The sequence below is a fragment of the Acinetobacter sp. 231_lipA genome, from assembly GCF_058243005.1.
Genome location: NZ_JBZAYU010000001.1, coordinates 2,017,807 through 2,075,477, shown reverse-complemented (window position 1 = coordinate 2,075,477; position 57,671 = coordinate 2,017,807). Strand labels below are relative to the sequence as shown.

Here is a 57,671-nt window from a genome sequence, read left to right as displayed (position 1 = left end):
GAAGGTCGTATTGATACAGGTACAGGCCCGCAAATTTGGGTTATACCGACCGATGAAGAAGGCCGTATTGCCAAAGAAACTGCATCCGTGGCCGATGAGGTGATTCAAACTGCTGCAAAAAAGTCTGAAGACAATGTAGCGATCGCTTAAGCGGTCGTTACATTCCCTCAAGTCTGTTTTAAATTATTGTATGACGAATAAATATATGAAAACGATTTTACTTGTGCCCACTGGGGAAGGCGTCGGCTTAACATCCGCTTGTCTGGGTTTGGTTTATGCGCTGGAATGCCAAGGTGTTAAGGCTGGATTTTTAAAACCTTTTTCTCAAGAACTGACTACAGGTGCAGACCGTACCACAGCGCTCTATCACCATGTTTCAAAAAACGAAACCGTTGAACCGATTAGTTATCACACCATTTTGCAACAACTCAGTGCAGGTGAAAATGATGAGTTGCTTGAAGATGCGGTTCGTTTGCACCGTGCTATTGCGCGTAAGCATGACCTGATTATTGTTGAAGGCTTAGTCCCGAATAGCCGAGATTCTTTTGCTTCTGAACTAAATGCACAACTTGCGCAAGCACTCGATGCCAAAGTCATTATTGTCAGTAATGCAGACATTAACAAGCCAAGCGCGACGGCTGAAAAAGTCGATAGTCAACTACGCTACTTTGGGGGTGCGAGTTCAGAGCGAACTGCGGGTGTGTTATTGATGCGCACCAAAGGCTTGCCCGATGACTCAGCACACATTCCAGTGACGTTTGACCCAAGTCTGCGTTTAATCAGCGATACCAATAAATTTATAATTGAGCTCCAAAAGACCCATCCAAAGCTCGGATCAGACAAACTCCCTGTAATAGGCTTGGTTCCGTTTAGCAACACGCTTAGCGTACCGCGTATGTCGGACTTGGCTTCACACATTCAAGCGGAATGGATCAATCAAGGCGACGCTAACCAACGTCGTGTGTTGCATAGCAGTTTGATTGCATCGAACATTGAGCACGAACTTCATAAGTTTGTCGCAGGCGAGCTGATCATTAGTGCATCAGATCGTATCGATGTGCTTTTGGCATCCAGCTTAGCCAGCAGTAACGGTATTCCACTGGCAGGTTTGGTCCTAACTGAACACCATACACCAAACGAGCAAGTGCTTGCGTTCTGCCAAACAGCGATTAAGCAAGGCTTACCAATTTTACATACAGCGCTCAGCACGTTCGACACGGCGCAGAGCTTAGCCAATCTCAGCAATGAAATTCCGGTCGATGATACGGAACGTGCTGAACAAGTCACTCGTTTTGTTTCGAGCCATATCAATGAAGAATGGTTAACGGCAATGTTGAATGGCTCGTACCAACCTCGTCTCTCGCCTTCGGCTTTCCGCCATGAGTTGGTCCAAAAATCGATTGCTGCGAAAAAGCGGATTGTTCTACCTGAAGGCGATGAGCCACGTACAGTTCAAGCAGCAGCTATTTGCCAATCTCGTGGCATTGCACACTGTATCTTATTGGCAAAACCTGAAGCTGTAGTAGAAGTGGCTAAAGCACGTGGTATTGAGCTTCCACATGATTTAGAAATTATCGATCCAGATTTGATTCGTGAAAACTATGTCGAAAAAATGGTGGAACTGCGTAAAGGTAAACTGAATGAGCTGCAAGCGCGTGAACAGCTGCAAGACACAGTCGTTCTGGGTACCATGATGTTGGCGCTCGATCAAGTCGACGGTTTGGTTTCAGGTGCAATACACACCACAGCCAATACTGTACGCCCAGCCTTCCAACTGATTAAAACAGCGCCTGAGTACTCACTGGTCTCTTCCGTGTTCTTTATGCTGTTACCCGATGAAGTCTATGTGTATGGCGACTGTGCGATTAACCCAGACCCAAATGCCGAAGAGCTCGCTGAAATTGCGATTCAATCGGCTGATTCAGCAAAGGCCTTCGGCTTAGACCCACGTATTGCAATGATTTCATACTCTACGGGTACCTCTGGTGCTGGAGCTGAAGTTGAAAAAGTTGCTGAGGCAACACGTATAGCGAAAGAACGCCGTCCTGATCTATTGATTGATGGCCCACTTCAGTACGATGCAGCATCGGTTGAAAGTGTCGGACGCTCGAAAGCACCTGATTCTAAAGTTGCAGGTCGTGCCAATGTGTTTATCTTCCCTGACTTAAACACAGGCAATACGACCTATAAAGCCGTGCAACGCTCTGCCAATGTCGTAAGCGTCGGCCCAATGTTGCAAGGTTTGAACAAACCTGTAAATGACTTGTCTCGTGGTGCTTTGGTGGATGACATCGTGTTTACGATTGCACTCACTGCAATTCAAGCAGAACAGCAAGCAACAGCTTAAAGTAACTTGATGTGATCCAAACCATCCAACTGAGCAGTTGGATGGTTTTTTATTTTATAGCGCTCAACAATATGACCAAAGCTTAACTTCTATATATTTACGAACATAGCCCAAACACAGATAAAACAGTAAGACTTTACTTTTCAGACACTTAAACAATATACTCAAGCGATATAATTAAATTCTAAATCATTGGTCTCATAATGAATAAAAAATTGCTTCCAATTCTAATAGTGACAACATTTTCACTGACAGCATGTAATGAATCTAAGCAGCACCAAACACCGTCAGACTCAACCACAGCATATAAAAACTTAAGTACAGCCAATCCAGCTGACATTAAAGCGGATCTTGATGCCCTAGATCAGATTTCGAATAAAAACTCTCAAGCCATTTTGAACGCACAAGATGCGCTTAAAGCGGCTCGTCAAAATAAAGAAGTCGATACCATCCCCGCCCTGCTAGAACAACTGAAAACCCATTCTCTTACGTTTAATACTGCACTAGATGCAACAAACTTCAAAAGCCAAGAAGGTGCTGCGTTACGTGAGAAATTTAAGCAAGTCCATTTACTTGGTGTGGAACTGGCACAAGAAAATACTAAAAGTCCACCACAGATGCAGCGTATAACAGCACTTGAAGCAGAAATCAGCGTCATACAACAAAGCTCTATCAGTGAAATGAGAGCCTTACAACACATGATTTACCCTCAACTGAATTCAGGGGCATTAAACAACACGCGACAACAGGTAAAATCAGACCCTGAGCTCAATGTTACGGCTCATACTCCACCCCATAGCACCTCACATCTGAGTCAAGATAATGCCGCAGACATCAAACATGACCTCATTGCACTTAGAGCCGTATCTCAAACCGCCAAACAAAAGGCGCAAGATTCTTTTACGGACATGCAGCATGCGATAGACAGCGGTAATAGGAATGCGCTTATGAAGGCTGTTAAACAAACCACTACGCGAATTCATGACCTGAATCAAAAATACGATACTGTGACACTCAAAAGCGCTGAAGCAACAGCAGCTCGTGAAAAGTTGAAAGAAGAAAATAATCTCCAAATCGAAATGGGTAATATCATCTTATCGGACTCACCAGATCGACAGAGGTTTGCTGAGTTGAGTAATAAACATGACAATTCTCAAAAAATGGTTGAGATTGAGATGGAAGCACTTCGGCTTAAAGCCAATACAGCGTCATGATGAGCTCATGCAGATTTGGTTCAAGCTATTGTCAGTAGAAAAACCCTGACAGCTATAGATACGACTATGTCCAGTATAGCCAATGATCACAGCGGTAACGCTGTATACATTTATTTCGCCGAAGTTCTATTCTTTTAAATTGCTATAATGACCGACCTAATTGATAAAATTGAAAATGACATTAATAGAAAAAGTAGTCCCTGTTATATTGCGGGATATCAATCAAAGAACAGAAATATTAGTTTTTAAACATCCTATTGCAGGCATTCAAATGTAAGCGTCCGCTAAACACACCTTATGAATTCGTCCTATAAGCCTTAATTTAGTCCTCACTTAAAAACAAGTGGGAACTTAAATTTATGACTACAAATAACCAGACATCCATCGCATCTCTTACGATAATACGAAGAACATATAGTGCTGAATTTAAACAGCAGATCGTTCAGGCGTGTAAAGCATCGGAGGTTTCAATTGCTTCGGTCGCTTTGCAACATGGATTGAATACACATCTTGTATCCAAATGGATTCGCTTAATTGATGCTAAGCCAGGGAATGATCGCTCACTACTACCGAATAAACCTGCATTTATTGCCTTATCTTGCTCTGCACCATTAGATCCTATTTCTACTGGCATGTTAACGGTTCAAATTACTTTACCCCACTCAAAAGCAGAAATTGGCTTGAAATGGCAAGTATCAGAAATATCTGCTTTAGCAGAATTACTCAAGGCACTTACAACATGATCCGTATCGATGAAATCTGGTTGTCTACCCAGCCCATGGACATGCGTGCAGGTATGGATACGGCCATGGCTCAGGTGGTGAGAGCCTTTGGCTACATTAAACCGCATTGTGCTTACCTGTTCTGTAATAAACGTGGCCATCGCATGAAAGTGCTGGTACATGATGGACTGGGGATCTGGCTGTGTGCTCGGCGGTTGGAACAGGGCAAATTTCACTGGGCTAAAGTTCATCAGGGTGAAACCCTGGCACTCAGTCCAGAACAGTTACAGGCACTGATCCAGGGTTTGCCTTGGCAGCGCATTGGACGACAGCAAGTGGTCACAATGCTCTAAACTAGCTTGGTCCATTCTGCTATTCTCCAAACGTTCTATTTCATTCTTCTCATGACCTCAGGCATACTGCGGTCATGAATACACTGCCTGATTTAAGCCAACTGACCCATGAACAACTGCTGGAATTTACTAGACAGTTGGCAATGCAGCATCAGTCTTTGGCACAATCAAATCAAGAATTAGAAAAATCAAACCAGCAATTGGATGCCAAAGTTCAACATCTTTCCATTCTCACGCAAAAATACGAGCATGAGCTCGCACTATTTAAACAGCACAAATTTGGCAGTAAAAACGAACATCTCACCGCAAAACAAATCCATCTGTGGGATGAAGCGGTCGAAGAAGATATTGCCGCTGTTGATCTGGAACTGGAACGGCTGAATGCAGATAAAACTGATGCAGCGACACACAAAGCCACAGTCAACAAACCTAAACGTCGACTGCTGCCCGATCATCTACACACCATCCGTATCGAGCATGAACCAACATCAACCCAATGTGCTTGTGGCTGCACCTTGCGTCGTATCGGCGAAGATATCAGTGAAAAACTACATTTCAGACCGGCACAGTTCTATAAGGAACAGCATGTGCGTGGCAAATGGGTCTGTGATCAGTGTGACACACTGACTCAGCAAGCGATGCCCGCCTATTTGATTGATAAAGGCATTGCCAGTCCTGAACTACTGAGCCATGTGTTGGTCTCGAAATACGCAGATCATTTACCGCTGTACCGTCAACGTCTGATCTATCAGCGGGCGGGCATTGATCTGTCCAGATCCACGTTATCTGACTGGATTGGTCGCTGCGGTGTGGAACTGGAACCTCTGGCCAATGCCTTAAAACAGGTGGTGCTGCAACAGCGGGTGATCCATGCCGATGAAACGCCGGTCACCATTATGCGGATGGGTGATAATGAGAAAAAACCAAAGAAAGGTTATGTCTGGGCCTATGCCACCACACAGTACAATCCAGTTCAAGCGGTGATCTATGACTTTCAGGATAGCCGTTCAGGTCAGCATGCAGAAGAGTTCCTGAATGGCTGGCAGGGCCATCTGGTCTGTGATGATTACAGTGGTTATAAAGCACGCTTTAAATCAGGCCAGGTCATTGAGGTGGGCTGCATGGCACATGCACGTCGTAAATTTCATGAACTGCATGTGACCGGGAAAAGTCAGATCGCTGAACAGGCATTAGTGCTGATTCAGAAACTGTATGCCATAGAAGCAGAACTCAGGAAAAAGACCGATGGTACAGCAGAACAGCGCCGCGAATACCGACAACAGCATAGTCAACCGGTGATGCAACAACTGTATGAATGGCTCAACCAGCATCAACTGACGGTGCCATCGAGTTCTCCAACAGCCAAGGCCATCAATTACACTCTGAAGCGTTGGCCAGCTTTAAGCCGCTATCTGGATGATGGCAATCTACCGATTTGCAATAACTGGGTGGAAGTGCGACACGAAGTCGCTTAATGAAGTTGTTCCCCCCTGCGGGAACCACCCGTGTCACCGGGTGAATCTAGAAGGCTGAATAAAGAGCGCCTTCGACAATGTAACGAGGCACCGCAAGGTGCGGGGTATCAATCGTGAGAGGCGTACCCTTCTGGCAGCCATAGCCGGACAAGGGCTAGATAATCGGTATGGTGAACACATGTGAATCTGCGTAACGATCGTTAAGTTGAACGAGCGGAAATGGCTGATACGCTCGAACCAAAACGGTAATGGAGGTGGGAATTGCGTCTTTCGACTACGCATTCGTGACCCATACGCCTCCCGGTCGATAGCAGGCACCTAAGCCGATGTACTTCAGTAAGCGGAACGTGGAAATCCCGTATTACTCCCATTGGGAAAGCAGTTTGCAAAAACTGCCCATGGTGATGCGGGCGAAGGAACGAGGAAAAAGCGAATGCCAGTCTGTAATGGGTTGGATAGAGGTTGAAACATTACCCCACGCGAAAGCGGGCTGACGTCCTTATGGTCTCTCATCACAAGAGAGTGTGTAGAACCCTTTTAATGGAGGGAGAGCAAATGAATGCAGCAGTATCAGCGTGTGCACCTTCCAGCACATCGTGGGACAGCATCGATTGGATTGCTGTACAGCGTCATGTCAGAGGGCTGCAAGCGCGTATTGTGAAGGCGGTACAAGACGGCAGGCATAACAAGGCGAAAGCTTTGCAATGGCTGCTGACTCACTCGTTTAGTGGCAAAGCATTGGCCGTCAAACGAGTGTCTGAAAACAAAGGCAAAAACACGGCTGGGGTCGACAAGGTGACTTGGAATACACCCAAGGCCAAGACCGGTGCGATGATGTCGTTGAAGAGGCGAGGTTACACGCCCCTTCCGCTTCGGAGAGTCCTTATTCCGAAGAAAAATGGCAAGATGAGACCTCTTGGGATACCCACGATGAAATGCCGGGCCATGCAGGCGCTCCATCTGCTGGCTTTGGAACCCATCGCGGAGACCATCGCTGATCGGAACTCTTATGGGTTCAGACCGCAACGCTCAACCGCGGATGCTGCAGCACAGTGCTTTGGTGTGCTGTCAAGAAAAGTAAGTGCGGAGTGGGTGCTAGAGGGTGACATTCAAGGCTGTTTCGACAATATCAGCCATGACTGGATGATCGCCAACCTCCCAATGGACAAGGTGATTCTACGGAAATGGCTCAAAGCCGGTTACGTCTACCAAAGCAAGCTGTTTCCCAGTCTTTCCGGAACACCGCAAGGAGGTATTATCTCCCCGGTGCTGGCCAACATGACCTTGGACGGACTGGAAACGATGCTGGCGAAGAGGTTCTCTAACGCCAAATGGACAGGCAAAAAGCTGCAACTGGTACGGTATGCGGATGATTTCATCATCACGGGGTATTCTAAAGAGTGGCTCGAAAATGAAGTTCGTCCTGCCGTGGTTGAATTTCTGGCGCAGCGCGGTCTCGTGCTCTCTCAGGAAAAGACCAAAATCACGCACATAGGGAACGGGTTCGATTTTCTTGGCTGGAACGTACGTAAGTACAACGGCAAGCTACTGATCAAGCCGTCAAAGGCAAACATCAGCGCTCATCTTGACAAGCTGCGAGCATTAATCAATGCAAACAAAGCGACACGACAGGCCACTTTGATCGGTTTGCTCAACCCGATTCTAAGGGGTTGGGCCAACTATCACAGTCATGTCGTTGCCAAGAAGGTTTTCAACCAGGTAGACAACGCAGTGTGGGAAATGCTCTGGCGATGGGCTGTACGTCGCCACCCTCGCAAGACACTCCGATGGGTCAAAGATCGGTATTTCAAAGTACAAGGAGCGCGTCGATGGGTGTTCTCATGTGATGAACAGTCCGCCGATGGTCGGAAGCGACAATACACATTAGTGTCTGCCTCGGACACGCCAATTGTGCGACATATCAAGATCAAGGCTGCTGCTAACCCTCATGACCCCGCATGGGATGAGTACTTCGAATCCCGATGGGGTAAAAGAATGCTGGTCTCCGCAAAGGGGCGAGCCAAGCTGTATCGGGTGTGGCTAAAACAAGGTGGTCGCTGCTGCGCCTGTCTTAAACCAGTCACCAAAGATACACCATGGCACAGCCGTCATATTGTGAAGCTAAGTCATGGTGGAACGGATGCAGTTGCTAATCTTGAGATTTACCATCTGTATTGTCCGAGGAGTGTTCAGTTTGCCAATGTCAACGATGTATAACCGGGTGCCGAATGGCGCCTTAGCAGAGGCTTGAGCCGTGTGCTGGGAAACTCGCATGCACGGTTCTTAGGGGGTTGGACGTAGGTAACTGCGTCTGACTACCCGACAACCAGATGCGGCCTTGGGCGTTGGGACGTAAGAACTGGTTATTTGCAGGTTCGCTGCGTAGTGGTCAGCGAGCGGCAAACATCATGACTTTAATCCAGTCAGCAAAGCTGAATGGGCTGGATCCGTATGCCTATTTAAGTGATGTGCTGAAAAGATTGCCGACCCATAAAGTGACCCAAATAGAAGAATTGCTACCACACCGCTGGAAATCCAACTCAAATTAAAAAATAGACATGGGGTTCAGCGGACGCTTACATTCAAATCGTAAAAGGTACAGTTGAGACGAATGAAGAACTAGAAGAGGCAGCTTTACGAGAGCTTTATGAAGAATCGGGGATTTCGTCTGCACACATTCACTCATATTTGGGTTTACATCATCCATCTGAACAAGGTCTTAACTGGCATGTATTTATCTGCCATAGCACAGAAACTATAAAAGTGAATAGCCACCGATTTTGTAGACACTTTTATGCAATGATGATGGCGGGCTAGAGTTTAATTTCTTTTGGCACCCTCTGTTTGAGTCACCAAGCGCTGAATGGCATCCATTATTCCAAGAATTACTAGCGTTTATAAAATCAAAATATTGAGCCGTAGCTTAGGAGAAATTTTGATTCACTAGAGCTAACAGCGTATAGATTTAAAAGCCCAGATCTCGTGTCTGAGCTTTATAAACTGTAGTGTCTTTAGATCTTCATCACTCAGCTTCGCTTCAACATTTGACTCAGTCTAAACTTGGGCGGCTTGATAAAGAAAATTGCATTACCACATAAAATCAAAATCACCCCAATCACCGCATTCATATGCCATTGATACCCTTCCCAGATGGTCGAAATCACCAAAGCCACCAAAGGAAATAACAAAGTACTATAAGCTGCCTTACCTGCCCCAATCCTTCCGACCAAATAGAAGTAGGCGGTAAAGCCAATCACTGAACCAAAAATAGCCAAATACAATAAAGCACTCACTGCACTGAATTCCATAGCAGGGAAAAACTCGTCTTGTTTAAATCCAGCAATCAATGCCATCAAGATTGAACCATATAGCATGCCATAAGCATTGGTGGTAAAAATATCCAATCCGTTTTTCTGATGGCGCGCACTGATCATATTGCCCAGTGAAAAACCATAGGTTCCTAACACACAAAGACCAATCCCCATCAGCGTATGATTATTTAAGGCACTCCCCACCACATCATGCCAAAACAAGGCAATAATCCCCAATCCACCCAACAAAGCCGCAGGATAAAAACGGGTAGACACCTGTTGTCCAAAGAACAGTTTGGCGTTGAGGGTATTAAAAATGACTGCCATCGAAAAAATTACAGCCTCTAAACCACTGCTGATATATTGCACCGCATAATAGAAACAAACAAAGTTAAAACCAAAAATACAGCATGCTTGTAACATACAAAATAGATGATCTTTTACAGCCAGCTTTTGCAGTTTTCGGCACAAAACAATAAAAGCAAACAACACCAGAGCCGAAATAAAGAAGCGCCAAAACACGGCTACATTGGTCGATATCCCACTTTGTTGTTGCAAACTAATCGCAATCCACGTCGTTCCCCAGATTACAACCACCAAAGCATATAACAGCGCATTCATACTCTTTCAACCAAACTCAAACCACTCACGCTATTGTGCTTGGTTTAGGTTTCTCATTTCTTGCACCTTCTTGTGGTCACTATCATGAACTTGTGGTTTTTTACTGATTTTCTGATATAGATGACAAAATGAAATCAAAGTCCTACACTCATTCTTCCATTCGGCACTGCGTATAGATGATGAAATATCAGATTCTAGATCAATTACAACAACATAAAGCTCAACTCCTCGACTCGGTCGAGTTGGGTTCAGGCATGCAGCTGGCCATGTGGCAAAACAACCAAGACCGTGTCAGTGTTTGTAGTAACCACCATACACTCAGTATGTATATTCAAGGTGGATATCACAGTTATCAAAAGACAGCTCAAGGTTGGCATAATGGCGGTGGGCCAGATCATATGTGCTTGATGCCACAGAATTTTGAGTCAACATGGGATCTGCGCGACCCACTGACTTTTGTGCATCTGTACTATACTGAAGAACACTTACAACGCGTCGCTGAACAAGTGTGGGATCGTGAGCCGAGCCAAATTATTTTAAATCCGCAAAGTTTCGTAGCTGACCTACAGATTGCCATGATCTATCGACACTTTTTACTCAATGGGGCTTGGCAGAACAGGGAAAATCACTTGCAGATGAGTACTGCCACCACGCTTCTGCTCAACCATCTAATTAAAAATTATAGCCATACCGAATGGCAAGCCCCTGAAGTCAAAGGCGGGCTGTCCCCGTATACCCTGAAGCAGTTATTAGAATGGATTGATCAGCATATTCAGCAAAGCTTGACCCTGTCAGATTTAGCCGAGCAAACTCAGCTCAGTGAATACCATTTTGCCCATATGTTTAAGCAATCTATGCAAATGCCACCACACCAATATGTAATGCAACGTCGACTTGAACTGGCACATCAAGCTCTACAGCAAACGACTGCTAATATGACAGACATTTCGGAGCAGTATGGATTTAGCTCCAGCAGCCATTTTAGTCATCGCTTTAAAAAGCATTTTGGCTACACTCCATCCCAAATGCGGAAAAATTAGAACCCGTCGATAGGATAAAGCGAAGATTTGAAGATTTGAAGATTTGAAGATTTGAAGATTTGAAGATTTGAAGATTTGAAGATTTGAAGATTTGAAGATTTGAAGATTTGAAGATTTGAAGATTTGAAGATTTGAAGATTTGAAGATTTGAAGATTTGAAGATTTGAAGATTTGAAGATTTGAAGATTTGAAGAAAGCTTAAAACAAAAAAAGAAGATAAAGCTTAAGCCTGATCTTCTTTTTGACCGTACATCCAAGTCGCTGCGATATATACACAAAAGCCCGCAGCCATCACTAAACCTGTCAACATGCTCGATGTCCTATTGTTTGATGAATGCATTATGCGAAAGTTTTATGACAACTTTATGACAGTGTTGTCATATTTCAATATTATTATTTTTACATTATATTCAATACCTTAAGTAATAAATCATATTCATAATCCAAATTTAGACATGAAATATTTCATTAAATTTAGATATTTTTGTCATATTTACCACCGTTTATAACCTCATTTTCTCATCAATTTTGTTCAACTATTAAACTTTCGCCTAAAGGCTTCGCAAAACATCCACAACCTCGGCATTTTGTCTTATAATTTAGCCCGCTAGCTATCAGCCCGCTCAAGAGATATTTGTATGACCACTATTATCAAGCAAGATGATTTGATCACATCGGTCAAAGACGCGCTTCAGTTCATTTCTTATTATCACCCACAAGACTTCATCCAAGCGATGAGCCGTGCGTATGATCGTGAAGAGAACAAAGCTGCAAAGGATGCGATCGCACAAATCTTAATTAACTCGCGTATGTGCGCAGAGGGTCACCGCCCAATCTGTCAAGATACAGGTATCGTCAACGTATTCGTTGAAGTGGGCATGGATGTTAAATTTGATTTAACTATGAGCTTAGACGATGCAATCAACGAAGGCGTACGTCAAGGTTACCTAGAAAACTCAAACGTACTGCGTGCTTCTGTATTGGCTGACCCAGCATTTGGTCGTAAAAACACCAAAGACAACACCCCTGCTGTGATCTATCACAAACTTGTTCCAGGCAACAAAGTGGATATTACCGTTGCGGCAAAAGGTGGCGGTTCAGAAAACAAATCTAAACTGGCTATGTTAAACCCATCTGACTCAATCGTGGATTGGGTACTTAAAACTGTTCCAACTATGGGTGCTGGCTGGTGTCCACCAGGTATGTTGGGTATTGGTATTGGTGGTACTGCTGAAAAAGCCATGATGCTTGCGAAAGAATCGCTCATGGAAGAAATCAACATGGACGAATTACTTCGTCGTGGCCCTGAAAATAAAATCGAAGAACTTCGTATGGAAATCTTCGAAAAAGTAAACGCACTGGGTATTGGCGCGCAAGGCCTAGGTGGGTTAACCACAGTTCTAGATATTAAAATTAAAGATTACCCATGTCACGCTGCGGGCAAACCAGTGGGTATGATTCCAAACTGCGCAGCGACTCGTCACGCGCACTTCCAACTTGATGGTACAGGTGTTGCACACATTCAAGCACCTAAACTTGAAGACTATCCATCAGTCACTTGGGATTCATCAACCTCTAAGCGCGTTGACCTCGACACCATTACCCAAGAAGAAATGAACGCTTGGCAACCAGGCGACACCTTACTTCTGAATGGTACAATTTATACAGGTCGTGATGCTGCACACAAACGCATGGTCGACATGCTGAACAATGGTGAAGAGCTTCCTGTCGACTTAAAAGGTAAATTCATTTACTACGTTGGCCCTGTAGATCCAGTCGGTGATGAAGTGGTTGGTCCTGCTGGCCCAACAACAGCAACACGTATGGACAAATTCACACGTCAAGTGCTTGAAGCAACTGGTATGTTCGGCATGATCGGTAAAGCGGACCGTGGTCCTGCAGCGGTTGAAGCAATCAAAGACAATAAAGCGACTTACTTGATGGCAGTGGGCGGCGCAGCTTACCTTGTGTCTAAAGCAATTCGTGAAGCTGAAGTGGTTGCTTTTTCTGACTTAGGTATGGAAGCGATTTACAAATTTGTAGTGAAAGACATGCCTGTATCGGTAGCAGTTGATGTAAATGGCACATCTATTCACGCGACAGCACCAAAAATCTGGCAAGCGAAAATTGGTAAAATTCCAGTAGTCGATGCTGCAGCGGGCTAAAACTTAAGTTTTACTTTTTTGGATACCCTTAACATGCTAAGGTCATGTTAAGGGTATTTTTTTACCTACTTTTATAGACTTAATCAAAAAATATAGACCAACAATGAAAAAATTAAATCACATCCTTTGCGGTATTACCTTATGTGTCCTCAGCACAGCTTCTTTTGCCAAACCCGCGACCGAAGCATCGGTAGAGAAGGCGCTCAAACTGGGCGATATTAAAGGCACATTAGCACAGTCTCAGCAAGAAATGCGCCCCATTTATGACCAGCAAGCCGAAGAAATCATTAAGAATATTTTTAAAACATCTACACTCAATAATGAACAACAAAAAGCAGCCAAGCAAATCGCTGAAATCACGGCATCGTTTAGCAGTAAATTGATTTCTGATCCGAAATTTATGCAAATGCTTAAAAATGTATATATGCAGACCTTTACCGAAGAGGAAGTATTGGCCAACATTCAGTTTCTTGAAACACCTCTAGGCCAGTCTATCAATAAAAAAAGCAGCAAAATGATGAGTGAAATCATGCGCAATAGCATCGCCATGTCTGCTGAAATGATGCAAGATCCAGCTATTCAGCTGGAAATGAATCGTCAAATTGAAAAGACCCTGACACCATTATTTGAACAAGCCAAAAAAGCACAATAGCTCACTTACCAGGTTAAAGGATTCCACAGCTTAAAGGGTTTCATCAGCTGAACCTCTTCACTTGGATCATATTTTGCGGGTTTAAGTTTTTGCGCTTTCTTTCGTAGCTCACCCGTGTGTTGATCTTCCGCTACAAAGTTGTAGCTGTTCGACTTTAACTGGGTAAATGCAATCTCTTGAATCGCAATTTTTTCAGGGATAACCGCCAAAGGCCCCGAAACATCACGGCGTGTGGATAAGTTCTCTTCATCATACTTGATGAAATAAGACTGCCGTTATTTAAAACCTACTTAAACCTACTTACGTGGGTTTAATGTTTAATTCCTACTTCATCATCAAGAACCAATTGCTATTGCGCTTGGGATTACCTCAATTCCATAGGCTGTCACGGTGTAACTCACCGCCATTGGTGGCTTATGTAGCCACCAATTCTTTATCTGCATGTTTTAGAATATTGATGGCAGCATTAATATCCCTGTGATGCAGGGTGTTACATGAACATCGCCACTCACGCATTGCAAGTGTCAGGTTTTGGTTTAATTCACCACAATTCGAACACATCTTGCTGCTTGGAAAGAATCGTCCAACAGAAAGTATTGATTTGCCATGCTGTTTAGCCTTGTAAATCAACTGTCGCTTGAACTCATAAAAGCCCATATCCGATATGGCTCTTGAGAGCTTACGGTTTTGTACCATACCTTTCACATTTAAATCCTCAATCGCAATCAGATCGAATCGCTTAACTAAATCAGATGTGACTTGATGAAGATTGTTTTTTCTCAAGCATGATATTTTGTAGTGCAAACGAGAGAGCTTGGTTTTCGCTTTTTCTCTGTTTTGACTACCTTTCTTTTTACGGCTAAAAGACTTAGCAAGTCGTCTTAACTTGGCAAGCTGTTTCTTTAGTGGCGCACTTGATGGAACAACCTCGCCATTAGATAAAGTGGCAAGACTGGAAACACCTAAATCAATACCAACAGATAAACCTGTTTTGGGGTGAAGTTTCTCAGGCTGATTTAATTCAACAGCAATCGAAGCAAACCACTTACCACCCTGTTTAAATATTTTCGCTGATAATATTTTTCCTTGATAACGCAAATCCTCAGTCATTTTTACCCAACCCAAGTTTGGGATACTAATTTTTCTATCTTTAATGCTGAATTGGTCATTTGATAATGAGAAGCGATCATCTACGCCTTTTTTTCTAGGCTTTGGATATTTGGATTGACCATTAAAAAAACGATCAAATGAACTACCCAATTGCTTAATCGCAAGTTGTGGCGCACATTTGGTCACTTTAAGCATGAAAGGGTATTTCTCACGCTTGAACGAGTTTAAGTGCTTTCTTATTTTAGCTTCGGATGGTTTATTTAGAAGTTTTTTATCCACCTGAACGCCATAATAGTCACACTGATCTCTATATTCCTTATCTGCTTTATATTGACGTTGCCATTCTTTTAAAGCCCAATTATACGACAAACGAGCAACACCACTCGCTTGAGCGAAATGACTTGCTTGCTTATTATTTGGCAGTAATTGGATTACATGCCCTCGTATGAATCGGCTCATAGTGCGTCTTTGACTGCCTGTATTAACTTTTGGTTTTTCTTACTACGACTACCATATAATCTTGCCGAAAACACTGTAATGATTTCCAAAACATCTTGAGCAAGTTCTTCCTCAAAAGACAAATTTTCACCCTTATTAAGAATGACGATCTCCACGCTTTTAGCTTCACATAAGGCAAAAACCAACTCAGCACCAAACCGCAATAAGCGATCTTTATGCGTTAAAACCAAACGTCCGATTTCATCATTCATGATTGCTTCTAGCAGCTTATTTAAGCCTTTTTTTCTATAGTTCATACCCGAACCAAGATCGGAGATTAATTCAAACGTCCAACCTTGATTTGCACAGTACATTTCAAGAACTTGTTGCTGTCGAATTAAATCTTCTTTTTGGTCATGACTCGATACCCTTGCGTATGCAATGGTTTTCCTTTGAAGTTGACTATCGGGCTTGTGTATTTGCTCAGGCGTGATCTTACTCAGATCATATCGTCTATGATTTTTAGGGGTTCGATCTGCAACCAAAGTGCCTTCTTCATCCCAACGCCTTAATGTTTGAATGGAAACACCTAATGTTTTAGCTGCAACGCTAATGCTTACATATTTACTCATGTTGTATATAATAGTATAGAAATAAGTAGATTTCAATTAGCAGTTACAAACCCTGCTTCTACGGTAAAATCGATATACTTCGGCTTTTGAAAATGGTTAATACCCAAAGGACGACTACTCGATAAACGATAAGTCCCTGCGGGTAATTCGACCCAATAGTAATGATTGTTCAGCAGGCTTGGAATGCGCTCTTTATTGATAAATAAACTCGACGCCACAATTTCTTGTCGGTTCCACTTTGAATCTGGACGATACAGATAAACCATCGCCGCTTGTTCATGCTGGGGTTGGACACGCTGAAAACGCTGTCCTAATTTTTGGTTGACCCATCCACCTACGCTAAACACTCCAATGCGGTACTGCTCGACCATACCTGGATCGTGTTCAAAATCAACCTCATGGCTGAGCGTTGATGTTAATTCAGGTTGTTCAACTGTCGCTTTTCCATGACAACCCAATAAAATTAAACTGCTTAAAAGCGTAATCGTCATTGCACGCATGACTATTCCTCACGGCATATTTTTTATTTTGATACTGAATTTTTAGTTTTAATCTAGGCATCCCAGCCTATGATGCAGAGTAGCATTCCCTCTTTTTTTTGAATATAAAAAAACGTGTGAAAACACTCGATTTTCACACGTTTCAGATGAATAACAACTTAAGCGGACTTTGAATTAATCACTTTTAAATCAACTTTAGCTGCATCTTTCTGTTCGATTCTTGGTAAACGCTCTGGCTTAAATAATGGTGCAGCCGTACCGTTAATCACGTCTTCATTCACCACAACTGTGCCAACATCGGTACGACTTGGTAAATCATACATGGTTTCAAGCAGCGTATTTTCTAAAATAGAACGTAAGCCACGTGCACCCGTGTTACGATCCAAAGCTTTTTTCGCCACAGCGCGCAGTGCTGAGTCTTCAAAAACCAGATCAACGTTTTCCATATCAAACAAATGTTGATATTGACGAGTCAATGCATTCTTCGGCTCAGTCAGAATTTGCATCAAAGCTTCTTCATCTAACTCTTCCAAAGTCGCAATTACAGGCAAACGACCAATAAACTCTGGAATCAGACCAAATTTCACCAAATCGGTCGCTTCAACTTGACGGAACAAATCAGACAATTTCTTGCCTTCATCTTTCTTCTTCACTTCAGCCGTGAAGCCAATTCCACCTTTTTCTTGGCGCTGTTGTACGATTTTTTCAAGACCCGAGAATGCCCCACCACAGATGAACAAGATATTTGAGGTATCAATTTGAATAAATTCTTGCTGTGGATGCTTACGACCACCTTGAGGTGGAATAGAGGCAACCGTACCTTCGATCATTTTCAGTAACGCTTGTTGTACACCTTCACCCGACACATCACGCGTGATCGATGGGTTTTCAGACTTACGGGTAATCTTGTCGATTTCGTCGATATAGATAATACCTTTTTGCGCTTTTTCTACATCGTAGTCTGCTTTTTGTAGAAGCTTTTGTACAATGTTTTCAACATCTTCACCGACATAGCCTGCTTCGGTAAGTGTCGTTGCATCAGCCATAGCAAAAGGAACATCGAGAAGACGTGCCATGGTTTGCGCAAGCAAGGTTTTACCCGAACCTGTTGGTCCTACTAATAAGATATTACTTTTCGCAATTTCAACAGCATCGTCGTGTTTATGTCCACCATGTGTCGCTTTAAGGCGTTTATAGTGGTTGTAGACAGCAACTGACAAGGTTTTCTTTGCCACATCTTGACCAATGACATATTGATCTAGTGCCGCACGAATTTCGTGAGGTTTAGGCAAGGGTTTTGCAGCCCAGTCACCCGACTCAACTTGTTGACTGGTTTGCACCAAGTCTAAGCATACGTCCACACATTCATTACAGATGTACGCGTCCTCGCCTGCAATCAGTTTCCCAACTTCAGACTGCGTTTTACCGCAAAATGAACAATGCTTTTGTCCTTGAGGATGTTCGGACATATTCACTCCAATTCTAAACTTTTAAAACTTATGGACGTTTAGATAACACTTCGTCCACGAGACCATATTCTTTTGCAGCTTGCGCTGTCATAAAGTTATCACGGTCAGTATCACGTGCCACAGTTTCATAGTCTTGACCACTGTGCTCTGCCATTAAACGGTTTAAACGTTCTTTAATGAACAGAATTTCACGTGCATGAATTTCAATATCAGATGCCTGACCACGGAAACCGCCTAACGGTTGGTGGATCATGACACGTGCATTTTCAAGGCAATAACGTTTACCCTTCGCACCTGAATTCAACAAGAAAGCACCCATTGATGCTGCTTGCCCCATACAGTAAGTCACAACATCTGGTTTAATAAATTGCATGGTATCGTAAATCGCCATACCAGCAGTCACCGAACCACCTGGTGAGTTAATGTAAAGATGAATATCTTTATCTGGGTTTTCCGCTTCTAAAAACAACATTTGCGCGACAATCAAATTCGCCATGTTATCTTCAACTTCACCAGTCATAAAAATGACGCGTTCACGCAAAAGACGTGAATAAATGTCAAATGAACGTTCACCGCGAGATGACTGTTCTACAACCATTGGAACTAAGGCATTATCGATAGTTGGAATATACATACGTTTACTTATTCCTAAATTTTTTGTTACTCAACTCATAGTCACAATATGAGGGATAATTGCTGAAAATGCAAAATATTCTCAAGTAAATAACAGATATTTTTTGCATAAGCTTTATGAACGCAAGGCCTTTTAAAAAAACCAGATCATAATAAAAAAGGCGCTCAAAGCGCCTTTTTTACTTTAGCTAAACTTAGCCTTGTTGACGAGCTTGTTGCTCTTTCAATAAGTCTTCGTAGCTTACAACAGTATCTGTTACTTTAGCAGACGCTAAGATGTGATCAACCACTTGGTCTTCTAACACAACAGCTTCGATTTGCGAACGTTGTTGCTTGTCATTTTTGAAGTATTCGATCACTTCAGCTGGATCTTCATAAGAAGAAGCCATGTCTTCGATGTAAGCATCAACACGTGCTTGATCTACTTCAATTTTAGCATCAGCTAAAACTTTGCTTACCAATACGCCTAATTTTACAGATTTTTCAGCTTGTTCTTTGAACAACTCATCTGGAAGCATGCTTGAGTCAAATGCTTTCGCACCTTGAGCACCAAATTGCTGAGTGAACTGTTGGATCATTTGTTGACGTTGACGGTCAACTTCTTGAGCAACCATAGACGTAGGAAGTTCAACTTCGTTTGCAGCTACAAGTGCATCAAAAGCTGCACCTTTCACTTGATTACGCAAACCATTTTTCACTTCACGTTCCATGTTTTTACGAACGTCAGCTTTTAACTTCTCAATGCCTTCTTCTTCAGTTAGACCAAAGATTTTAAGGAATTCAGCATCAACTTCTGGAAGTTTTTGTTTTTCAACAAGCTTCACAGTAATTTTGAATTGAGCTGATTTACCAGCAAGGTTTTCAGCTTGGTAATCTTCAGGGAAAGTTACATCAATCACTTTCTCTTCGCCTTTCTTCATACCAACGATGCCGTCTTCGAAGCCAGGGATCATACGACCTGAACCTAAAACAAGTTTAAAGTCTTCTGCAGAACCGCCTTCAAACTTTTCACCGTCTACTGAACCTTCAAAGTCAAAAGTTACTTGCATGTCTTTTTTAGCCATGCCTTTCGTTTCAGCCCAAGAAGCACGTTGCTTCTGAAGGTTTTCGATCATTTGATCAACATCTTTGTCGTTTACTTCAGATGCTTTACGTTCAACTTCTAAACCATCAAATTTCACGTTAACTTCTGGATAAACTTCAACAGTCGCTTCGTATACAAGCGCGTCGTCTTTTAATTCAGATTTTTCAATGTTTGGCATGCCGACAGCATTGATTTTTTCTTGTTGGATCGCTTCAAATACTGTGTCACGAATAATGTCGCTTACGACTTCTTGGTAGATACCCGCGCCATATTCACGACGAACAACATTTACTGGCACTTTACCTGGACGGAAGCCGTTGATCTTCACAGTTTTAGCAGTGCGTTTTAAGCGAGCTTCGAACTGCTCGTTAACACGGCTCGTCGGTACAGATACATTTAAACGACGGGTAACACCCGAAACCGCTTCAGAAGTTACTTGCATGGCTTCCTCAATCTTTTGGTAAGAACAATTTTAAAAAGTGCCACATTATATGACAACATTGAACGATATACAAAACACCCGATTGAAACCACATATTTTTTTCTTCATTTATCGTTTTTTATTTTGAATATTTTTAAATCGCTACTGATTAAGCGCAAAGTATTATATTTTTTATGGCTTTTTGTTGAAAATGATAAATATTACCATTAATATTTGCGTCAACTTTGATCGTTTTTTTCAATTTTTTTCTCGTCCATCATTGGAACTCTAGTTATGAGTAAGTTTAATCTACACCCTCTTTCATTGGCATTGCTTGGGGCAATCACCACTCCTGTTTTCGCAGAAACAACAACTGAAGATTCATCGCCACATCAGCTTTCCACCATTGTGGTTTCAGCTGCGGGTTTTGAACAAGATATTAAAAAAGCACCTGCTACAATGACGGTCATTACAGCAGAAGATTTAAAAAATAAACGTATTAATTCGATTGCCGATGCCTTAAGCGATATAGAAGGCGTTGATATTAGTCCCACAGCAGGAAAAACAGGTGGTCTGAATATTCGTATTCGTGGAATGGATTCAGAATATACACTCGTTCTAATTGATGGTCGCCGTCAAAACAGCACTGGTGACATTACTCCAAATGGATTTGGCGAATCAAACAACAGTTTTATCCCTCCAATATCTGCGATTGAACGTATTGAAGTCATACGCGGCCCTGCATCAACATTATATGGCTCTGACGCCATCGGTGGTGTAGTCAATATTATTACTAAAAAAGTTTCAAATGAATGGACTGGAGCAGTCACTTTAGAAGGAACATTACTCCCTAATAGTTCTGATTTCGGGAATCAACGCTCTGTAGATGCATATGTTACTGGTCCACTTATTCCAAACCTCCTTGGTATTCAATTAAGGGGCCGCAAAGCTGAACGAGATCAATCAAACGTAATTCGTAGCGATGATGAAGGTACTGAAACAGAACTAACTCAGGGACAAAACCCAACCAAGTCAGACTTAGAAAATATTGGTGTTCGCTTAACTTTAACACCAACGGATCAACATGATATTTCTGCGGAATATGAGCAGACAGATCAATGGTATGACAACTCTAAAGGACAATTAGGCACTTTAGGTGCAAACGGCGGTTATGATAAGTCCCAAGAATATAATCGTGAAAAAATGATTCTTTCGCATACATGGCGCAGTAATATCGGCACTCTTGAGTCTAGTCTTGCAAATACTCAAACAGAAACTGTAGGTCGCTTAATTCCGGCTCGCGCGCAAAATATGTCTCAGGCAATAACACCACGTTTGCTTGAAAGCGAAGATACTATTTTCGATACCAAGTTTACGACTAATTATATTAATGGTCATAACATTACTTTAGGTGGGCAATGGTGGGATGCAAGCATTCGTGATGGACTTCGTGTTCAAAAAGAAGTTTCTTTTGAGCAATTAGGACTATTCGCTGAAGATACATGGTCACTTAATGATAGTTTGGCATTAACCTTGGGTTTACGTTATGACAATCATGATACTTTTGGGGATTTTTGGACGCCGCGCGCTTATTTAGTCTGGAATGCAAATGAAAACTGGACATTTAAAGGTGGCTACTCTGAAGGCTACAAAGCGCCTCGATTAGAACGCCTAACCACAGGTATTTATAATGTTAGTGGTCAAGGCCGCACACCTGTTTTCGGTAATCCTGATTTAAAACCTGAAACCAGTAAAAATTTAGAACTAGGTACGTATTTTACGAATAACTCTAATTTTGACTTTAATATCACAGGTTTTTTTAGTGAAATTGAAGACAAAATTATGACGGGTAATGCTGAGTTACGTTGTAATACTGATACGAATAAACAGCAATGTGAAGACTATATGCTTTCCGTTGGAACGCCTTGGACAATGGACTATAACCGAGGTGCTCCAGATACGTGGAACGTTACGCGCCCAATCAATGCCGAAGAAGCTGAAGTTTATGGTATTGAAACTGGTCTAAATTGGGAGTTTGCAGAAAACTGGAAACTAGGCCTCAATTATACTTGGACCGAGACGGAAATTAAGGATAAACAACTTAATAACCCTGTTCTAAATGATACACCAAAGCATATGGCAAACGCCTCTTTGAAATGGCAAGCTGCCGATTTCGTCAATTTATGGGCACGTGGTGAATATCGTAGTGAACGTGCACGTTTTACGTCAAATTACGAGAATCTAACCGTAGCTAACCAAGCTGTTTATGATGCGTTAGGAGATTATAAGGCTTATACACTGTTCCATATTGGTTCAAACTTTATCGTTAATGATAACTGGGACGTTGGTGTGGCTTTATACAATGTCTTTGACAAAGACTTCAATGATTATGAAAAAATAGGGACAGGCTATTACAATCGTTATAGTAACACCCAAGAAGGACGACGCGTTCAGCTAAGTACGGCCTTTAAGTTCTAAGCTACATGCAAAACCCTGCGCCGGCAGGGTTTTCTTCATACATACCAAATATAGATCTAACATAATTTATACATACTCACTTGAGAAACACCTTCAAACTTAGCCTAAAAATAATGGATTCTAAATTCCAATAATATTATAAAAATATAATCTAATTTTCCAATCCAAATAAAAATCAAAAACTTATATCAAATTCATTACATTATTACATTTATTTTTTCTACACAAATATATCTAAGCATCGACAATTTCAATGTAATAGTTATGCTACAAAAAATAAGAATCATTATTATTCGCATACTAATTTACAACGCTAGAACTAGATTCGTTATGGCCTTCATCAAAACACGTAAAAAGCTGGTTTCTTCAGCAATCGCTTCAACACTCTCTGTGGTTGCAGTCAATGCTGTTGCGCAAGATCAAATCGCGCAATTAGAAACAATTCACACGGAAGCGGCAGCAGAACAAAGTTTGAAAGTAGACAAATCTGCAAACAGCAAGTTCGTTGCTCCCCTACTCGACACACCAAAGTCAGTATCTGTTATTTCTAAACAGTTGATTGAAGACACTCAAGTTACAACTTTAAGCGATGCTTTACGCACAGTACCTGGGATCACACTTGGTGCAGGTGAAGGTGGTAACCCAAATGGTGACCGTCCATTTATCCGTGGTTATAACTCTGAAAGTTCAATGTATGTAGACGGTGTACGTAACTCTACTTCTCAAAACCGTGAAATGTTTGCGATTGAGCAAGTTGAAATTACTAAAGGTTCTGCATCTGCTATGGGCGGTGCAGGTACAACTGGTGGTAGCATCAACATGATTTCTAAAGTTGCAAAAAAAGGTGACTTTTTAGAAGGTTCTGTGGGTGCAGGAACGGATGATTACCAACGTATTACTTTAGACGGTAACAAAGATTTTGGTAATGGTATTGCTGCTCGTGTTGCCGTAATGGGTCACCACAACGACAAAGCAGGTCAAGAAGATGGTACTGAATATGCACGTGCAGGTATTGCACCAAGTATTACTTTTGGTCTAGACAGCGACACGCGTGCAACTTTAAGCTACTACTACCTCAAAACTGATGATACCCCTGATTCAGGCATTCCATACAACAACCCATTTGGTGCTCCAAGAACTGGAGCAATTGATTACCGACCATTAAATGGCAATGGTAAGCCTATCGATGTTAAACAAGGTATGTATTACGGCTGGAAAGATCGCTATTTCCAAAAACAGGAAAATCAATCAGGAACGATCAAGCTTGAGCATGATCTTACTGATAATTTAACCCTTAGCAATACCGCTGTATACAACAAATCTAAAAATGACTATCTTTGGACGAATCCGGATGATTCACAAGGTAACTTTTACAATAAACCTGAATTCACTAATCAATTAGTAGGCAATGTTTGGGCGCGTGCAAACTCACGTGTAGCTGATACTGATACCTTTACAGACCAATTGGCTTTAACAGGTAAATTTAATACAGGTCGCTTAAAGCACAGCTTTAACCTAGGTGCTGAGTACTCAGACCAAGAAACAGACCGTACCCAATATATTATCAATGGCGAAAATACTACGGGAAGTGCCTACTCGGATTGTAGCAAGTCTGAAAATGTGAGCTCTGGTTGGTGCACCTCGGTTCAGAATCCTAATCGCGGACAATGGACAGGCAGCATCAGTACCGAAGGTGCTGACCAATACAACACTCAAACAAAATCTACTTCTATTTACTTACTAGACAACATTGAATTTAGCCCTCAGTGGATTTTAGATTTGGGCTTACGCTGGGATAAGTTTGATACTGAACAGACCATGACTTATGGAGCTCTTAACAGTGCTGTGATTGCTAATCCTGCTACAGCAAAAGCCGGCGATAAAGTAAAAACTGAAAGTGATACCGACTTTTTCACATATCAAGCAGGTATTACTTTTAAACCTGTTGAAAATGGGGCTATTTATGCAAGTTATGCCACTTCTGCAAACCCTGTTGGTATAGATGCTGGTGACGGTTCAGAAGGCATTGGAGCGGCTTATAGCAACCTAGATCCTGAAGAAAGTCGTACTTTTGAAATCGGTACAAAATGGGACTTGCTACAAGATCGCCTAAATTTAACAGCTGCTATTTTCCGTACTGAAAAACAAAATGCTCGTATTCAACTGTCTCCTACAACCTATAGCAATATCGGTGAAAGTAAAGTGGATGGTCTTGAACTTGGTTTAAACGGTAAGATTACTGATAAGTGGGATATTAGTGCTGGTTATACTTATTTAGACAGTAAAGCGACCAAAAATGGTGTAAGTTGCCGTGGTACAACATGTACAGACCAATCTATATTTAATGGCAACCAAATGCCTAACGTTCCTAAAAACAGTGCTACGCTATGGACAACTTACCAAATTGTGCCACAGTTAACTTTAGGTGCTGGCGCAATTGCGATGGACAAAGTTTATGGTGACTTAGCAAACACAAAATATGTACCAGGTTACGTTCGCTACGATGCTATGGCGCGTTACAACGTCAACAAAAATGTTGATCTACAGTTAAATGTCAACAACTTGGCTGATACACGCTACTTCACTAAAGCATATTCATCTCACTATGCAACTGAAGCTGAAGGTCGTAGCGCAGTACTGTCTCTAAACTTCAAATACTAAGTTTATAACTAAAATCTCTCTTCATCCTGAGATTTGATAAAATAGCCTCTCATTGAGGCTATTTTTATATATGCTTAAAGACTAAATAGATCTTTCATTTTTAGCAGGCCATGTTGTGATCCATCATATTCCCAACGTATTAAGCAAAGAACAGGTACAATACTTTCGTAGTGAAATGGCAAAAGTCGAGTGGGTTGATGGTAAAAAAACCACAGGATCACTCTCAAAACATGTAAAACAAAATCAACAGCTCCCCGAAGATCACCCTCTCACGCAACACTTAGGCCATATCATCTTAGAAGCACTTGGACAACATCCACTCTTTATGTCCGCTGCCCTACCTTTAGATATTTTGCCACCTTATTTTAACCGCTATGAACAGGGCGAAACTTTTGGCTTTCATGTGGACAATGCCATTCGCTGGGTAGCTGGAAGCAAAGATCGGATTCGTACCGATGTATCCTGCACTATTTTCCTAAGCGAACCTGACGAATATGAGGGTGGCGATTTGGTGGTAGAAGACACCTATGGCTATCATGAAGTAAAACTACCCGCGGGTGATATGATTTTATATCCATCTACCAGCGTGCATGAGGTAACACCAGTGACCTCAGGCTGCCGTGTCGCTTCGTTCTTTTGGGTTCAAAGTATGATTCGAGATGATGCTGACCGCCATATCTTATTTAATCTTGATCAAACTATTCAGAACCTACGCGTGCAACTCGGTGATCAACATCAAGAAGTGGTCAAGCTCACCAGTCTGTATCATAACCTGATGCGCAAATGGGCTGAACTTTAAAACAATAATCCCAGCTCAACGTTAACTACTGTAGCAACTGGACCGTTCCATGACATCAAAAACTGTTTTGCCACCACTCACCCAAATTCCTGCCTCATTGCAAACCATTGCGGACTATGAAATTGAGGCAGAAAAGCATCTACCTGAGATGGTCTGGCACTATTTGCAAGGTGGCGCTATGAATGAGATCAGTGTTCGGAATAACCTCGCTCAGTTCCAAAACCTGCACTTGATACCACGCATGTTAAGAGATCTCACTCAAGGCAATACGAGCTGTGAAATCTTAGGACAAAGCTTTCCACATCCTATTTTTGTGGCACCGATTGGTCATCAACAGCAGTTTCATTCTGAAGCAGAAGCAGCAACCGCACTGGCAGCTGAAGTACTCGGTAGTAATATGATTTTGAGTACTTTTACCAACACGGACATGCGAACATTCAAATCTGAACATCCCTACAAATGGTTCCAACTGTACTGGCAAGGTGACCGTGATAAATCTTTGGCTTTGCTGAAGCTCGCTGAGGCACAAAACTTCACCGCTATTGTCATCACTGTGGACTCTCCACATACAGGCATCCGTGACCGTGAACGTCGTGCTTTCTTTCACCTCCCTGAAAACATGCAGCATCCGCACACTCCTGCCCATATTCCACTGCCTGAACTGCAAGAAGGTGATCATCCCGTGTTTAATGGACTAATGAAAATTGCTCCGACATGGGATGACATCGCATGGATGGTTCAACAGACTGATTTACCAATTCTGTTAAAAGGCATCGTCAGTCCACTCGATGCACAACTGGCCATTCAACATGGCATACAAGGCTTAATTGTGTCTAATCACGGCGGTCGAGTTTTAGATACCTGTATTCCTCCACTCAAAGCCTTGCAACTCATCAAAAAAGCCGTTCCGCATGACTTCCCTCTTTTATATGATGGCGGTATTCGTCGCGGCTCAGATGTGTTTAAGGCTATTGCCTTGGGAGCTTCCGCGGTTTTAGTTGGACGACCATGTATTTATGGTCTTGCCACTGCAGGTGCCTTAGGCGTTGCCCACGTGCTTAAAATCTTAAAAGAAGAGTTTGAGATCACCATGGCGTTGATGGGCACTGCAACCCTTGCAGATATACAGCCCGATATGGTCATAGAGTTCTCATAACCGCTTCAAAAAAGCGAATGAAATGAATCAAATTCGCAAAATGAAGAAAAAGATTAAACACATCTTAAAAATACACGGAAATATTTCCCCTATATATCAAATTAGAGGGAAATATTTTTTCAGATACGACTAAAAGCCATAAAAAAAGAAAAATCTTTTCGACCGAACTGGATTAAACTCTTAAATATAACGTTACAAGGTTACTCACGGTAAATCTAAGTCGTATCAAATATTTACGTTTAAAAACACCCTGAAGACTCCCTTGTAAATAGAGACCATAGACACAATCTATATTCAGTAGTAGGTTGCTTTTTATTACCCACTCAAATGCAACCCGTACTATGTAAGGAATTACCTCATGATGTTGGCTGATCCAAGTAAAAAATATCGTCGCATGTATCAACGTGTTGACTTGCCAGACCGTCAATGGCCAAACAACGAAATTACAAAAGCGCCTATTTGGATGAGTACTGACCTGCGTGATGGTAACCAAGCAATTTTTGAACCGATGGATATGGAACAAAAGTTTAAAATGTTCCAAATGTTGGTGAAAATTGGATTCAAGAATATTGAAATCGGTTTCCCTTCAGCATCTCAAATTGACTTTGACTTTACCCGTAAATTAATCGAAGAAAATCATATTCCAGATGATGTGTATATCGAGGTTTTAGTTCAAGCACGTGATCATTTGATCCAGCGTACTTTTGAGTCTTTAGCGGGGGCAAAACGTGCCATCGTGCATATTTATAATTCCAATGCTCCAACTTTTCGCCAAAAAGTCTTAAATGTCGATGTTGCAGGTGCGAAGCAATTGGCGGTCAATGCAGCCAGCAAAGTCAAAGAATATGCAGCGCAATATCCTGAAACGGAATGGGTGTTCCAGTACAGCCCAGAGTGTTTCTCTGCAACTGAATTAGACGTTGCAAAAGACGTGTGTGATGCAGTCACGGAAATTTGGGAAGCATCTCCAAGCAATAAAGTAATCTTAAACTTACCTGCAACAGTTGAAGTTTCAACACCGAATGTTTATGCAGACCAAGTCGAATGGATGCACCGTAACATTGAACGTCGTGATGGTGTCATCATTTCGGTACACTGTCACAACGACCGCGGCTGTGGGATTGCGGCATCAGAATTGGCGATTATGGCCGGTGCAGACCGTATCGAAGGTTGTGTGTTTGGTAATGGCGAACGCACAGGTAATGTCGATGTTGCTGCAATTGCCTTGAACATGTATACCCAAGGCGTTGCACCAAACTTAGATTTCTCAAATATTAATGAAATTATTGCAACGGTAGAAGAATGTACAGGCTTGCCTGTTCACCCTCGCCACCCTTATGCAGGTGACTTGGTCTTCACCGCATTTTCTGGTTCACACCAAGATGCCATCAAAAAAGGCTTCGAGTTCCAAAAGAACGAAGAAATTTGGGATATGCCGTACTTACCTATCGACCCGAAAGACTTGGGTCGCGACTATGATGCTGTAATCCGCGTCAACTCACAGTCAGGTAAAGGTGGTATTGCTTACTTGTTAGAAGCAAATTACAACGTGGTCTTGCCACGTCGTATCCAAATTGAATTCTCTCAAACCGTACAAAAACGTACCGATGAGGAAGGCACTGAAATTACCGCACAAGAAATTTGGAAATTGTTCAAAGAAACCTATGTGAATACCAAAGATACACATTATTCAACCAAAAACTACCGTTTATATGACAACAACGGCAAGCAAGTGGTTGAGCTTGAAGTTGAAGTGAATGGTGAAACGCAGCAATTACGTGGCGAAGGCAATGGTCCAATCTCTGCAATGTTGGATGCTTTACAGTTACCAATTGACGTCTTGAGCTACGAAGAGCGCGGTATTAGCTCTGGGGCAAATGCTAAAGCCTTGGCTTTGGTTGAATTACAAGTCAAAGGAACTGGTAAATCAGCCTTCGGTGCGGGTATTCACGACAACATTGTGACCTCATCGATTGAAGCTATTATTGCGTGTACCAACCGCTTAATTGATCAAGGTGTGTTAAGCACAGATCAAGTGATTGCTGCTGCGGTATAAGTATTAGCAATAATAATTAGCACTAAAATGACTTTAGAAGGATACCCTCAAGTGGTATCCTTTTGTTTATTAACCCCAAAGATTTAAGGCGAATTATTCCTGTGTCTTTTCCTGCTGACTCCGTGGGTATCGTTAGTCCACAAAAGTTTACTTTTGAAGAGCCCTTAGAGCTCGAATGCGGTCGTATTCTCCCTCGTTATGAACTGATGGTTGAAACCTATGGTGAGCTCAATGCAGATAAATCCAATGCGATTTTAATTTGCCATGCGCTATCAGGACATCATCACGCCGCGGGTTATCATCATGCCGATGATAAAAAACCAGGTTGGTGGGATGCTTGTATTGGCCCAGGTAAAGCGATTGATACCTCGAAATTTTTCGTGCTTGCACTGAACAATATTGGCGGTTGTAATGGTTCTACGGGTCCAACTTCGCCAAACCCTGAAAATGACAACCGTCCTTATGGTCCAGACTTTCCTTTAGTCACCGTCCGTGACTGGGTTAAAACCCAAGCCATTTTATCTGATCATCTGGGCATTCAGGTCTGGAGTGCGGTGATTGGCGGTTCATTGGGTGGTATGCAAGCCTTGCAATGGTCGGTTGATTATCCTGATCGCTTGCAAAAATGCGTGATTATTGCCAGTGCGCCGAAATTATCGGCTCAGAATATTGCCTTTAACGAAGTCGCACGCCAGTCAATTTTGTCTGATCCAGACTTCCATGATGGTCGCTATCTTGAAAATGACAGCTATCCAAAACGTGGCCTAATTTTGGCACGTATGGTCGGCCATATTACCTACTTATCTGAAGAAGCCATGAAGCAGAAATTTGGTCGTGACCTAAAGTCAGGCAAATTTATGTATGGTTTCGATGTCGAGTTCCAAGTCGAAAGCTATTTGCGTTATCAAGGTGAGCAATTTAGCCGTAACTTTGATGCCAACACTTACCTGATTATGACCAAAGCTTTAGATTATTTTGATCCTGCGCGTGAGTATGAGCAGTCTTTAGTTAAAGCCATGTCACAGACCAAATGTCAGTTCCTTGTGGTGTCCTTTACCACCGACTGGCGTTTTACCCCGCAACGCTCACAAGAAATTGTGGATGCGCTGATCACCAATCACAAACCGGTGAGCTATTTAGATATCGACGCTGAACAAGGCCATGACTCATTCCTGTTCCCGATTCCTTTGTATGTAAAAGCGTTACGTGCATTTCTAGGCGGTTCTGAACACCTTCAAGCAACATCTCAGGGGGCTGTGTAATGCGTATTGATCATCAACTGGCAGAAAAATGGATCAAACCTGATTCCAGCGTACTCGATTTGGGCTGTGGTGACGGTGAATTACTGGCCCACATGAGCAAAAAGCACAATATTCGCGCATATGGACTGGAAATTGATCAAGAAAAGATTGCAATTGCGGTCGGTCGCGGGTTAAATATTATCCAACAGGACTTAAACTTGGGTTTAAGCCGCTTTGCAGACCAGTCTTTTGACTATGTCGTTATGGCACAAGCCTTGCAAGCGGTAGATGCACCAGATGTTTTATTACGTGATATGGTGCGTGTAGGGAAACAGGCGATCATTACATTTCCAAACTTTGCTCATTGGAAGACTCGTTCTTTCTTGGCACTAAAAGGAATGATGCCTGTTTCTGAAGCTTTACCGTACATGTGGTATAACACACCCAATATCCACTTATGTACTTTCCGTGATTTTGAAGCACTTTGTGCGGAAAATAACATCAGAATTATTAATCGACTCGCTGTAAATGGGGATCAACAAGATAGTTTACTCAGTAAACGTCTCCCGAATTTGTTTGGTGAAGTCGCAATTTATCGAGTGAGCGCTCTATGAAAAAACTATTCTTAAGCACGACACTACTGGTTGGACTTTTGAGCATTCAAGCTCATGCAGATTATGTTTCCCCAACCACGTCTGTTGCGAGTCAAGCTGCACAATATTCTGTTATGGATATCAATAGCTTAATTAAAGCAGCAAAAGCGGGTCAGCCTGCTGCGCAGTTCTATCTTGCAACCAAGTATCAACAGGGTAAAGACATTTCTGCAGATGAACGACAGGCCTTTGCTTGGTACAAAGCCGCTGCGGATCAAGGTCTTTCGGCAGCTCAGCTGAATGTTGGTCGTATGCTTGCAGATGGCCTAGGCACTAAAAAAGATGAATCTTTAGCACGTCAATACTTTGAAAAAGCAGCCAGCCGTGGTGATAACCGCGCAAGCTTTAACTTGGCGATGATGGAAGAGCAAAAGAAAAACTACATGGGTGCTTACCAATGGTATGAGCTTTCAACTCGTGACGGCATGCTCGACAATAAAGTGATTACGCTTTCTGAAGGCAAGAAAACAGCCTTGGCGGCAAACTTAACACAAGATCAAATTCGTCAAGCACGTGATCGTGCAGACAAGTGGATTCAAGCCCAATAAGCTTTTATTTCCATACTCAGCACCTTCGGGTGCTTTTTTATTGCCTATCCATGAGTAGGACTTGTTAAAATAACCCCATAATTTTTAAAGCACGGATCTTTCACATGGCATCAACTGATTGGTTATCTCAAGGTACGTTAGTCCTCGCAAGCAATAACAAAGGCAAAATTGCAGAATTTGAAAAATTATTTGCAGAACTCAACTTACCTGTTGAAGTGATTGCTCAAGGTAAATTGAATATTGAGGATGCCATTGAAGATGGTTTGAGCTTTGTCGAAAATGCGATTATTAAAGCACGCCATGCTTCTAAAATTTCAGGAAAACCAGCCATTGCAGATGACTCTGGGATTTGTGTCCCTATTTTAGATGGTGCACCGGGGATTTACTCTGCGCGTTATGCAGGTGAACACGGCGATGATGCTGCCAATAACCAAAAGCTATTAGCTGAACTCAAGCCACTGCGTAAAGACGGTCAAGCGATTGAAGGCATGTTTGTATGCGTTTTAGCGTTAGTGCAACATGCCGATGATCCTCTTCCGCAAATTTTCCAAGGCATTTGGAAAGGTGAAGTACTGGAGGCTGCACGTGGTGAAAATGGTTTTGGTTATGACCCGCTGTTCTGGTTACCCGAGTTAGGGCTTTCAAGTGCAGAAATGAGCAAAGAAGAAAAAAATAAAATCAGCCATCGTGGTCAGGCGATGCAACTGTTTAAAGCCAGTTTAGAACAATAAAAACTAAGCTGTGTAATGTTGCCCCTTCTCCCCTCGGGGAGGACGTGGCAAAAGATTTTCTATAATCTATTCTATCGCCCTTGCGCAGCAGTACTATGCATTTCTAGCTAAAGTGAGTGCTTAGATCACAGCAAATGCATGCAGCAATAAACCATAAATACTCACCACAACACAGCTGATGATCGTACCTGAAGCAATGTATTTTGCCGACATGCCTGTACCCTGATAATGCGTTTCCAAAGCCACAATATTGGCTGCTGGCGGTAAACAGAACAATAAGAACATGACCCCAATATATTGTTCAATATTAGGAATAGCGAGATAACGATAACTCAGCCCACACAGCACCACGCCACATGCTAATTTTAACAAAGCCGTCTGACTACTTTGCCACAGGTCCACTTTCTCAACTTTGGTGTGCCTCAACCACATGCCCAATACACACATGCCAGAGAAGCTCATACCAAATTTGGCTGCACTATAAACCACATCAATCAGATCATGCTGTGACCAATGTTGCACCCCAACGGAACGTAAAATAAGAGCCAGAATCAAAGCAATCATGGGTGGAGCACAGAGCACTTTTTTTAAAATAAACGAAAAAGCTAACGGTGTTTGGCTAACGGCCGTTACTGCCCAGAGATTGCCAAAAATAGAGCCACCGATATATAAGGCCACCATTGCTGGACTAATTTTTGTGCCAAACAACGCAATCGCAAAAGGAAAGCCTAGCCATGCCATATTGACATAACTAAAACATAGGGCGCTTAATTTATTCTTTGAAAAATAGAGGAAAAAGTAAAATAAGAGCACTGCCACGACAAAACTGAATAACATCAGACTAAAGCTACCAGCCTGATAAAACACCATGTTGTAGACAATAACAATCGGAATAAAGCAACGCGCTAAAAGACTTGAAAAGCCTGTTTTCAACCGTGTTGCCAATGGGGTGGATGCAAGGAGTAAACCACTAAGAAAGGCCAACAGAGGGAGCAGCAACGTCACTTCAATATCCTTGAAATTTCACGGAATCATCATAACACTGCTTTTTCTCAAAATCAGTGCAAAGCGATCGTTTTGTCTTGAAATTGAAACATCATCGTCACCGCAATGTCACACAAGCCTGTTGATATAGGGAAAACGAAAAATGATGAGGATCTACCCATGGCGGGACTATCAATTTGGCACGTACTAATTTTTGCAATTGTGGTTATTCTTCTTTTTGGTACAGCCAAACTTAAGAACTTAGGCAAAGATGTCGGCGGTGCCGTGAAAGACTTTAAAAAATCAATCCGTGATGAGGACGCTGAAGCAGCTCAACTCAATGAACCACGCACCTTAGAACATCAAAATAGCAACACAAGCAACTCAACCGTCAAACATTAAGTCATTGGAGTTTTGCAATGCTCAATATCGGCATGACAGAGCTTTTGGTGTTTGGCATTATCGCACTATTGGTTCTTGGACCAGAGAAATTACCTGAAGCAGCGCGCTTTGCGGGCAAGTGGTATGGCAAAGTCAAACGTATGGTCAGTAATGTGCAAAATGACATTGACCGTGAGCTACGTATGTCTGAATTACGTGAACAAATGCAAAATGAAATGAAGCGAATTCAGGAGCTTGAACAAAAGATGCAAGCTCAGATGCAACACATACAACAACAAAATATTTTGGCAAATGAAAAACACCCAAAAACTGCCACACTCGATAATAAAAATATCTCCCATACTTATCAGTATGTAGATCAAAAAACACCTGTATTTACACTTCAACCTATGAAACACAAGTCATCTGTAGATTCGGTACCTTATTTAGGCTGTGTTCAAAATAGCTTTGAACCGATGCGGGAGGCTGTATGAAATCTAACAACTTAAATCCTGTAGTGACTCAAGATTCAGAGCAACTGCTGCTTGAAGAAATGCCGATTACTAAGCACTTGATCATCTTAAGAGGTCATTTATTTAAAATCGTCGGTTTAATTCTCATTTTGTTTTTTTGTTTATTGCCTTTTGCCAATCATAGCTACCAAATGCTATCTGAACCCTTACGAGCACAACTTCCAATTAGCTCATCTATGATTGCAACGGATGTTACCGCCACCTTTATGGCGCCATTTAAACTGAACTTTTTTGTGGCTCTCATGCTGGCCATGCCTTTTATCATTTATCAGCTTTGGGCTTTTGTAAAACCGGCGCTATACGAAAAAGAAAAATCACTCGCAACGCCTCTTTTGATTGGTAGTATTGCATTGTTTTATGCTGGTGTGGCTTTTGCTTATTTCATTGCGCTGCCATCCATTCTGCACTTTTTTATCAGTGTTTCCCCTGACACTGTGGCCCCAATGACAGACATCAACAGCTATCTCAGCTTCTGTCTAAAACTGTTTTTGGTTTTTGGCTTAACATTTGAAATTCCTATTGTTACCTTGATACTCATCTTGATTGGGGTGGTGAGCACCCAACAATTGGTTGAAAAACGAAAATTCATTATTGTCGGCTGTTTTTTTGTTGCAATGTTTGTGACCCCACCTGATGCTCTTTCGATGATTATGCTCGCGATACCGATGTGGCTTTTATTTGAGATTGGTCTCTTTTTTGGAAAACTGATTGAAAAAAAACGAGCGGCTGAAGTTTAAGCTCCCCGATTTAAAACAATGAGCAGGCAAAATTGCCTGCTTTTTTTATGGCTAGATGTGCTACTGATCATTTCATGTTTTTGACATATAAGCTTCACCACGCTGTCATATTGACGCTTTACCTTGTTTGTAACTTTCTAAAAACGACCAAGCAAAGACGCTAGGAAAAGACATGACATACCAAACTCCATATCACGAAGATCAAGAACTCGATAACAATAACTCAAGCAATACACATTTTCGCGATATTTTAGAAAAACACATTTCACGCCGTAGCTTAATTAAGAAAACTGCAAGTGGAGCGGCTGCGTTAGCATTAGCATCAAGCTTAACAGCGTGTGGAGATGATGATAATTCTACAAACAATGAAACAACGCCTCCAACCGATCCAAACGTACGACCACAGAAATTAACATTTACCCCAGTAGATAAAAACTTAAATGACTGGGTTACGGTGCCTGAAGGCTATACAGCAACTGTACTCTATGCAATGGGCGATTCGATTAACCCAGCATATGCAGCATGGGATGATCAAAATGTCCCGTCTGGTCCGAGTTTCCAATTCCGTTCAGGTGATTGCCATGATGGTATGAGTTTTTTTGGTTTAAACAACTCAACTGGCCGTTATGATTCGTCTGCCTCAGAACAAGGTCTTTTGGTGATGAATCATGAATACATCAATCCAACATTCCTACATCCTAAAGGGCCAACTAAACCCAATGGCCGACGTCCTGAAGACGAAGTAATTCGTGAAGTCAATGCACATGGTGTCTCCGTAGTTCACATCAAGAAAGACAAGACAAATCAGAAAGTTGAAATTGTGCAAAATTCTATTTTCAATCGTCGTATTACAGGCTCAACAATCATGGACTTTAATGGTCCAGTGGCAGGTAACCCTTTACTCGCAACACAATATTCACCTGTGGGTCTCAAAACTCGCGGCACACACAACAACTGTGGTAATGGCTACACACCTTGGGGTACATATTTAACCACAGAAGAGAACTTTATTGGATATTTCAAACGTTCAGGTGCCGATGAATATGCAGGACGCTCAGATAAAGAAAAAATTGCACTAAAACGCTACGGTTTAGGTTTAAGCATCGATTATCTATACGAAAAAAATGCAGATGGCACCCCTAAAAAAGATGAGAAAGGGCAAATTATTTATATTCTTGATGGTTCAGGGAAAAAAATCCCAAATAAAGATGCGCAAAACCGTACTGCTTATTTGGATACAAACTCACGCTATGCTTGGGAAACAGCCGTTGGTGCAGTTGAATCACAAGACTTATATGATCGTTGGGATGCTTCCATTAAAGGTGTAACGACTGCACAAGATTTCCGTAATGGTCCGAACACCTTTGGCTGGATTGTTGAAATTGACCCATTTGATGGTCGTCAAAATCCTGTGAAACGTACTGCACTCGGTCGTTTTGCACATGAGGACTGTCGAGCAAGCCGTGCGATTGAAGGTCAAGCATTTGCCTTCTACATGGGAGATGACTCTCGTGGTGAATACATTTATAAATTTGTCTCTGATGCCAAATGGGATCCTAAAGATATCAACACAGGTTACCGTGCAGGTGACAAATACATGAACAATGGTAAGTTTTATGTTGCCAAGTTTAATGCCGACGGTACAGGACAATGGGTTGAATTAGCTTATGGGAAAAATGGGTTAAATGAACAAAACGTCATTTATCCATTTAACTCCCAAGCTGAAGTGCTTACATTTGCTCGTTTAGCAGGTGACACGGTTAAAGCAACCAAGATGGACCGTCCAGAATGGGTCGCTGTGAATCCAGAAAATGGCGAAGTGTATGTCACACTCACCAACAACTCGAACCGTGGAACAAGCTATACAACAGATGCAGCCAATCCTCGAAACTATACCGATCCTGAAGGCGGTAAAGGCAATGTCAACGGACATATTATCCGTTTTAAAGAAGAAAATTCAGCGGCAGAGACCTTTGAATGGGATATTTACTTATTTGGTGCTGAAGCTGCGATGGCGGAAAACATTAACCTCTCAGGTTTAAATGATAACAACGACCTGTCATCACCAGATGGGATGTGGTTTGACCCACGGGGCGTGCTGTGGATTCAAACCGATGATGGCGCGTATACCGACACAACTAACTGTATGATGCTTGCAGCCTTACCAGGTCAAGTGGGGGATGGCGGTGCTGCAACTGCACCAAATGAACAAGCAACTATTGTGGGTGCAAAAGTTACAGATGAAAACTTACGTCGTTTCCTCACAGGCCCTGCTGAATGTGAAATCACGGGGGTGACCATGACGCCTGACCACAAAGCCATTTTCATTAATGTGCAACATCCGGGTGAAGACTCTAAGAGCTTTGATGCGCCAACCAGTCACTGGCCTGCAAGCCAAACTGATCGTGTAAACCAAACTGCGCGTCCACGTTCGGCAACAGTGGTTATTACACGTAATGATGGTGGTCTAATTGCAGGTTAAATAACGCACTTGTAAAGATGCCGACCTCATGTCGGCATTTTTTATGGTTTAAAGAATACCGCCTGTTCCGTGATTTTTCCTTTGAACTCACCCTGCTGCTGCTTTTCCAGCCAAGACCATTGTTCATGGGTCATGCGCAGGAAGTTAGAACAGCGTGTCCCATAAATAGGGCTTTGAATAAAGGTCGAAGACAATAACTCTTCCATATCCTGACTAATGCCAGTTTGCGGCAATAAGTCTGTAATAATCTTGCGCTCATCCTCCAAAATATTCCAAGCTGTCGTCTCTAATTCGCTTTGTAAGATGTTGGATTGTTGCAACATCGGTAAGAACTCTTGGGTAAAGCGCTTACGTAAATGTTTGGTTTTTTCCCAATGTTCCGTCATCAAACCATTCGACACCACATACACGCCTTTCGGAAGAACCTGTGGTGCTTCACCACGATTGCTCATATAGACCGCCTGATGCCGATCCCCCATAAAAATATTAAAGCCCGCATAGTCACATTGTTTTTTCTCTAAGTCTTGAGCAAAACGAATCGGGGTTTGTTCAGACTCTAAAAAGGATTGAATCAAATGTCCACGAGACGTTGGATAGCTAGTTTGATCCTTTCCATCGCGAAAGTTGGTTAAAACTGCCCAACGTCCTGTTGGCGTTATACCCATCCATGTGCCGCCAGACTGCAAATCTTGCCCTGCAATAATCGGGCTATTTTCCCACTGCTTTAAATGGCTTGAAGGGCGCTGATAGAACTCATCTCGATTTGAAATCAAACACAATGGCATCTCATCCAAGACCTGCCATGCTATTGCCACAATACACATAAACGATACTCATCATCTTTACACATTGAATGTACAACATTTTTCATCTCTTTCAGCTAAAATCTGTTCAAAACATAATGACTAGGAATATGCATGCTGACCTATCCAAATATTGACCCCGTCGCAATAGCACTTGGCCCTTTACAAGTTCATTGGTACGGCCTGATGTATTTATTGGCCTTTTTGTTTGCTTGGGGACTTGCAAGCTACCGCGCGAAAGAACGTGGTTGGACACCAGATATGATCTCCGATTTGATCTTTTATGGCGCTCTAGGTGTCGTTATTGGTGGTCGTGTCGGTTACGTCTTCTTTTATGGCTTTGAGCAATTCCTTGCCAACCCAATCTGGTTGTTCCAAGTCTGGACAGGCGGTATGAGTTTCCACGGCGGCTTCTTGGGTGTAATGCTTGCCATGCTGTTCTGGTGTAAGAAATACAAAATGACTTGGTTCCAAACCCTCGACTTTATTGCGCCATGTGTCCCTACAGGGCTCATGTTTGGCCGTATTGGTAACTTCATTGGCGGAGAGCTTTACGGTCGCCCAGTTGCAGATCCAAACTTTGCACTGGGTATGATTTTCCCAACGGATCCGCTACAGCTAATTCGCCATCCGTCTCAGCTCTATCAGGCCTTTTTTGAAGGGTTATTGTTATTCATCGTACTGTGGTGGTTCAGTTCAAAGCCACGGCCTCGTATGGCGGTTTCAGCATTATTCTTGATCGGTTATGGTATGGCCCGCTTCATCGTAGAATTCTTCCGTGAGCCTGACAATGGGCAACTATTCATCGCATGGATGAGTAAAGGTCAATTCCTCAGTCTGCCAATGATTTTGGTTGGTACGTGGATGATGTGGTATGCCTATCAAAAGAAAATCTATGATTGGGGTCCACAAAAGAATAATGGCTAATCCGATGAGCGGATAAAATATTGGGGGCTTCATTGCCCCCTTTTTTAGGGCCAAATTATGCTAAAGTGACATATGTTTGGTTTTTAAATACATCACTCCCATGCTCGAATTTTGGTTTAATCCCTCAATTTCTATTCTTAAAAAATTACTTATTTTTATTGCAATTGCTGTTGTAACAGGTGTGTTGTATTGGATGGAACCCCTGAGCCTCAATGCCATTTTAATGTTCTTGGGTACTGGGATTGTTTTTCTGATTTGTCGTTACTGCAAAATTCATTTTGCCGCCAAAAATCCTACAGGTTTTTTATATCGTCTACTGACTTGGATTCCAATTGCGCTACTTTTGGCACTGATTTTTATGAATATTAAAGATGGTGAGCTGCTGATTCCAGGTGCACAAGGGATTGGTTTTATGGCGCTGGGGATTTGCCTATTTTCCCCCCTATCTCTTTTGCATAGCAATACTCAGCCTGAGTCTAAATAAACCATGTTGAACTTTTGGTATTCGGAACGCTGTAGCCGTCAAATTAAACTCATCGTTTGTATTGCCACTTGCGTGATGATTTTTATGGCAGCACAAGTTCAACAGCTTGGCGCAATTTTTATTGGTTTGTGTCTCGTGATTGGCATTGCAACGCATTTGCTACGTGGTGTGCTATTGAAGATTGCTCAGGACAATCCGTATCGGGAAGGCTTTTCGCGTTTGGTTATTTTTGTACCCCTAATTGCCCTGATTTGTTTGCTGGGCTATCTCCCCGCTCAAGATAAAATTGCTCTTGCGCTCCAGTGTATCGGCTTTAGTGGAATTGGTTTATTTTTAGTATCGATTCACGCACAGCGTGAAAAAAGAATTTAATCGGGATGCGGAGTTGCTCTACATCCGGTCAACATCTGCTTAATCCATTCGATAATAGCTGTAGTTCACATTTTGGTTACGGTAAACCGCATAACCACTTTGTTTAAAATCAGAAACCCAGCCATTGCCTGAATAAGCGGCAATATGTCCATAACGGTTTTTTGCAGTACGGTCGATAATATAAATATCACCTTTTTTAGGCTGATCAAAAGATAAATTAATTTTACGATAACCAATGCTGGTTAGGGTATTCCCCCAATCTGCCGCAGCCACAGGATGACTCTTGAAGCTTGCACCCGCAGACTCTAAGCCAATGCGAATACTTTTAGCACATTTTTGAGTGCTGGTTTGACGGGTAATATTTCTTAAAAATCCTGTAAATTTTTCAATATCCACACGCTGATGGTTGCTAATAGCCCTTTCTCTTGCTTGCTTCGAGCTTAAAATATCCGCAGCGGTAACATTTCGCTCTGACTGAGAACGTATTATGATATTGGTTTGCGCAGGCGCATAGATGTCATTCATATTTACGTTTTGATCATAAGGCATACTAAAACCAACTCTCCTCCCAATCATTAGGGGTGTGCAACTTTTCGAGTTCGAAATACTAACCGCTCAGTATTGAACTTTCATGTCGTAAATGTAATATTTTTTTTCAAAATGCAACACAACTTTTCTAAAGTTTTATTTTCTCTGTACTTTTTGAAACTTAAATTAACTAAAAAAATTTACCCCTTACCCAAGTCCTTTTTCGGCTTAAGCTCAAATGTTTCACCATTGGCTAATGAAGTCCTTAGATATGGAATGGATTGCCCATCTAAACGGCTATCTATTTAGATTCGATACAACTCAATTATTGCAGTTTAAATCCTGCACAAAACCACTTTAACCTGGTTCTCTGTAATAGCTTTCACATAACTTTTATATGATTAATCATCTCGCCTGACTTACTAATCTCGAGTGCGCAATAAGGCACAATTCAGTATAATCATCCGCAGATTTTATAATTTAGAGTGGAAAGTACAGGCACATCTATTAAGAGGTCTGTTCCCCCGAAGTGTTTATTTGAGAGTTTTATGAAAACGTATTTAGACCTGCTACAACACATCCTCGATCACGGTGGTGATAAAGGCGACCGTACTGGTACAGGTACGCGCTCGGTATTTGGTCATCAAATGCGCTTTGATCTTTCTCAAGGCTTCCCTTTATTAACCACTAAAAAAGTACACTTTCGTTCGATCGTGATTGAACTGTTGTGGTTCTTAAAAGGCGATACCAATGTGCAATATTTACAGGACAACAAAGTCAGTATTTGGGACGAATGGTCAACCGCAGAACAAACTGCGCGTTTTGGTCGCCCAGAAGGTGAACTGGGGCCGGTGTATGGCCATCAATGGCGTAATTTCGGTGCAACCAAAAAAGCCGATGGTTTGTATGAAAAAGATGGTTTTGACCAAATTGCATGGTTAGTCAATGAAATTAAAACCAATCCAAACTCACGCCGTCTGATTGTATCGGGTTGGAATCCACAAGAAGCTGGGCAAGTTGCGCTTCCTCCGTGCCACACCCTCTTCCAGTTCTTTGTTCATAACGGCAAACTGTCTTGCCAGCTCTATCAACGCAGTGCCGATGTATTTTTAGGTGTGCCTTTTAATATTGCCAGTTATGCGCTACTCACTCATATGATCGCACAAGTCTGCGGTTTAGGTGTGGGTGACTTTGTCTGGACGGGTGGCGATACGCATTTATATGCCAACCATTTTGAACAAGCGAAGCTTCAGTTAAGCCGTGAACCTTTAGGGCTGTGCCAACTGAAACTCAATCCTGCGGTTAATGATATTTTCGACTTTAAATTTGAAGATATCGAAATCGTGGGTTATGAATCACATCCTGGGATTAAAGCACCCGTTGCTGTTTAAAGCAGATAAAGCCGAATTCAATCTCGCCTTGAATCAGCGAGATTGAGGTTTACCCATAGATGTTCTTCCTCTCCTTGAGAAAGAATGAGAAATATGAACCGACATTTGAGCGCGTTATGGCCTTTCAAAACTTAGAAGTTGTACATGTAGTCGCAATGGATCAGCAACGCTGTATTGGTAAAGGCAATGACCTACCGTGGCATATTTCAGCCGATCTAAAACACTTCAAAGCCATCACCCAAGGTGGTGTGGTCATTATGGGCCGTAAAACGCTGGAATCGATGGGCCGTACTTTACCCAAACGTGTCAATTGGGTCATTACTCGCGACACTTCTTGGGCTTTTGAAGGCACAAAGGTGGCTTACAGCATCGAAGAAGCTTTAGCGCAAGCTGTTGCCGATGTTCAAGCTTCAGAAAAACCTGACAGTATTTTTATCATTGGTGGTGGTGAAATTTTTAAACAGACCATCGACATTGCGGACCGTTTAGAACTCACGCATGTTGAACTCGATGTGCAAGGTGATGCGCATTACCCTGCCATTCCAGCAGCATTTAAAAAAGTCGCGTCAGAACAACATATTGATGACAAAACTGGAATTGCTTTTGAGTTCGCAACCTATCAAAAATAAAGCATATTCTTTTTGCTAAAAGCACGATGCACAACATGATCAAAATAGAATTTTGGCGGACACTGGGCTTTGGATTACTCCACACCCTGTTTAGTATTTTTGTCTTGTTCAGTTCAATTTGGCTGTGTTTTGCATTGTGGATTCAAGAACCTTTGGGCTGGTTGGTCAGCCGTATTTTTATTGGGATCTGGATTGCTTTTGCGCTCAGCATTTTAGGCATCTATATCACCCAAAGCTTTTTTGGTCGTCGCCTCGATATCATTCTTTATCTTCTTGGCTTTTTACTGGCGTTGTCTTGGTATTTTAGTTTAGATGCTCGCCAAGACCGAGACTGGCAACCTGAAGTAGCAAAAATCTTGCATTATGAAAAACAAGGCGACCATGTCACCCTTCATAATGTCCGTAATTTCACATGGCACCCGGACAGCTCCTATGCTGAACATTGGGATACCCGCTCTTTCGATCTAAATCAAATCACTGGGGTCAATATCATTACCTCATACTGGATGGGGCCGCAAATCGCACATACCTTGGTCAGTTTTGATTTTGCCAATACCGCACCACTGACCTTTTCCATTGAAATTCGCAAAGAGAAAAATGAAGAATTTTCAGCGATTGGTGGTTTTTTTAGAAAATATGAGCTGAGTTTAGTGGCCTCAGATGAGCATGATATTGTGTATACCCGCAGCAATATTCGTCATGAACAAGTCTATTTCTTTCCTGTTCGCCTCGGACAGGCTGAAAGTAAAGCACTGTTTGTAGAGTATCTACATAAGGCAGACGAGCTCGCCAAACATCCTAAGTGGTATAACACCCTCACCAGTAATTGTACCACCTTGGTATTTGATATGGTTCAAGCCGTTTCACATGACGCTTTACCGACTGACTACCGTATTTTAGCTTCAGGTTATTTGCCGAATTATTTGTATGATTTAGGCGCGATTAGCCAACAGTGGGATATGAAAACATGGTATCAAAAAGCCTATATCAACCCACGTGTAAGCAAAGAAACAGCTTTAACCAGTCCTGAGTATTCACAGCTCATTCGTCAGGGTTTACCCGTTGACCAAACACGCTAAGGTCTGCAACGAAAAGCTGCAAGTTAAAACTGGCAATCAACGACAAAATTTGCTTTGATAGTTCAGACGATACATCAAAATAAGAGTCTGATCCCATGTTAAAAAAACTGATTGCAAGCAGTCTTTTAGCGAGTAGCTTAATCATGACTGGTTGCCAAACGACACCACCGCCATCCGACACCATTGAAATGGCCAACATTCAACAGCTTCAGCAACGGACTTGGATTTTGACGCAAATCGGCAATACCGAAATTAAAACAGCACCCAATGAACGTAATATTCCAAGCCTTCAGTTTTCAGCTGATAACCGCATCAGTGGTGCAGATGGCTGTAACCGCATTATGGGCAGCTATACCGTCGGACGCGATACGCTCACCTTGAGCCAGCTCGCAACCACCCGAATGGCCTGTATCAATAACAGTGCTGTTCCGCAACAGTTCCAAGAAGCGCTGGCAAAAGTGACGCATTACCAAGTGTTTGGTAAAACGCTGAAACTACTCGATCGACATGGCAACTTGCTGCTACAGTTTGGCTCTGCCATTCAACCACGTTAAGTTGTTTCTATAAAAAGCCTGTAATCACAGGCTTTTTTAATCTGTAGCAGACAACATTGTGCTTCACCAATCAGCCCTTATATAAACAGATATAAACACAATTAGGATTTTAAAATGCAACAAGCACTCTTTGGTGGTGGATGTTTTTGGTGTGTAGAAGCGGTTTATTTAGAGCTTCAGGGCATACATAAAGTGACCAGTGGTTATGCAGGTGGAAATACCGACAACCCAACGTATGAAGACATTTGTCGTGGCGATACCAACCACGCCGAAGTTATTTTAATTGATTTTGATGAAACTCAAATCAGCTATGCTCAGTTGCTCGATGTGTTTTTTGCCACTCATGATCCTACGACACTCAACCGTCAAGGCAATGATGTCGGAACACAGTATCGTTCAGTCATTTACTATTTTAATGATGCACAACGTGCTGACGCAGAGCAAGCGATTAACGACTTAAAGGCAGAAGGTCTCGATATTGTGACCGAACTCAGTCCTGTACCAACGTTCTATTCGGCTGAAGACTATCACCAGAACTTTTACGCTCGTAACCCATCTCAAGGCTATTGCAACTTTGCCATTCCGCCAAAACTGATGAAGCTGCGCTCTAAGTTTCAAGCTTTATTGAAAGACAGCAAATAATTCAAGAATTCAAAATAAAAAAGCGACTTCAAGAGTCGCTTTTTTTAACATCAACTTAGTTATCGCTGACGAAAGCAATATCTGCCAGTCCAGCTTCACTAGCACGAGACATCACTTGTGCGACCATATCGTAACGAGATTCTTTATCTGCACGAAGTTGAACCGTTGGCTTGGTTTCCAACTCACCCGCTTCATTAAAACGCGTTTGTAGTTCTTCCAAGCTAATCACTTGATTATCCCAAGCCACTTCGCCTTTTGCATTAATGCTCACCGTAATGGCTTTGGGTGGAGGATCTACAATATCAGCCGTCGTTTTTGGTAAAGTTAATGGAATTGATGGGTTGGCAACGGTCGCTGTCACCAAGAAGATGATCATCAAAACCAGCATAATATCGATCAGCGGAATGAGGTTCATCTCATTCATGCCAGCATCGTTATCGTCACCCAATTGAAAAGCCATTAAGCTTGACCTCCAACTAAACCTTGTTGAGTCGCTTTACTTTCTACTGCCGCAGGTGCTGAGTCTTGTTGCAACATGGCATCAATGAGCAAGCCGTGTGCTTGGTCTTGAAGCTCATGTGCCAAAGTACGGTTCACACGTGCACAGATGTTATACGCTAACACCGCAGGAATCGCGACAGCCAAACCTAAACCCGTCATGATCAGTGCTTCACCTACAGGAGTTGCAACTTGCGCTAGGCCTGCTTGACCACTTTTGCCAACAGCAACCAGGGCATGGAAAATTCCCCATACTGTACCAAACAAACCAACGAACGGTGCAAGCGATGCAATCGTACCTAGAACTGAAACACCTTTCTCAGCATTCGCTTTTTCAGCAGAAATTTGACGAAGGAGTGCTTGTTCTGCAACTGATTTACGTTGTTCAAAGTTCAATACAGCAAACTTTGATTTTAACTTAGCTAAAGCTTGCGAAAGTTGAGCATAAGCTTGTTGTTTCAATTGACGTGTACCCATGATACGTAAAACAAAGATGGTCCACGTTGCAATCGACATTGCCAACAAGATGAAATACAGTGTTTTACTGACTGCATCAGCATGTTGCCAATAAACTGAAAAGTTCATACTCGAACTCCTGATAAAGTTAGCGTTTTGTATTCAATTCTAAATCAAATGGTTGCTCAGCCCGAATTGGATAAGCCACACCATTTTCTTTATAAGGTTTAAATTTAGCGCCTTTGACAGCTCTTAAAATCTTTTCATCTAAAGCAGGTACACCACTTGAGCGCGTAATACGGGCATTCACAATCGACCCTTTTTCATTCGCCTCAATCAGCACCACGACTCGACGGTTTTCACCTTGTAAATCTTGATTACTATAAACTGGTTTTGGAGAGCGACTCCATTGCACACCTGAACCACCAATCGACACCGACTTAGGTGAAGTATCAGCTGGTGCAGCTTGAGTGACAGGTTTCGCTTGTTCTTGTTTCTCGACAGGCTTTTCGACTTTTTTCTCTGTAATCGTCGTGGTGACTGTCGGTTTTACAGGGGTTTCAGTTGGTTTAACAACTGGTTTAACCACTTCTGCTTTTTTAACTTGTTGAACCTTTTCTACCTTTTTCGGTGGGGTCGGTTGTGGTTTTTCCACAATCTTCACTTCCTTCGGCTTAGTCGGTTCCTTTTTCGGTTCTTCCTTCGGCTTAGGCGGTAGCGGTTTTGGTGGTTCTTGAATTTTAACGAAGCGAACCTTCAATGGTTCTTTTTCAATCGGTTTGAGTTCAGGAGCTTTCATGTGGTTCACTGCCCACAATACGCCCATATGGCCCACGACAACCGCGATCAAAGCAGCAAGAACTTTCTTTTTCATCGGGTTGGGAGTCTGCATAGGAGAAATAACTGTTGAACTCATTAAAATCGGTGACCTAATTTAAGCGGAGTGGCCACTGGGTTGGTTTCCACTATAACGCTTATCGGTTAGTACAATAAAGTAGCGCAATGATAAATGAGAAGTGTTTTCATTTGCAACTATTAATTTGTCACTTTTTATGGTTTTTTCTAATCATACCCAAACAAAAAAGGCATACTTAATGTATGCCTTTTTCAATCTTGCTTGCAACCAATTTTTTATTGGAAAACGACTGTTTTGTTACCATCAACAATAATACGGTCTTCTAAGTGCCACTTCACTGCACGTGCCAAGACATTACGTTCAACATCCTGACCCAATTCACGTAATTGATCAACCGTAAAGTCATGGTTCACACGCTCTACATCCTGCTCAATGATCGGACCTTGATCCAGATCCGCAGTGACATAGTGCGCGGTTGCGCCAATAAGTTTTACACCTTTTTCATGCGCTTGCTTGTATGGGTTTGCACCAACAAAAGCCGGTAGGAATGAATGGTGAATGTTGATCACTTTCATTTCCCACTTTTCGACAAATGCTTCATCTAGAATTTGCATATAACGCGCAAGTACCAATAAATCATTGCCCTGCATTAATTCATCAATTTCAGCATAAGCTTCGCGTTTGTTGTCCTTCGTTACAGGGACAACTTCAAACGGAATGCCAAAGTTCTCAACCGCTTCACGTAAAGTTTCATGATTAGAAATCACTTTGGTAATTTCGCACGGCAAACCACCACGCGCATGACGCCATAACAGCTCAAGTAAGGCGTGGTCTACTTTAGACACCAAAATCCCGACTTTTTTCACGTCGCTGACCAGCGCCAAACGCCATTGCATTTCATAACGCTCTGCTACATTTGCAGCAAAAGTTTGAGTGATGCTTTCTTTACGAGACTGTAAATTGTCTAGTTCAAACTCAACACGCATAAAGTAACGTCCGCCCTGAGCTTCAGTCGCGTATTGATCAAGCGCAGTAATATTCGCGCCTTGATGATACAAAAAGCTCGATACAGCTTGCACGATCCCTGGTTTATCTTCACAAGTAATCAGTAAACGTGCTGTGTTAGCAGTTGTCATATTCATGTCAGTTTAAATCAGTAAAATGAAAATCAAGCCGAGTATTCTAGCGCTTTTTACTCAGCTGTCAAAACACCTTATGGCTTATCATCCGATTTAAATGACGCCAAGCTCGAAAACAGTTCAGATGGCCCCATCGTATCCAACAAGCGCTCATACGTCTCACGACTTTCACCACGCAAATAAGCCCCTTCTAAGAACACCATTTGACGGAGTGCCTGCCAAACCCACTTTTCTTCTAATGTATTGGAGTCAGTGATATGACCCGACATATAAAGGAAGTTGGTCCAGTTGGTCAGTACAATCCATAAATTGATAATCAGAGCTTCAATTTCTGACGACGTCATTTGCATTAGACCTGCATCAACAAAGGCCTGATAAATTTTTTGCCCTTGTTGCATCACTTGCCCTGCAAAACGCGGATACATCTTGCGAAAGTCTTCATTGTTTTCAACCAAATGATAGACATCACGGTGTAAAAAGCGATAAGCCCATAACTGGCTGCTCAGCACCTGAAAATAACGAATTTTATCATTGGCATCTAACAGACGGTCATCCGGCAAAGCCAGCATCTGTAGCGTTTCGCCTTGATACTGCTCCATGAGCTCTTTGATAATTTCACTTTTATTGCGAAAGTGATAATACAAATTGCCCGGACTCATATTCAATTCAGCGGCAATATGATTGGTCGTAACAGAACGTTCTCCACGCTCGTTAAAAAGCTGCAAACTGAGTTGCAAAATACGTTCTTTGGTTTTCAACGTTTTAGTTTGAGACATCCTAAAATAACCATTCATTCAGTGCATTAGAAGACTAACACATAAAGTAACTTGACTAATTAGAGCAATTACTCTAAAAATTAAACATAAATTGAAATTTGAAATGGTAGTGCGGCATGAACAGTCAAACAAAAACAACTTCATTGACACCACATTCTTATGATATTCAGCACCTACATGATGTGCTTGAACAGCAAAAGCACGCTTATTTACGTTATCCATTGCCAACCGCAAAAGAGCGTATTGACCGTTTGGCACGACTTAAGCGTATCTTAGTTAAGTATCAAGATCAATTTGCAGAGGCAATTAATCAAGACTATGGCAACCGTTCCACCAGTGAAACCAAAATTGGGGAATTGCTCACCTGCCTTGAACATATCAAATATTATAGCAAGCATTTAACCACGTGGATGAAACCCTCGAAACGTCACGTTTCCATCATTCACCAACCGGCTAAAGCATGGGTGCAATATCAACCTTTAGGTGTGATCGGTATTATTACCCCATGGAACTATCCTTTATTACTCTCAATTGGCCCCCTGATTTGTGCTTTGGCGGCAGGCAACCATGCCATGATCAAAATTTCCAGTTCATCAGGAAACTTTGGTCGCATCCTTGAAAAAGCGCTCTCTGAAGCCTTTCCTCAAGAATTAGTTTCAGTGACCAATGGCGGTGGTGCGATCTCGGATGCCTTTTGTCGTCTGGCTTTTGATAAACTGATTTTCACAGGTTCAACCAATGTCGGTAAAACCGTCATGTCTGCTGCGGCAGAGAACCTCGTTCCATTGATCCTCGAACTTGGCGGAAAATCACCAGTATTAGTACATCCTTCTATTCATTTACGGGATGTTGCGCAGCGCATTGCCGCAGGAAAACTGTGGAATGCAGGTCAAACCTGTGTGGCACCCGACTATATGTTCTTGCCTAAAGGTAAAACTGCCGAGTTCATTGAACACTTCCGCGAGTGTGTGGAAGAGATGTATCCCGACATTCTGCATAATCCAGACTACACCTCGATTATTAATGACCGTCAATACAACCGCTTACAAGGTTATCTTGAAAATGCACGTGAACATGGAGCGCAGGTGGTTGAAATCAACCCAGCCCATGAAACCTTCTCCGATACACGTAAAGTGCCCCCTACACTGTTAACTGGGGTCACGCCTGACATGCGTATTATGCAAGAGGAAATCTTTGGACCACTGCTACCGATCATGGAATATGATCAAATAGACGATGTTATCGAGTTTATTAATAGCCGTCCGCGTCCACTTGCATTATACTACTTCGACTTTGATCAGGCGCGTGCAGATTATGTCGCACAGCGTACTCATTCAGGGCATTTCGGACAAAACACGGTTTTGACCCATGTCGCACAAGACGATTTACCATTTGGTGGCGTTGGTGCATCAGGTATGGGGAAATATCATGGTCCAGAAGGTTTCTTCAGTTTGTCGCATGAACGGTCAGTGATGTCGAATCCCAAGTTATATAGCTTGAAATTCATTCTCCCACCGTTTAACAAACCAATTCACAAGTTGATTTCAAAGACCCTTCTTCGCTAAATGATCAAGGCATGACCTATCGCACGGGTTCATGCCTAGTTTTAATGAAAATCGCTTGTCTTTTAAGCGCATTTTTGGTATAAAACGCCCCTTGAATGATTTCATCCGTTTACTTAATAACTAGCGCACAATCGGTGCTGTCTAGCAATGGAGTTCACCATGTCTAAGGTTTGCCAAGTTACCGGCAAGCGTCCAGTCGTTGGCAACAACGTCTCGCACGCCAATAACAAAACCAAACGCCGGTTCGAGCCGAACCTGCATCACCACCGTTTCTGGTTAGAAAGCGAAAAACGTTTCGTACGTCTTCGTCTAACTACAAAAGGTATGCGTATTATCGACAAATTGGGCATCGAGAAGGTTGTTGCTGACCTACGTGCTCAAGGTCAAAAGATCTAAGGAGTCTGAACCATGCGTGATAAAATTCGCCTAGTTTCTACTGCTGGTACAGGTTATTTCTATACCACAACTAAGAACAAACGTACTATGCCGGAAAAAATGGAAATCAAAAAATTTGATCCAAAAATCCGTCAACACGTAATCTTCAAAGAAGCTAAAATTAAATAATTTTAGTTTTTTGGAAAAAACGACCTGCTTTAGGTCGTTTTTTTTTGCTTTTTTTTCGTTCGACTTGTTAAACTTTTAAGCTCTTTTGGCACCTTTTGTGCTTTGCTTCTTTTTCACCCTTAACTTTTGCTTAAGGAGTTTTTAGTGCCTCATGACGTAGATCTCATTATATTACTTGCTGTCGGTTTTGGGCTTGCGCTCATTTTCGGCTATCTTGCCGTACGCTTACGCCTTCCCCCACTGATTGGTTATCTGATTGCGGGTATCATTATTAGTCCCAATACCCCTGGTATTGTCGCGGACATTCATCTGGCGAACCAATTGGCTGAACTTGGGGTCATGTTCCTCATGTTTGGTGTGGGCATGCATTTTTCCCTCAATGACTTATTACAAGTTCGACGCATTGCACTGCCTGGTGCTATTTTACAAATTGCTGTCGCGACCCTGCTCGGAATAGGCGTCAGTATGATCTGGGGGTGGAGTTTTGGCTCTGCCTTGGTCTTCGGCTTAAGCCTGTCTTGTGCCAGTACAGTGGTATTACTCAAAGCACTGGGAGACCGTGGTCTACTCAATTCAGTCAACGGTAAAATTGCTGTAGGTTGGCTCTTGGTTGAAGATCTGGTCATGGTCTTGGTACTGGTACTCTTACCTGCAACAGCAGCGCTACTCGGTGGAGAAGCCCTTGCAGGCAGTACTGATGACAACATTTGGCTTACCTTAGGCATCACCTTACTTAAAGTAGTAGGCTTCATCGCTTTTATGCTGATCATCGGGAAACGTCTTGTTCCAATGATCATGCAATTTGTTGCTCGACTTGGTTCACGTGAACTGTTTACCTTAACCGTGGTGGCTGCTGCTGTCTCAATCGCCTTTGGCGCGTACAAAATTTTCGGTGTTTCCATGGCGCTGGGCGCTTTCTTTGCCGGGATGGTCGTTAAAGAGTCTGACTTTAGCCACCGTGCCGAAGAAGAGACTCTCCCTCTACGTGAAATTTTTGCCATTTTGTTCTTTGTTGCAGTGGGCATGTTATTTGACCCACGCATCTTAGTGGAACAACCTGTGCATGTGCTTGCAGTCGTTGCAATTATTATGGTCGGCAAAACCATTGCCGCCATGGCACTGGTGCTCTTTTTCCGCTACCCCATCAATACTGCCCTCACTGTCGGTGCGTCACTGGCACAGATTGGTGAGTTTTCCTTCATCTTAGCGACACTCGGGGTTTCACTTAAACTCTTGTCCTTAGAAGGGCAAAACCTAATTTTGGCAGGAGCACTCATCTCCATCACCTTAAACAGTTTTGTGTTCTCGGCAATTGAGCCTGTACAACGTTGGATTCGTGAGCGCTCGCATCTAGCACGCTTACTGGAGCGTAGTGGTGACCCACTGGCAATGCTGCCTGATGAAGTCTCACAAGACTATTTACGTGACCAAGTGGTAATTGTTGGGCATGGTGAAGTGGGCCGTCGCATTACCAAACAATTGATGGCCGAAGACATTAAAGTGGTGATTGCGGAAGAAAACCGTGAAATTGTAGAAAACCTGCGTGAAAAAGGCATTGCGGCTGTTTCTGGGATGGCGACAGACCCTGGGGTACTGATTCAAGCCCATATTCAACATGCACGCCTGTTGGTACTTTCCCCGATGGATATTTTAGATATTCATAAAATCGTGGATATCGCCAAAACCCTCAATCCTGAGATTCAGGTTTTGGTATGTGCGGAAAGCAAAGAAGAAGCCGAAGTAATTCGCCGCGATCAAATTGGTGAAGTTTATTTTGCAAAAGAGGAAATGGCGAAAAATATGAGCAATCATATTTTAAATCAAATTCAGATTGCACATCATCAAGCACCCACCCACTAAGGATCCAACACTGGATACAAAAAACGCACTGTTCAGTGCGTTTTTTCTTATTCGGCTTAGCTGAAGAACTGTGGCTTTTCATCCACCACTTCCGCTTGCCACTCGCCCACTTGTTTTTCAAGTAAGCCGTATAAAGCCGCTTGCACCATCTGCTGAGCAACGACTGTTGTCTGGTCGCCCAATAATGCTTTGAGCTCTTCATTAAACTGGATCGTGACTAAAGGTGCACTCTCCGAACCTGCGTTACGTAGTGCGAGCTCACCACCTTCAAGTTGAACCAATTCTAAAATGGCTTCTTGATTTCCAAATAATTCTTTCAATTGTTCTATAGACATATTTCCTCCATGTTCAACATGGTGGCAAAGGCAGTTGCACTTTGCTTCGCTTAGACTTATTGATATAAGGACAAATTTTCAAACTTCAAGCGTTGGTCATCGCTTTTAGAATTCAACCATCTCATTCCGAAAGCCATCGATCAACGTCGTTAAGTCTCGATGCCACTCACGTAAAATTTTGGTATCGGGTAACCATGCCTGAGAGGTTTGAGTCACTTTAATGATCAGATTCGATGAAGTTTCTGACTCAGGTTCAGGTGTACTTGGCTCTGGCGCATACTGACACAAGCGATAAGCACGTTTTAACTCGGCAATGAAACCTTCTTTCGATAGTTTTTGCATTACAGTCACTTCAGGCGAAACTTGCCCTTTAGCTGCCATATGCTCTTCTATGGACTTTAAGGTTGGGTTTAAGTCATTTAAGCGGTAGTAACGGACCAACTCTTGTAGAAATGCAAGTACAGCACCATGCAAGTGAAACACAGCAGCCTCACGATAAGCCTGAGCTTGTTGCACATGATCAATTTGTTCTGCTTGTTGACATGAAAGTCGAGCAAAGTAGAGTTTTTGGTTAGTGCGATCAGCATGGTAACGGGCAACACGAGTCATGAAGGGTGTTCCTAAGTTTTGGCGTTTATAACAATTCTAAGAGTAATCTTTCTATACAGCAGTGCATAATAAAAATTATGCATGATCTATTTCAATAAAATAAATCTTTCTTTTTGCTATGACAGGCATCGAAATATGGATTGGACGCACATTTGTGAGTACCCAAGCCAATATCCCTCTTCCCAATATGATGCCATCGCCGAATCAAGCTCATCTTCTCTCCATGAGTGAATCGACTCAACATCAACCATAGCAACAGCATCCCCCAACTCTTCATCGTCCTCGTGGGTCAAATAGTGCTTATTTTCCACAATAATCAAATCTTTGAGTGGCCATTGCTCTGGTCGCCAAGAACGGATCTCTAAGGTTTTATTTCCTTGAGAAATTTGTCGTCCCATCGGCGCAACAATCGATAAAGCTGGATAGATTTTTTTCATTTTATCCCATAAAAAAGGAGCATCCATTGCTCCTTTTTACTTATGCTTCTGGCTTCTCAGGTTTATCTTCCGCCTGTTTGACGCGAATACCCGTGCCATGCAAACGTAGTGTATTCAGCCCTTTAATGGCTTTAATCGCTTCACGTGCATGCGGCATTTCAACAAAAGCAAAACCTTTCGATTTACCTGTTGCTGCATCAAGGATTAAATTACATGATGCAACTGTGCCATATTGCTTAAATAATTCAAGCAGTTCAGCTTCGGCCACTGTACGCTCTAAATTACGAACTAAAATTTTCATCTTACAACCTTCAAAAATAGGCAAAATCATCAAAAAGCAATCGCCTACGCTACTTTCTGAACATTGCACAACAAATACCACAATGTAATCTGTTTAGTTTAATCGAGATTAATACCAAAATCTAAATTAATCGATTGGCGCTCAATTAAAGCACTCTTTACGGTTTGCTGACGAGGCTTATGATGGGTTTCCATGCTACACAAATTTCGCGTCAGATCATTCAAAAAATAACTTTCGACTTTACGCCCTTGCTCATCAATCACGTCTCGCGCCCACAGACTTAAATTTTGCTTGGTTAAAATCAGCTCATTCTGAGCACGGGTCAGTGCCACATACAAGACCCGACGCTCTTCTTCGACATCATTAAAATCACCTTGGGCACGTGCATGCGGATATTGCCCCGGGGTGACATTGACGACATAACAGACTTTTTGCTCTGTACCTTTGGCCGAGTGAATGGTAATCAGGGTGACGACATCGCTATCGGACTGGCGTTCAATTTCCGAAATCGACACAGGATCAAGCACATATTCCTCTAAGAACTCACCTAACTGGTTATGTTTAGACGCCAATTGTTTGACCAGTTCAAAGTCCCCTTGGCGGCGGTTCCAGTCTTTTTTATAATTTTCCGCCAATTGTGCTTCAATCGCCTGAACACCCAAACTGACACAAGCCTGTACTTCCTGTTTCAGTACCGTCATTTGCTTCATGATCAACAAGGTTTCAGCTGGAATCCGCCCAAATTTTTCTAATTTATCAAAAATCAAATTAAACTCAGGCTCCAGTAAAAGTTGCTGAGCAAGACGGCTTGCCCCCACATCTCCCACCCCATTCCACAGGGTGAGAAAACGCATCCATGCAATATCATCCAGAGGATTGGCAATCACGCGCAGCAAGCTCAGTAAATCTTTCACATGCGCGGTTTCAAGCAGTTTCATGCCCCCAATAAATCGATAGGGGACATTGGCTGCAATACATGCTGCCTCAATATGCCGTGCTGCAAAGCTGGAACGCACCAAAACCATATGATCCGACCATTTACTGCCTTGTAAGTAATGGCGCTCTTTAATGTCGATCGCAATCCATTTTGCTTCATCAAACTCATTTGGGAAAATGTGCATGCAAGGCTTCACACCCTCCCCCCGATGAGCATCTAGGCGTTTGTTATATTGAATCTCAGATTGATCGAGCAGCCAATTTGAAAGGTCTAAAATTTCTTGGGTTGAACGATAGTTTTGCTCCAATTTAAACACCTGAGCATTCGGCACACGGTCTTTAAAATGATGAATATTTTCAAAATCTGCCCCACGGAAACCATAAATTGACTGTGCATCATCGCCGACGCAGAACAGGCTCACTTTGTCTTTGAGAGGTTCAAGCAAGGCCCACTGCAAAGGGTTGGTGTCCTGCATTTCATCGACCAGCATGTGTTTGCAGAGCGATGCCACATAGTCGGCTAAACCATCTGACTGGTCGAGTGCTGAAGCCACGATCGCAAGAATATCGTCATAATCTAAAAAGCTACGGGCACGCTTGCGTGTCTCGTACTCTTTCATGATTTCCGCAATTTGATCTTTAAAAGCCAAATGCTCAGGATGCTGTTTTTCTAAGGCATCACTCAGCTTCTGACGCGTATTTCGTGCAAAAGAATACAGATCACACAGTTCTTGCGGTTTAGGCAGTTGATTGGGATTTTTCTTGTCATCTTTCCCACGAATCAGACGGAACATCATCAGCTGATCATCACGATCAATAATTGAAAACTGCTCTAAACCAAAGGCTTTCGGTACACGGCGCAGCAGATACATACAAAAAGTATGAAAAGTAGAAGCACGCAGCCCTTTTGCCTGCTCACCTAAAGCCAGCTCCACTCGCGCCACGATCTCACTGGCTGAACGACGAGTAAAGGTTAAAATCTGAATTTGGTTGGCAGGAATCCCTTGATCAATCAAGTATGCAGCACGTGCCACAATGGTTTTCGTCTTGCCACAGCCAGCCCCTGCGAGCACCAGACTGTGTTGCGACTCAGTCGTGGCAGCTTGTTTTTGTTGCGGGTTTAATTCATCAATTAGGCTGGCTAAACTCATAATCACTCATCAATTCGTGGATGCTGCTAGTCTAACAAATCTATGACATCAATATGAGGCTGCAGCAACGATTATCCATTTCTATCTAAAATACACCTTCAGATCTATGGCCAAGACCTTATGCTCAAATCGCTTGCTGCCTCAAAAATTTAAAATTAAGCTTGCTCAGTATGAATTAAAAGCAAAAGTCGAGTAATGTCCTCACAGCTGTTTTGCAAATTCTGCTCTGCGTTTTTCAATGCTGTTGCTAAATCACAGTCAGGTTCATTGATCGAAACAATTTGACTAAACCCTTCATCAAATAATGCCTCAACATCCTCTCCGACACGTCCAGCAAAGGCAATCACTGGTTTATTCAACTGCTTGGCTAACTGAGCCACTGCCCACGGCGTTTTGCCAAACTTGGTTTGGAAGTCGATACTGCCTTCACCCGTAAAGACATAATCGGCTTGCTTTATTTTCTCCGTCAGTTGAGTTTGCTCAATCACCCACTTCGCGCCAGACTGAAGCTTAGCGCCTGTAAAGGCCATTAGACCAAAACCTAGCCCTCCTGCGGCGCCTGCCCCCGCAATATTACGTACCTGTAGATTAAGCTGTGTTTCCACCACATCCGCAAAGTGACTCAAGTTTTGATCCAACTGCTCAACCATCTCTGCGCTCGCCCCTTTTTGCGGACCAAACACATACGAAGCGCCTTGCATGCCACATAGTGGATTGGTCACATCAGAGGCAATCAAAACTTGTACTCGTTGCAAGCGCGAATCTAAAGCCTGCATATCGATCTGTTCAATATCTTGTAAATGACCACCACCAACGGACACTTCCCGCCCTTGTGCATCTAAAAAGCTTACTCCAAGCGCCTGTGCCATGCCACTGCCTGCATCATTGGTAACACTGCCTCCGAGTGCCAAAATAATTTTGGACACACCTGCTTCCAAGGCATGCCGAATCATTTGCCCCGTTCCCAAAGTTGTGGTCAGCAATGGATTTCGCTGTGCGGGCTCAAGCAGATGAATACCATTGGCTTTGGCCATTTCAATAACAGCCGTTTGCCCACTATCAAATAGGCCCCAATACGCTTTAACGCGTTGTGATGGCAATGGCCCTGTTACCTCACATTCGATCTTTTGGCCTGCTAATGATGTTAATAAA

General features: G+C 42.5%; 53 protein-coding genes and 7 pseudogenes (2 of these 60 only partly in view). 38 read left to right on the top strand and 22 right to left on the bottom strand.

The window, feature by feature from the left end:
• The 10 genes and pseudogenes from AC4CUX_RS10185 to AC4CUX_RS10140 form a co-directional block, all read left to right on the top strand.
• Positions 1 to 150, top strand: the 3' end of a protein-coding gene (locus AC4CUX_RS10185; protein WP_005400806.1) for an acetate/propionate family kinase. It extends 1,068 nt beyond the left edge of the window; 150 of the gene's 1,218 nt are visible here — the last part of the coding sequence; its start codon lies beyond the left edge, outside the window; the stop codon is at positions 148 to 150.
• Positions 151 to 205: 55 nt separating this feature from the next.
• Positions 206 to 2,347 (top strand): phosphate acetyltransferase, encoded by a 2,142-nt coding sequence (gene pta / locus AC4CUX_RS10180; protein ID WP_039890250.1) that lies wholly within the window; start codon positions 206 to 208, stop codon positions 2,345 to 2,347.
• A gap of 233 nt (positions 2,348 to 2,580) precedes the next feature.
• A complete protein-coding gene (locus AC4CUX_RS10175) occupies positions 2,581 to 3,561 on the top strand; it encodes a PM1805 family lipoprotein (RefSeq protein ID WP_490792386.1) in 981 nt (326 codons plus the stop codon).
• Positions 3,562 to 3,736: 175 nt separating this feature from the next.
• Positions 3,737 to 3,835 (top strand): annotated as a pseudogene (locus tag AC4CUX_RS10170) (NUDIX hydrolase); the annotation flags it as partial.
• Between the two features lie 85 nt (positions 3,836 to 3,920).
• Positions 3,921 to 4,304 carry a transposase gene (locus tag AC4CUX_RS10165; RefSeq protein ID WP_146857247.1) on the top strand — a complete coding sequence of 128 codons (384 nt, stop codon included), beginning with the start codon at positions 3,921 to 3,923 and terminating at the stop codon, positions 4,302 to 4,304.
• On the top strand, positions 4,301 to 4,636 hold the full coding sequence (tnpB, locus tag AC4CUX_RS10160; RefSeq protein ID WP_058951667.1) for an IS66 family insertion sequence element accessory protein TnpB: 336 nt from the start codon (positions 4,301 to 4,303) through the stop codon (positions 4,634 to 4,636). The genes AC4CUX_RS10165 and tnpB overlap by 4 nt, the downstream gene beginning before the upstream one ends.
• A 74-nt stretch (positions 4,637 to 4,710) precedes the next feature.
• A pseudogene (gene tnpC, locus AC4CUX_RS10155) lies at positions 4,711 to 6,090 on the top strand (IS66 family transposase); the annotation flags it as partial.
• 576 nt (positions 6,091 to 6,666) lie between these two features.
• Entirely contained in the window at positions 6,667 to 8,328 is a 1,662-nt protein-coding gene (gene ltrA, locus AC4CUX_RS10150; RefSeq protein WP_005167203.1) for a group II intron reverse transcriptase/maturase, read from the top strand.
• A 104-nt stretch (positions 8,329 to 8,432) separates the two neighbouring features.
• Positions 8,433 to 8,660: pseudogene (locus tag AC4CUX_RS10145) on the top strand (transposase domain-containing protein); the annotation flags it as partial.
• A 31-nt stretch (positions 8,661 to 8,691) separates the two neighbouring features.
• A pseudogene (locus tag AC4CUX_RS10140) lies at positions 8,692 to 9,026 on the top strand (NUDIX domain-containing protein).
• A 111-nt stretch (positions 9,027 to 9,137) separates the two neighbouring features.
• On the opposite strand, the gene AC4CUX_RS10135 reads toward AC4CUX_RS10140, so the two are convergent.
• Positions 9,138 to 10,043, bottom strand: coding sequence for a DMT family transporter (locus AC4CUX_RS10135; RefSeq protein WP_279045575.1), 906 nt, complete (start codon positions 10,041 to 10,043; stop codon positions 9,138 to 9,140).
• Between the two features lie 179 nt (positions 10,044 to 10,222).
• Between AC4CUX_RS10135 and AC4CUX_RS10130 the strand changes: the two genes are divergently transcribed.
• From AC4CUX_RS10130 to AC4CUX_RS10120, 3 genes are all read left to right on the top strand, one after another.
• The gene (locus AC4CUX_RS10130; RefSeq protein ID WP_279045576.1) at positions 10,223 to 11,083 is read left to right on the top strand and encodes a helix-turn-helix transcriptional regulator; all 861 of its coding nucleotides are present in this window, start codon (positions 10,223 to 10,225) and stop codon (positions 11,081 to 11,083) included.
• Between the two features lie 638 nt (positions 11,084 to 11,721).
• Positions 11,722 to 13,248, top strand: coding sequence for a fumarate hydratase (locus tag AC4CUX_RS10125; protein ID WP_005400812.1), 1,527 nt, complete (start codon positions 11,722 to 11,724; stop codon positions 13,246 to 13,248).
• A 103-nt stretch (positions 13,249 to 13,351) separates the two neighbouring features.
• Complete coding sequence (locus AC4CUX_RS10120; RefSeq protein WP_005400813.1) at positions 13,352 to 13,900, top strand: DUF2059 domain-containing protein; 549 nt, start codon at positions 13,352 to 13,354, stop codon at positions 13,898 to 13,900.
• 5 nt (positions 13,901 to 13,905) lie between these two features.
• Here the strand turns inward: AC4CUX_RS10120 and AC4CUX_RS10115 are convergent.
• The 7 genes and pseudogenes from AC4CUX_RS10115 to tig all read right to left on the bottom strand — a co-directional run.
• Positions 13,906 to 14,172: pseudogene (locus tag AC4CUX_RS10115) on the bottom strand (DUF2846 domain-containing protein); the annotation flags it as partial.
• Between the two features lie 142 nt (positions 14,173 to 14,314).
• Positions 14,315 to 15,469, bottom strand: a complete 1,155-nt coding sequence (locus AC4CUX_RS10110) for an RNA-guided endonuclease InsQ/TnpB family protein (protein ID WP_005402020.1) — start codon at positions 15,467 to 15,469, stop codon at positions 14,315 to 14,317.
• Positions 15,466 to 16,080 (bottom strand): IS607 family transposase, encoded by a 615-nt coding sequence (locus AC4CUX_RS10105; protein ID WP_005402019.1) that lies wholly within the window; start codon positions 16,078 to 16,080, stop codon positions 15,466 to 15,468. The genes AC4CUX_RS10110 and AC4CUX_RS10105 overlap by 4 nt, the downstream gene beginning before the upstream one ends.
• A 50-nt stretch (positions 16,081 to 16,130) precedes the next feature.
• Positions 16,131 to 16,580 (bottom strand): annotated as a pseudogene (locus tag AC4CUX_RS10100) (DUF2846 domain-containing protein); the annotation flags it as partial.
• A 158-nt stretch (positions 16,581 to 16,738) separates the two neighbouring features.
• Positions 16,739 to 18,049, bottom strand: coding sequence for an ATP-dependent protease ATP-binding subunit ClpX (gene clpX, locus AC4CUX_RS10095; protein WP_010325894.1), 1,311 nt, complete (start codon positions 18,047 to 18,049; stop codon positions 16,739 to 16,741).
• A gap of 28 nt (positions 18,050 to 18,077) precedes the next feature.
• Complete coding sequence (gene clpP / locus AC4CUX_RS10090) at positions 18,078 to 18,683, bottom strand: ATP-dependent Clp endopeptidase proteolytic subunit ClpP (protein ID WP_005400817.1); 606 nt, start codon at positions 18,681 to 18,683, stop codon at positions 18,078 to 18,080.
• A 193-nt stretch (positions 18,684 to 18,876) separates the two neighbouring features.
• Complete coding sequence (gene tig / locus AC4CUX_RS10085) at positions 18,877 to 20,208, bottom strand: trigger factor (RefSeq protein ID WP_005400818.1); 1,332 nt, start codon at positions 20,206 to 20,208, stop codon at positions 18,877 to 18,879.
• Positions 20,209 to 20,481: 273 nt separating this feature from the next.
• Between tig and AC4CUX_RS10080 the strand changes: the two genes are divergently transcribed.
• From AC4CUX_RS10080 to rdgB, 9 genes are all read left to right on the top strand, one after another.
• Positions 20,482 to 22,665, top strand: coding sequence for a TonB-dependent receptor domain-containing protein (locus AC4CUX_RS10080; RefSeq protein ID WP_490792385.1), 2,184 nt, complete (start codon positions 20,482 to 20,484; stop codon positions 22,663 to 22,665).
• 330 nt (positions 22,666 to 22,995) lie between these two features.
• On the top strand, positions 22,996 to 25,326 hold the full coding sequence (locus AC4CUX_RS10075; RefSeq protein WP_490792384.1) for a TonB-dependent receptor: 2,331 nt from the start codon (positions 22,996 to 22,998) through the stop codon (positions 25,324 to 25,326).
• A gap of 115 nt (positions 25,327 to 25,441) precedes the next feature.
• Positions 25,442 to 26,125: a Fe2+-dependent dioxygenase gene (locus tag AC4CUX_RS10070; protein WP_490792383.1), complete on the top strand. Its 684-nt coding sequence runs from the start codon at positions 25,442 to 25,444 to the stop codon at positions 26,123 to 26,125.
• Between the two features lie 49 nt (positions 26,126 to 26,174).
• Positions 26,175 to 27,281 carry an alpha-hydroxy acid oxidase gene (locus AC4CUX_RS10065; RefSeq protein ID WP_279700583.1) on the top strand — a complete coding sequence of 369 codons (1,107 nt, stop codon included), beginning with the start codon at positions 26,175 to 26,177 and terminating at the stop codon, positions 27,279 to 27,281.
• Positions 27,282 to 27,639: 358 nt separating this feature from the next.
• The gene (gene leuA, locus AC4CUX_RS10060) at positions 27,640 to 29,337 is read left to right on the top strand and encodes a 2-isopropylmalate synthase (protein ID WP_490792382.1); all 1,698 of its coding nucleotides are present in this window, start codon (positions 27,640 to 27,642) and stop codon (positions 29,335 to 29,337) included.
• Between the two features lie 101 nt (positions 29,338 to 29,438).
• Positions 29,439 to 30,599: a homoserine O-succinyltransferase MetX gene (gene metX / locus AC4CUX_RS10055; RefSeq protein ID WP_490792381.1), complete on the top strand. Its 1,161-nt coding sequence runs from the start codon at positions 29,439 to 29,441 to the stop codon at positions 30,597 to 30,599.
• Entirely contained in the window at positions 30,599 to 31,192 is a 594-nt protein-coding gene (gene metW, locus AC4CUX_RS10050; protein WP_004979039.1) for a methionine biosynthesis protein MetW, read from the top strand. Before metX ends, metW begins: the two co-directional genes overlap by 1 nt.
• A complete protein-coding gene (locus AC4CUX_RS10045) occupies positions 31,189 to 31,779 on the top strand; it encodes a tetratricopeptide repeat protein (RefSeq protein WP_004692440.1) in 591 nt (196 codons plus the stop codon). Before metW ends, AC4CUX_RS10045 begins: the two co-directional genes overlap by 4 nt.
• Positions 31,780 to 31,883: 104 nt before the next feature.
• Positions 31,884 to 32,510: an RdgB/HAM1 family non-canonical purine NTP pyrophosphatase gene (gene rdgB / locus AC4CUX_RS10040; RefSeq protein WP_062034993.1), complete on the top strand. Its 627-nt coding sequence runs from the start codon at positions 31,884 to 31,886 to the stop codon at positions 32,508 to 32,510.
• Positions 32,511 to 32,630: 120 nt separating this feature from the next.
• Here rdgB and AC4CUX_RS10035 read toward each other — a convergent pair whose 3' ends face one another.
• On the bottom strand, positions 32,631 to 33,515 hold the full coding sequence (locus tag AC4CUX_RS10035; protein ID WP_114836423.1) for an AEC family transporter: 885 nt from the start codon (positions 33,513 to 33,515) through the stop codon (positions 32,631 to 32,633).
• A 159-nt stretch (positions 33,516 to 33,674) separates the two neighbouring features.
• Here AC4CUX_RS10035 and tatA point away from each other — a divergent pair, with 159 nt between their 5' ends.
• From tatA to AC4CUX_RS10015, 4 genes are all read left to right on the top strand, one after another.
• Positions 33,675 to 33,896 carry a Sec-independent protein translocase subunit TatA gene (tatA, locus tag AC4CUX_RS10030; RefSeq protein ID WP_004979030.1) on the top strand — a complete coding sequence of 74 codons (222 nt, stop codon included), beginning with the start codon at positions 33,675 to 33,677 and terminating at the stop codon, positions 33,894 to 33,896.
• A gap of 17 nt (positions 33,897 to 33,913) precedes the next feature.
• Entirely contained in the window at positions 33,914 to 34,369 is a 456-nt protein-coding gene (tatB, locus tag AC4CUX_RS10025; protein WP_114836424.1) for a Sec-independent protein translocase protein TatB, read from the top strand.
• Positions 34,366 to 35,145, top strand: coding sequence for a twin-arginine translocase subunit TatC (gene tatC, locus AC4CUX_RS10020; RefSeq protein WP_078389348.1), 780 nt, complete (start codon positions 34,366 to 34,368; stop codon positions 35,143 to 35,145). The genes tatB and tatC overlap by 4 nt, the downstream gene beginning before the upstream one ends.
• 172 nt (positions 35,146 to 35,317) lie before the next feature.
• Positions 35,318 to 37,627, top strand: coding sequence for a PhoX family protein (locus tag AC4CUX_RS10015; RefSeq protein WP_490792380.1), 2,310 nt, complete (start codon positions 35,318 to 35,320; stop codon positions 37,625 to 37,627).
• Between the two features lie 41 nt (positions 37,628 to 37,668).
• Here the strand turns inward: AC4CUX_RS10015 and AC4CUX_RS10010 are convergent, their stop codons facing one another.
• On the bottom strand, positions 37,669 to 38,451 hold the full coding sequence (locus AC4CUX_RS10010) for an NRDE family protein (protein WP_490792379.1): 783 nt from the start codon (positions 38,449 to 38,451) through the stop codon (positions 37,669 to 37,671).
• 93 nt (positions 38,452 to 38,544) lie between these two features.
• Between AC4CUX_RS10010 and lgt the strand changes: the two genes are divergently transcribed.
• The 3 genes from lgt to AC4CUX_RS09995 all read left to right on the top strand — a co-directional run bounded on the left by lgt (position 38,545) and on the right by AC4CUX_RS09995 (position 40,213).
• Complete coding sequence (gene lgt / locus AC4CUX_RS10005; protein ID WP_004692458.1) at positions 38,545 to 39,357, top strand: prolipoprotein diacylglyceryl transferase; 813 nt, start codon at positions 38,545 to 38,547, stop codon at positions 39,355 to 39,357.
• Positions 39,358 to 39,457: 100 nt separating this feature from the next.
• On the top strand, positions 39,458 to 39,841 hold the full coding sequence (locus tag AC4CUX_RS10000) for an AzlD domain-containing protein (protein WP_125280825.1): 384 nt from the start codon (positions 39,458 to 39,460) through the stop codon (positions 39,839 to 39,841).
• Positions 39,842 to 39,844: 3 nt separating this feature from the next.
• A complete protein-coding gene (locus AC4CUX_RS09995) occupies positions 39,845 to 40,213 on the top strand; it encodes a hypothetical protein (protein ID WP_005400834.1) in 369 nt (122 codons plus the stop codon).
• 39 nt (positions 40,214 to 40,252) lie between these two features.
• Here AC4CUX_RS09995 and AC4CUX_RS09990 read toward each other — a convergent pair whose 3' ends face one another.
• On the bottom strand, positions 40,253 to 40,762 hold the full coding sequence (locus AC4CUX_RS09990) for a CHAP domain-containing protein (RefSeq protein ID WP_005400835.1): 510 nt from the start codon (positions 40,760 to 40,762) through the stop codon (positions 40,253 to 40,255).
• 527 nt (positions 40,763 to 41,289) lie between these two features.
• Between AC4CUX_RS09990 and thyA the strand changes: the two genes are divergently transcribed.
• From thyA to msrA, 5 genes are all read left to right on the top strand, one after another.
• A complete protein-coding gene (thyA, locus tag AC4CUX_RS09985; RefSeq protein ID WP_004692464.1) occupies positions 41,290 to 42,132 on the top strand; it encodes a thymidylate synthase in 843 nt (280 codons plus the stop codon).
• 116 nt (positions 42,133 to 42,248) lie between these two features.
• On the top strand, positions 42,249 to 42,761 hold the full coding sequence (locus tag AC4CUX_RS09980; protein WP_114836426.1) for a dihydrofolate reductase: 513 nt from the start codon (positions 42,249 to 42,251) through the stop codon (positions 42,759 to 42,761).
• Positions 42,762 to 42,787: 26 nt separating this feature from the next.
• Positions 42,788 to 43,840 (top strand): Lnb N-terminal periplasmic domain-containing protein, encoded by a 1,053-nt coding sequence (locus AC4CUX_RS09975; RefSeq protein WP_114836427.1) that lies wholly within the window; start codon positions 42,788 to 42,790, stop codon positions 43,838 to 43,840.
• 95 nt (positions 43,841 to 43,935) lie between these two features.
• Positions 43,936 to 44,394 (top strand): META domain-containing protein, encoded by a 459-nt coding sequence (locus tag AC4CUX_RS09970; protein WP_114836428.1) that lies wholly within the window; start codon positions 43,936 to 43,938, stop codon positions 44,392 to 44,394.
• A gap of 114 nt (positions 44,395 to 44,508) precedes the next feature.
• Positions 44,509 to 45,036, top strand: a complete 528-nt coding sequence (gene msrA, locus AC4CUX_RS09965) for a peptide-methionine (S)-S-oxide reductase MsrA (RefSeq protein ID WP_114836429.1) — start codon at positions 44,509 to 44,511, stop codon at positions 45,034 to 45,036.
• Between the two features lie 55 nt (positions 45,037 to 45,091).
• On the opposite strand, the gene AC4CUX_RS09960 is transcribed toward msrA, so the two are convergent.
• The 5 genes from AC4CUX_RS09960 to AC4CUX_RS09940 all read right to left on the bottom strand — a co-directional run bounded on the left by AC4CUX_RS09960 (position 45,092) and on the right by AC4CUX_RS09940 (position 48,761).
• Complete coding sequence (locus AC4CUX_RS09960) at positions 45,092 to 45,496, bottom strand: ExbD/TolR family protein (protein WP_004692473.1); 405 nt, start codon at positions 45,494 to 45,496, stop codon at positions 45,092 to 45,094.
• Entirely contained in the window at positions 45,496 to 46,119 is a 624-nt protein-coding gene (locus tag AC4CUX_RS09955) for a MotA/TolQ/ExbB proton channel family protein (protein WP_078389564.1), read from the bottom strand. Before AC4CUX_RS09955 ends, AC4CUX_RS09960 begins: the two co-directional genes overlap by 1 nt.
• 19 nt (positions 46,120 to 46,138) lie before the next feature.
• Entirely contained in the window at positions 46,139 to 46,906 is a 768-nt protein-coding gene (locus AC4CUX_RS09950; protein WP_114836430.1) for an energy transducer TonB, read from the bottom strand.
• A gap of 215 nt (positions 46,907 to 47,121) precedes the next feature.
• Complete coding sequence (gene purU / locus AC4CUX_RS09945; protein ID WP_004692478.1) at positions 47,122 to 47,988, bottom strand: formyltetrahydrofolate deformylase; 867 nt, start codon at positions 47,986 to 47,988, stop codon at positions 47,122 to 47,124.
• A 71-nt stretch (positions 47,989 to 48,059) separates the two neighbouring features.
• Entirely contained in the window at positions 48,060 to 48,761 is a 702-nt protein-coding gene (locus AC4CUX_RS09940; protein ID WP_005400842.1) for a TetR/AcrR family transcriptional regulator, read from the bottom strand.
• Between the two features lie 116 nt (positions 48,762 to 48,877).
• Between AC4CUX_RS09940 and AC4CUX_RS09935 the strand changes: the two genes are divergently transcribed.
• From AC4CUX_RS09935 to AC4CUX_RS09920, 4 genes are all read left to right on the top strand, one after another.
• Complete coding sequence (locus AC4CUX_RS09935; protein ID WP_490792378.1) at positions 48,878 to 50,326, top strand: coniferyl aldehyde dehydrogenase; 1,449 nt, start codon at positions 48,878 to 48,880, stop codon at positions 50,324 to 50,326.
• A gap of 159 nt (positions 50,327 to 50,485) precedes the next feature.
• Positions 50,486 to 50,722 (top strand): 50S ribosomal protein L28, encoded by a 237-nt coding sequence (rpmB, locus tag AC4CUX_RS09930; RefSeq protein WP_000048256.1) that lies wholly within the window; start codon positions 50,486 to 50,488, stop codon positions 50,720 to 50,722.
• Between the two features lie 12 nt (positions 50,723 to 50,734).
• Positions 50,735 to 50,890 carry a 50S ribosomal protein L33 gene (rpmG, locus tag AC4CUX_RS09925; protein WP_003654787.1) on the top strand — a complete coding sequence of 52 codons (156 nt, stop codon included), beginning with the start codon at positions 50,735 to 50,737 and terminating at the stop codon, positions 50,888 to 50,890.
• A 144-nt stretch (positions 50,891 to 51,034) separates the two neighbouring features.
• On the top strand, positions 51,035 to 52,750 hold the full coding sequence (locus AC4CUX_RS09920; RefSeq protein ID WP_005400844.1) for a cation:proton antiporter: 1,716 nt from the start codon (positions 51,035 to 51,037) through the stop codon (positions 52,748 to 52,750).
• Between the two features lie 56 nt (positions 52,751 to 52,806).
• Here AC4CUX_RS09920 and AC4CUX_RS09915 read toward each other — a convergent pair whose 3' ends face one another.
• From AC4CUX_RS09915 to AC4CUX_RS09890, 6 genes and pseudogenes are all read right to left on the bottom strand, one after another.
• On the bottom strand, positions 52,807 to 53,085 hold the full coding sequence (locus tag AC4CUX_RS09915; protein ID WP_004692486.1) for a hypothetical protein: 279 nt from the start codon (positions 53,083 to 53,085) through the stop codon (positions 52,807 to 52,809).
• A 105-nt stretch (positions 53,086 to 53,190) separates the two neighbouring features.
• Complete coding sequence (locus AC4CUX_RS09910; protein ID WP_005400845.1) at positions 53,191 to 53,694, bottom strand: DUF6586 family protein; 504 nt, start codon at positions 53,692 to 53,694, stop codon at positions 53,191 to 53,193.
• Positions 53,695 to 53,769: 75 nt separating this feature from the next.
• A pseudogene (locus AC4CUX_RS09905) lies at positions 53,770 to 54,131 on the bottom strand (ASCH domain-containing protein).
• Positions 54,132 to 54,171: 40 nt separating this feature from the next.
• Positions 54,172 to 54,432: an RNA recognition motif domain-containing protein gene (locus AC4CUX_RS09900; protein ID WP_004692489.1), complete on the bottom strand. Its 261-nt coding sequence runs from the start codon at positions 54,430 to 54,432 to the stop codon at positions 54,172 to 54,174.
• 98 nt (positions 54,433 to 54,530) lie between these two features.
• The gene (locus AC4CUX_RS09895; protein ID WP_005400847.1) at positions 54,531 to 56,519 is read right to left on the bottom strand and encodes an ATP-dependent helicase; all 1,989 of its coding nucleotides are present in this window, start codon (positions 56,517 to 56,519) and stop codon (positions 54,531 to 54,533) included.
• Positions 56,520 to 56,674: 155 nt separating this feature from the next.
• Positions 56,675 to 57,671, bottom strand: partial view of a glycerate kinase gene (locus AC4CUX_RS09890; RefSeq protein WP_490792377.1) — the 3' portion only. The gene runs 158 nt beyond the window's last position; the window shows 997 of its 1,155 coding nt (coding positions 159-1,155); the start codon falls outside the window, past its right edge; the stop codon is at positions 56,675 to 56,677.

Coding starts and splice junctions, on each gene's coding strand:
- pta (WP_039890250.1), top strand. CDS start 206: ATGAAAACGATTTTACTTGTGCCCACTGGGGAAGGCGTCGGCTTAACA.
- AC4CUX_RS10165 (WP_146857247.1), top strand. CDS start 3,921: ATGACTACAAATAACCAGACATCCATCGCATCTCTTACGATAATACGA.
- tnpB (WP_058951667.1), top strand. CDS start 4,301: ATGATCCGTATCGATGAAATCTGGTTGTCTACCCAGCCCATGGACATG.
- ltrA (WP_005167203.1), top strand. CDS start 6,667: ATGAATGCAGCAGTATCAGCGTGTGCACCTTCCAGCACATCGTGGGAC.
- AC4CUX_RS10135 (WP_279045575.1), bottom strand. CDS start 10,043: ATGAATGCGCTGTTATATGCTTTGGTGGTTGTAATCTGGGGAACGACG.
- AC4CUX_RS10130 (WP_279045576.1), top strand. CDS start 10,223: ATGAAATATCAGATTCTAGATCAATTACAACAACATAAAGCTCAACTC.
- AC4CUX_RS10125 (WP_005400812.1), top strand. CDS start 11,722: ATGACCACTATTATCAAGCAAGATGATTTGATCACATCGGTCAAAGAC.
- AC4CUX_RS10120 (WP_005400813.1), top strand. CDS start 13,352: ATGAAAAAATTAAATCACATCCTTTGCGGTATTACCTTATGTGTCCTC.
- AC4CUX_RS10110 (WP_005402020.1), bottom strand. CDS start 15,469: ATGAGCCGATTCATACGAGGGCATGTAATCCAATTACTGCCAAATAAT.
- AC4CUX_RS10105 (WP_005402019.1), bottom strand. CDS start 16,080: ATGAGTAAATATGTAAGCATTAGCGTTGCAGCTAAAACATTAGGTGTT.
- clpX (WP_010325894.1), bottom strand. CDS start 18,049: ATGTCCGAACATCCTCAAGGACAAAAGCATTGTTCATTTTGCGGTAAA.
- clpP (WP_005400817.1), bottom strand. CDS start 18,683: ATGTATATTCCAACTATCGATAATGCCTTAGTTCCAATGGTTGTAGAA.
- tig (WP_005400818.1), bottom strand. CDS start 20,208: ATGCAAGTAACTTCTGAAGCGGTTTCGGGTGTTACCCGTCGTTTAAAT.
- AC4CUX_RS10080 (WP_490792385.1), top strand. CDS start 20,482: ATGAGTAAGTTTAATCTACACCCTCTTTCATTGGCATTGCTTGGGGCA.
- AC4CUX_RS10075 (WP_490792384.1), top strand. CDS start 22,996: ATGGCCTTCATCAAAACACGTAAAAAGCTGGTTTCTTCAGCAATCGCT.
- AC4CUX_RS10065 (WP_279700583.1), top strand. CDS start 26,175: ATGACATCAAAAACTGTTTTGCCACCACTCACCCAAATTCCTGCCTCA.
- leuA (WP_490792382.1), top strand. CDS start 27,640: ATGATGTTGGCTGATCCAAGTAAAAAATATCGTCGCATGTATCAACGT.
- metW (WP_004979039.1), top strand. CDS start 30,599: ATGCGTATTGATCATCAACTGGCAGAAAAATGGATCAAACCTGATTCC.
- AC4CUX_RS10045 (WP_004692440.1), top strand. CDS start 31,189: ATGAAAAAACTATTCTTAAGCACGACACTACTGGTTGGACTTTTGAGC.
- rdgB (WP_062034993.1), top strand. CDS start 31,884: ATGGCATCAACTGATTGGTTATCTCAAGGTACGTTAGTCCTCGCAAGC.
- tatA (WP_004979030.1), top strand. CDS start 33,675: ATGGCGGGACTATCAATTTGGCACGTACTAATTTTTGCAATTGTGGTT.
- tatB (WP_114836424.1), top strand. CDS start 33,914: ATGCTCAATATCGGCATGACAGAGCTTTTGGTGTTTGGCATTATCGCA.
- tatC (WP_078389348.1), top strand. CDS start 34,366: ATGAAATCTAACAACTTAAATCCTGTAGTGACTCAAGATTCAGAGCAA.
- AC4CUX_RS10015 (WP_490792380.1), top strand. CDS start 35,318: ATGACATACCAAACTCCATATCACGAAGATCAAGAACTCGATAACAAT.
- AC4CUX_RS10010 (WP_490792379.1), bottom strand. CDS start 38,451: ATGTGTATTGTGGCAATAGCATGGCAGGTCTTGGATGAGATGCCATTG.
- lgt (WP_004692458.1), top strand. CDS start 38,545: ATGCTGACCTATCCAAATATTGACCCCGTCGCAATAGCACTTGGCCCT.
- AC4CUX_RS10000 (WP_125280825.1), top strand. CDS start 39,458: ATGCTCGAATTTTGGTTTAATCCCTCAATTTCTATTCTTAAAAAATTA.
- AC4CUX_RS09995 (WP_005400834.1), top strand. CDS start 39,845: ATGTTGAACTTTTGGTATTCGGAACGCTGTAGCCGTCAAATTAAACTC.
- AC4CUX_RS09990 (WP_005400835.1), bottom strand. CDS start 40,762: ATGCCTTATGATCAAAACGTAAATATGAATGACATCTATGCGCCTGCG.
- thyA (WP_004692464.1), top strand. CDS start 41,290: ATGAAAACGTATTTAGACCTGCTACAACACATCCTCGATCACGGTGGT.
- AC4CUX_RS09980 (WP_114836426.1), top strand. CDS start 42,249: ATGGCCTTTCAAAACTTAGAAGTTGTACATGTAGTCGCAATGGATCAG.
- AC4CUX_RS09975 (WP_114836427.1), top strand. CDS start 42,788: ATGCACAACATGATCAAAATAGAATTTTGGCGGACACTGGGCTTTGGA.
- AC4CUX_RS09970 (WP_114836428.1), top strand. CDS start 43,936: ATGTTAAAAAAACTGATTGCAAGCAGTCTTTTAGCGAGTAGCTTAATC.
- msrA (WP_114836429.1), top strand. CDS start 44,509: ATGCAACAAGCACTCTTTGGTGGTGGATGTTTTTGGTGTGTAGAAGCG.
- AC4CUX_RS09960 (WP_004692473.1), bottom strand. CDS start 45,496: ATGGCTTTTCAATTGGGTGACGATAACGATGCTGGCATGAATGAGATG.
- AC4CUX_RS09955 (WP_078389564.1), bottom strand. CDS start 46,119: ATGAACTTTTCAGTTTATTGGCAACATGCTGATGCAGTCAGTAAAACA.
- AC4CUX_RS09950 (WP_114836430.1), bottom strand. CDS start 46,906: ATGAGTTCAACAGTTATTTCTCCTATGCAGACTCCCAACCCGATGAAA.
- purU (WP_004692478.1), bottom strand. CDS start 47,988: ATGAATATGACAACTGCTAACACAGCACGTTTACTGATTACTTGTGAA.
- AC4CUX_RS09940 (WP_005400842.1), bottom strand. CDS start 48,761: ATGTCTCAAACTAAAACGTTGAAAACCAAAGAACGTATTTTGCAACTC.
- AC4CUX_RS09935 (WP_490792378.1), top strand. CDS start 48,878: ATGAACAGTCAAACAAAAACAACTTCATTGACACCACATTCTTATGAT.
- rpmB (WP_000048256.1), top strand. CDS start 50,486: ATGTCTAAGGTTTGCCAAGTTACCGGCAAGCGTCCAGTCGTTGGCAAC.
- rpmG (WP_003654787.1), top strand. CDS start 50,735: ATGCGTGATAAAATTCGCCTAGTTTCTACTGCTGGTACAGGTTATTTC.
- AC4CUX_RS09915 (WP_004692486.1), bottom strand. CDS start 53,085: ATGTCTATAGAACAATTGAAAGAATTATTTGGAAATCAAGAAGCCATT.
- AC4CUX_RS09910 (WP_005400845.1), bottom strand. CDS start 53,694: ATGACTCGTGTTGCCCGTTACCATGCTGATCGCACTAACCAAAAACTC.
- AC4CUX_RS09900 (WP_004692489.1), bottom strand. CDS start 54,432: ATGAAAATTTTAGTTCGTAATTTAGAGCGTACAGTGGCCGAAGCTGAA.
- AC4CUX_RS09895 (WP_005400847.1), bottom strand. CDS start 56,519: ATGAGTTTAGCCAGCCTAATTGATGAATTAAACCCGCAACAAAAACAA.